General features: G+C 60.5%; 61 protein-coding genes (1 of these 61 running past the window's edge). 23 read left to right on the top strand and 38 right to left on the bottom strand.

Annotated elements, in window-relative coordinates; all coding sequences use genetic code 11:
- The 3 genes from ACP7AP_RS10650 to ACP7AP_RS10640 all read left to right on the top strand — a co-directional run.
- On the top strand, nt 1-309 hold the end of the coding sequence (locus ACP7AP_RS10650) for a 16S rRNA (uracil(1498)-N(3))-methyltransferase (protein WP_426034185.1). It extends 417 nt beyond the left edge of the window; only the last 309 of its 726 coding nucleotides appear in the window; its start codon lies off the left edge, out of view; the stop codon is at nt 307-309.
- On the top strand, nt 306-851 hold the full coding sequence (locus ACP7AP_RS10645) for a hypothetical protein (protein WP_426034184.1): 546 nt from the start codon (nt 306-308) through the stop codon (nt 849-851). The genes ACP7AP_RS10650 and ACP7AP_RS10645 overlap by 4 nt, the downstream gene beginning before the upstream one ends.
- 95 nt (nt 852-946) lie before the next feature.
- Nucleotides 947-2,290, top strand: coding sequence for a glutamate--cysteine ligase (locus ACP7AP_RS10640; RefSeq protein ID WP_426034183.1), 1,344 nt, complete (start codon nt 947-949; stop codon nt 2,288-2,290).
- A gap of 91 nt (nt 2,291-2,381) precedes the next feature.
- Here ACP7AP_RS10640 and plsY read toward each other — a convergent pair whose 3' ends face one another.
- The 4 genes from plsY to ACP7AP_RS10620 form a co-directional block, all read right to left on the bottom strand.
- Nucleotides 2,382-2,993: a glycerol-3-phosphate 1-O-acyltransferase PlsY gene (gene plsY, locus ACP7AP_RS10635; protein ID WP_426034182.1), complete on the bottom strand. Its 612-nt coding sequence runs from the start codon at nt 2,991-2,993 to the stop codon at nt 2,382-2,384.
- A 3-nt stretch (nt 2,994-2,996) separates the two neighbouring features.
- Nucleotides 2,997-4,262, bottom strand: coding sequence for a dihydroorotase (gene pyrC, locus ACP7AP_RS10630; protein ID WP_426034181.1), 1,266 nt, complete (start codon nt 4,260-4,262; stop codon nt 2,997-2,999).
- A complete protein-coding gene (locus tag ACP7AP_RS10625) occupies nt 4,259-4,720 on the bottom strand; it encodes a hypothetical protein (RefSeq protein ID WP_426034180.1) in 462 nt (153 codons plus the stop codon). Before ACP7AP_RS10625 ends, pyrC begins: the two co-directional genes overlap by 4 nt.
- A 164-nt stretch (nt 4,721-4,884) precedes the next feature.
- Nucleotides 4,885-5,847 carry an aspartate carbamoyltransferase catalytic subunit gene (locus ACP7AP_RS10620; RefSeq protein ID WP_054005596.1) on the bottom strand — a complete coding sequence of 321 codons (963 nt, stop codon included), beginning with the start codon at nt 5,845-5,847 and terminating at the stop codon, nt 4,885-4,887.
- A gap of 107 nt (nt 5,848-5,954) precedes the next feature.
- Here ACP7AP_RS10620 and ACP7AP_RS10615 point away from each other — a divergent pair, with 107 nt between their 5' ends.
- On the top strand, nt 5,955-6,764 hold the full coding sequence (locus ACP7AP_RS10615; protein WP_426034179.1) for a uracil-DNA glycosylase: 810 nt from the start codon (nt 5,955-5,957) through the stop codon (nt 6,762-6,764).
- Nucleotides 6,765-6,849: 85 nt separating this feature from the next.
- On the opposite strand, the gene ACP7AP_RS10610 is transcribed toward ACP7AP_RS10615, so the two are convergent.
- Complete coding sequence (locus ACP7AP_RS10610) at nt 6,850-7,662, bottom strand: protein-disulfide reductase DsbD domain-containing protein (protein ID WP_426034178.1); 813 nt, start codon at nt 7,660-7,662, stop codon at nt 6,850-6,852.
- 114 nt (nt 7,663-7,776) lie between these two features.
- On the opposite strand from ACP7AP_RS10610, the gene ACP7AP_RS10605 reads away from it, so the two are divergent.
- Nucleotides 7,777-8,331, top strand: a complete 555-nt coding sequence (locus ACP7AP_RS10605; RefSeq protein WP_426034177.1) for a YqgE/AlgH family protein — start codon at nt 7,777-7,779, stop codon at nt 8,329-8,331.
- Between the two features lie 48 nt (nt 8,332-8,379).
- Here ACP7AP_RS10605 and ccoS read toward each other — a convergent pair whose 3' ends face one another.
- The 5 genes from ccoS to ACP7AP_RS10580 form a co-directional block, all read right to left on the bottom strand.
- Nucleotides 8,380-8,538 (bottom strand): cbb3-type cytochrome oxidase assembly protein CcoS, encoded by a 159-nt coding sequence (gene ccoS / locus ACP7AP_RS10600; RefSeq protein ID WP_054005472.1) that lies wholly within the window; start codon nt 8,536-8,538, stop codon nt 8,380-8,382.
- A gap of 15 nt (nt 8,539-8,553) precedes the next feature.
- Nucleotides 8,554-10,740: a heavy metal translocating P-type ATPase gene (locus tag ACP7AP_RS10595; protein ID WP_426034176.1), complete on the bottom strand. Its 2,187-nt coding sequence runs from the start codon at nt 10,738-10,740 to the stop codon at nt 8,554-8,556.
- A gap of 3 nt (nt 10,741-10,743) precedes the next feature.
- Nucleotides 10,744-11,217 carry a FixH family protein gene (locus ACP7AP_RS10590; RefSeq protein ID WP_426034175.1) on the bottom strand — a complete coding sequence of 158 codons (474 nt, stop codon included), beginning with the start codon at nt 11,215-11,217 and terminating at the stop codon, nt 10,744-10,746.
- A 1-nt stretch (nt 11,218) separates the two neighbouring features.
- Nucleotides 11,219-12,652: a cytochrome c oxidase accessory protein CcoG gene (gene ccoG / locus ACP7AP_RS10585; protein ID WP_426034174.1), complete on the bottom strand. Its 1,434-nt coding sequence runs from the start codon at nt 12,650-12,652 to the stop codon at nt 11,219-11,221.
- Between the two features lie 108 nt (nt 12,653-12,760).
- The gene (locus ACP7AP_RS10580; protein ID WP_426034173.1) at nt 12,761-13,642 is read right to left on the bottom strand and encodes a LysR family transcriptional regulator; all 882 of its coding nucleotides are present in this window, start codon (nt 13,640-13,642) and stop codon (nt 12,761-12,763) included.
- Nucleotides 13,643-13,737: 95 nt separating this feature from the next.
- On the opposite strand from ACP7AP_RS10580, the gene ACP7AP_RS10575 reads away from it, so the two are divergent.
- Nucleotides 13,738-13,914: a hypothetical protein gene (locus ACP7AP_RS10575; protein ID WP_426034172.1), complete on the top strand. Its 177-nt coding sequence runs from the start codon at nt 13,738-13,740 to the stop codon at nt 13,912-13,914.
- Between the two features lie 66 nt (nt 13,915-13,980).
- On the opposite strand, the gene ccoP is transcribed toward ACP7AP_RS10575, so the two are convergent.
- The 4 genes from ccoP to ccoN are packed head-to-tail and all read right to left on the bottom strand — an operon-like array spanning nt 13,981 to nt 17,413.
- The gene (gene ccoP / locus ACP7AP_RS10570) at nt 13,981-14,859 is read right to left on the bottom strand and encodes a cytochrome-c oxidase, cbb3-type subunit III (RefSeq protein WP_426034171.1); all 879 of its coding nucleotides are present in this window, start codon (nt 14,857-14,859) and stop codon (nt 13,981-13,983) included.
- A 3-nt stretch (nt 14,860-14,862) separates the two neighbouring features.
- Nucleotides 14,863-15,054, bottom strand: coding sequence for a cbb3-type cytochrome c oxidase subunit 3 (locus tag ACP7AP_RS10565; protein ID WP_426034170.1), 192 nt, complete (start codon nt 15,052-15,054; stop codon nt 14,863-14,865).
- Nucleotides 15,055-15,064: 10 nt separating this feature from the next.
- Nucleotides 15,065-15,790, bottom strand: a complete 726-nt coding sequence (gene ccoO / locus ACP7AP_RS10560; RefSeq protein WP_426034169.1) for a cytochrome-c oxidase, cbb3-type subunit II — start codon at nt 15,788-15,790, stop codon at nt 15,065-15,067.
- Between the two features lie 15 nt (nt 15,791-15,805).
- Nucleotides 15,806-17,413, bottom strand: a complete 1,608-nt coding sequence (gene ccoN / locus ACP7AP_RS10555) for a cytochrome-c oxidase, cbb3-type subunit I (RefSeq protein WP_426034168.1) — start codon at nt 17,411-17,413, stop codon at nt 15,806-15,808.
- Between the two features lie 226 nt (nt 17,414-17,639).
- Between ccoN and ACP7AP_RS10550 the strand changes: the two genes are divergently transcribed.
- Complete coding sequence (locus tag ACP7AP_RS10550; RefSeq protein WP_426034167.1) at nt 17,640-18,488, top strand: universal stress protein; 849 nt, start codon at nt 17,640-17,642, stop codon at nt 18,486-18,488.
- Nucleotides 18,489-18,629: 141 nt separating this feature from the next.
- Here ACP7AP_RS10550 and ACP7AP_RS10545 read toward each other — a convergent pair whose 3' ends face one another.
- Complete coding sequence (locus ACP7AP_RS10545; RefSeq protein WP_426034166.1) at nt 18,630-19,376, bottom strand: DUF1013 domain-containing protein; 747 nt, start codon at nt 19,374-19,376, stop codon at nt 18,630-18,632.
- A 151-nt stretch (nt 19,377-19,527) separates the two neighbouring features.
- Between ACP7AP_RS10545 and ACP7AP_RS10540 the strand changes: the two genes are divergently transcribed.
- On the top strand, nt 19,528-20,181 hold the full coding sequence (locus ACP7AP_RS10540) for a ribonuclease T2 family protein (RefSeq protein WP_426034165.1): 654 nt from the start codon (nt 19,528-19,530) through the stop codon (nt 20,179-20,181).
- A gap of 30 nt (nt 20,182-20,211) precedes the next feature.
- On the opposite strand, the gene ACP7AP_RS10535 is transcribed toward ACP7AP_RS10540, so the two are convergent.
- The 3 genes from ACP7AP_RS10535 to nth all read right to left on the bottom strand — a co-directional run bounded on the left by ACP7AP_RS10535 (nt 20,212) and on the right by nth (nt 22,259).
- A complete protein-coding gene (locus tag ACP7AP_RS10535; protein WP_426034164.1) occupies nt 20,212-20,382 on the bottom strand; it encodes a hypothetical protein in 171 nt (56 codons plus the stop codon).
- A 252-nt stretch (nt 20,383-20,634) separates the two neighbouring features.
- Nucleotides 20,635-21,618, bottom strand: a complete 984-nt coding sequence (locus tag ACP7AP_RS10530) for an adenosine kinase (RefSeq protein ID WP_426034163.1) — start codon at nt 21,616-21,618, stop codon at nt 20,635-20,637.
- Nucleotides 21,615-22,259 carry an endonuclease III gene (nth, locus tag ACP7AP_RS10525; protein WP_426034241.1) on the bottom strand — a complete coding sequence of 215 codons (645 nt, stop codon included), beginning with the start codon at nt 22,257-22,259 and terminating at the stop codon, nt 21,615-21,617. The genes ACP7AP_RS10530 and nth overlap by 4 nt, the downstream gene beginning before the upstream one ends.
- 278 nt (nt 22,260-22,537) lie before the next feature.
- Between nth and ACP7AP_RS10520 the strand changes: the two genes are divergently transcribed.
- The 3 genes from ACP7AP_RS10520 (at nt 22,538) to ACP7AP_RS10510 (ending at nt 25,028) form a co-directional block, all read left to right on the top strand.
- Nucleotides 22,538-23,368: a methylated-DNA--[protein]-cysteine S-methyltransferase gene (locus tag ACP7AP_RS10520; RefSeq protein ID WP_426034162.1), complete on the top strand. Its 831-nt coding sequence runs from the start codon at nt 22,538-22,540 to the stop codon at nt 23,366-23,368.
- A gap of 135 nt (nt 23,369-23,503) precedes the next feature.
- Nucleotides 23,504-24,157 carry an OmpA family protein gene (locus ACP7AP_RS10515; RefSeq protein WP_426034161.1) on the top strand — a complete coding sequence of 218 codons (654 nt, stop codon included), beginning with the start codon at nt 23,504-23,506 and terminating at the stop codon, nt 24,155-24,157.
- 103 nt (nt 24,158-24,260) lie between these two features.
- A complete protein-coding gene (locus tag ACP7AP_RS10510; RefSeq protein ID WP_426034160.1) occupies nt 24,261-25,028 on the top strand; it encodes a FadR/GntR family transcriptional regulator in 768 nt (255 codons plus the stop codon).
- 58 nt (nt 25,029-25,086) lie between these two features.
- Here the strand turns inward: ACP7AP_RS10510 and ACP7AP_RS10505 are convergent, their stop codons facing one another.
- The 5 genes from ACP7AP_RS10505 to ACP7AP_RS10485 all read right to left on the bottom strand — a co-directional run bounded on the left by ACP7AP_RS10505 (nt 25,087) and on the right by ACP7AP_RS10485 (nt 27,709).
- Nucleotides 25,087-25,653, bottom strand: coding sequence for a F0F1 ATP synthase subunit B (locus ACP7AP_RS10505; RefSeq protein WP_426034159.1), 567 nt, complete (start codon nt 25,651-25,653; stop codon nt 25,087-25,089).
- Between the two features lie 4 nt (nt 25,654-25,657).
- Nucleotides 25,658-26,203: a F0F1 ATP synthase subunit B' gene (locus ACP7AP_RS10500; protein WP_426034158.1), complete on the bottom strand. Its 546-nt coding sequence runs from the start codon at nt 26,201-26,203 to the stop codon at nt 25,658-25,660.
- A gap of 83 nt (nt 26,204-26,286) precedes the next feature.
- Nucleotides 26,287-26,526: a F0F1 ATP synthase subunit C gene (locus tag ACP7AP_RS10495; protein ID WP_054005488.1), complete on the bottom strand. Its 240-nt coding sequence runs from the start codon at nt 26,524-26,526 to the stop codon at nt 26,287-26,289.
- A gap of 48 nt (nt 26,527-26,574) precedes the next feature.
- On the bottom strand, nt 26,575-27,363 hold the full coding sequence (locus tag ACP7AP_RS10490; RefSeq protein WP_426034157.1) for a F0F1 ATP synthase subunit A: 789 nt from the start codon (nt 27,361-27,363) through the stop codon (nt 26,575-26,577).
- Nucleotides 27,347-27,709, bottom strand: a complete 363-nt coding sequence (locus tag ACP7AP_RS10485; protein ID WP_426034156.1) for an AtpZ/AtpI family protein — start codon at nt 27,707-27,709, stop codon at nt 27,347-27,349. The genes ACP7AP_RS10490 and ACP7AP_RS10485 overlap by 17 nt, the downstream gene beginning before the upstream one ends.
- A 204-nt stretch (nt 27,710-27,913) precedes the next feature.
- Here ACP7AP_RS10485 and ACP7AP_RS10480 point away from each other — a divergent pair, with 204 nt between their 5' ends.
- Both ACP7AP_RS10480 and ACP7AP_RS10475 read left to right on the top strand, forming a co-directional pair.
- On the top strand, nt 27,914-28,264 hold the full coding sequence (locus tag ACP7AP_RS10480; RefSeq protein WP_426034155.1) for an ArsR/SmtB family transcription factor: 351 nt from the start codon (nt 27,914-27,916) through the stop codon (nt 28,262-28,264).
- A gap of 256 nt (nt 28,265-28,520) precedes the next feature.
- The gene (locus ACP7AP_RS10475) at nt 28,521-28,688 is read left to right on the top strand and encodes a hypothetical protein (protein ID WP_426034154.1); all 168 of its coding nucleotides are present in this window, start codon (nt 28,521-28,523) and stop codon (nt 28,686-28,688) included.
- Here the strand turns inward: ACP7AP_RS10475 and ACP7AP_RS10470 are convergent.
- The 12 genes from ACP7AP_RS10470 to ACP7AP_RS10415 form a co-directional block, all read right to left on the bottom strand.
- On the bottom strand, nt 28,657-29,466 hold the full coding sequence (locus ACP7AP_RS10470; RefSeq protein ID WP_426034153.1) for a division plane positioning ATPase MipZ: 810 nt from the start codon (nt 29,464-29,466) through the stop codon (nt 28,657-28,659). The genes ACP7AP_RS10475 and ACP7AP_RS10470 overlap by 32 nt on opposite strands.
- A gap of 135 nt (nt 29,467-29,601) precedes the next feature.
- Complete coding sequence (gene rpmE / locus ACP7AP_RS10465) at nt 29,602-29,823, bottom strand: 50S ribosomal protein L31 (protein WP_054005494.1); 222 nt, start codon at nt 29,821-29,823, stop codon at nt 29,602-29,604.
- Between the two features lie 11 nt (nt 29,824-29,834).
- Complete coding sequence (gene rplS, locus ACP7AP_RS10460) at nt 29,835-30,209, bottom strand: 50S ribosomal protein L19 (RefSeq protein WP_304924906.1); 375 nt, start codon at nt 30,207-30,209, stop codon at nt 29,835-29,837.
- Nucleotides 30,210-30,640: 431 nt separating this feature from the next.
- Entirely contained in the window at nt 30,641-31,474 is an 834-nt protein-coding gene (trmD, locus tag ACP7AP_RS10455) for a tRNA (guanosine(37)-N1)-methyltransferase TrmD (protein ID WP_426034152.1), read from the bottom strand.
- A 31-nt stretch (nt 31,475-31,505) separates the two neighbouring features.
- Nucleotides 31,506-32,405: a hypothetical protein gene (locus ACP7AP_RS10450; protein ID WP_426034151.1), complete on the bottom strand. Its 900-nt coding sequence runs from the start codon at nt 32,403-32,405 to the stop codon at nt 31,506-31,508.
- Between the two features lie 99 nt (nt 32,406-32,504).
- Nucleotides 32,505-33,014, bottom strand: a complete 510-nt coding sequence (gene rimM / locus ACP7AP_RS10445) for a ribosome maturation factor RimM (protein WP_426034150.1) — start codon at nt 33,012-33,014, stop codon at nt 32,505-32,507.
- A 96-nt stretch (nt 33,015-33,110) separates the two neighbouring features.
- A complete protein-coding gene (gene rpsP / locus ACP7AP_RS10440) occupies nt 33,111-33,467 on the bottom strand; it encodes a 30S ribosomal protein S16 (protein ID WP_426034149.1) in 357 nt (118 codons plus the stop codon).
- A gap of 42 nt (nt 33,468-33,509) precedes the next feature.
- Nucleotides 33,510-33,806 (bottom strand): chorismate mutase, encoded by a 297-nt coding sequence (locus tag ACP7AP_RS10435; protein WP_426034148.1) that lies wholly within the window; start codon nt 33,804-33,806, stop codon nt 33,510-33,512.
- Nucleotides 33,803-34,333: a GNAT family N-acetyltransferase gene (locus tag ACP7AP_RS10430; RefSeq protein WP_426034147.1), complete on the bottom strand. Its 531-nt coding sequence runs from the start codon at nt 34,331-34,333 to the stop codon at nt 33,803-33,805. The genes ACP7AP_RS10435 and ACP7AP_RS10430 overlap by 4 nt, the downstream gene beginning before the upstream one ends.
- Nucleotides 34,330-34,866: a GNAT family N-acetyltransferase gene (locus tag ACP7AP_RS10425; RefSeq protein WP_426034146.1), complete on the bottom strand. Its 537-nt coding sequence runs from the start codon at nt 34,864-34,866 to the stop codon at nt 34,330-34,332. The genes ACP7AP_RS10430 and ACP7AP_RS10425 overlap by 4 nt, the downstream gene beginning before the upstream one ends.
- Nucleotides 34,863-36,362, bottom strand: a complete 1,500-nt coding sequence (ffh, locus tag ACP7AP_RS10420; protein ID WP_426034145.1) for a signal recognition particle protein — start codon at nt 36,360-36,362, stop codon at nt 34,863-34,865. Before ffh ends, ACP7AP_RS10425 begins: the two co-directional genes overlap by 4 nt.
- 198 nt (nt 36,363-36,560) lie before the next feature.
- Nucleotides 36,561-37,085 carry a hypothetical protein gene (locus ACP7AP_RS10415; RefSeq protein WP_426034144.1) on the bottom strand — a complete coding sequence of 175 codons (525 nt, stop codon included), beginning with the start codon at nt 37,083-37,085 and terminating at the stop codon, nt 36,561-36,563.
- Nucleotides 37,086-37,231: 146 nt separating this feature from the next.
- Here ACP7AP_RS10415 and ACP7AP_RS10410 point away from each other — a divergent pair, with 146 nt between their 5' ends.
- The 4 genes from ACP7AP_RS10410 (at nt 37,232) to xylA (ending at nt 41,833) form a co-directional block, all read left to right on the top strand.
- Entirely contained in the window at nt 37,232-38,113 is an 882-nt protein-coding gene (locus tag ACP7AP_RS10410; RefSeq protein ID WP_426034143.1) for a LysR family transcriptional regulator, read from the top strand.
- 10 nt (nt 38,114-38,123) lie between these two features.
- Nucleotides 38,124-39,026: a DMT family transporter gene (locus ACP7AP_RS10405; protein ID WP_426034142.1), complete on the top strand. Its 903-nt coding sequence runs from the start codon at nt 38,124-38,126 to the stop codon at nt 39,024-39,026.
- 72 nt (nt 39,027-39,098) lie between these two features.
- The gene (xylB, locus tag ACP7AP_RS10400) at nt 39,099-40,535 is read left to right on the top strand and encodes a xylulokinase (RefSeq protein WP_426034141.1); all 1,437 of its coding nucleotides are present in this window, start codon (nt 39,099-39,101) and stop codon (nt 40,533-40,535) included.
- Nucleotides 40,532-41,833, top strand: coding sequence for a xylose isomerase (xylA, locus tag ACP7AP_RS10395; RefSeq protein ID WP_426034140.1), 1,302 nt, complete (start codon nt 40,532-40,534; stop codon nt 41,831-41,833). The genes xylB and xylA overlap by 4 nt, the downstream gene beginning before the upstream one ends.
- Nucleotides 41,834-41,849: 16 nt before the next feature.
- Here xylA and ACP7AP_RS10390 read toward each other — a convergent pair whose 3' ends face one another.
- The gene (locus ACP7AP_RS10390) at nt 41,850-42,128 is read right to left on the bottom strand and encodes a PfkB family carbohydrate kinase (RefSeq protein WP_426034240.1); all 279 of its coding nucleotides are present in this window, start codon (nt 42,126-42,128) and stop codon (nt 41,850-41,852) included.
- Nucleotides 42,101-42,604, bottom strand: a complete 504-nt coding sequence (locus tag ACP7AP_RS10385; RefSeq protein ID WP_426034139.1) for a hypothetical protein — start codon at nt 42,602-42,604, stop codon at nt 42,101-42,103. The genes ACP7AP_RS10390 and ACP7AP_RS10385 overlap by 28 nt, the downstream gene beginning before the upstream one ends.
- A gap of 146 nt (nt 42,605-42,750) precedes the next feature.
- On the opposite strand from ACP7AP_RS10385, the gene ACP7AP_RS10380 reads away from it, so the two are divergent.
- Nucleotides 42,751-44,031 (top strand): dipeptidase, encoded by a 1,281-nt coding sequence (locus tag ACP7AP_RS10380; protein ID WP_426034138.1) that lies wholly within the window; start codon nt 42,751-42,753, stop codon nt 44,029-44,031.
- Nucleotides 44,032-44,193: 162 nt separating this feature from the next.
- On the opposite strand, the gene ACP7AP_RS10375 is transcribed toward ACP7AP_RS10380, so the two are convergent.
- Nucleotides 44,194-44,844: a GntR family transcriptional regulator gene (locus ACP7AP_RS10375; RefSeq protein WP_426034137.1), complete on the bottom strand. Its 651-nt coding sequence runs from the start codon at nt 44,842-44,844 to the stop codon at nt 44,194-44,196.
- Between the two features lie 334 nt (nt 44,845-45,178).
- On the opposite strand from ACP7AP_RS10375, the gene ACP7AP_RS10370 reads away from it, so the two are divergent.
- The 5 genes from ACP7AP_RS10370 (at nt 45,179) to ACP7AP_RS10350 (ending at nt 54,093) form a co-directional block, all read left to right on the top strand.
- Entirely contained in the window at nt 45,179-48,976 is a 3,798-nt protein-coding gene (locus tag ACP7AP_RS10370) for an Ig-like domain-containing protein (protein WP_426034136.1), read from the top strand.
- 126 nt (nt 48,977-49,102) lie between these two features.
- Nucleotides 49,103-50,320: a TolC family protein gene (locus tag ACP7AP_RS10365; RefSeq protein WP_426034135.1), complete on the top strand. Its 1,218-nt coding sequence runs from the start codon at nt 49,103-49,105 to the stop codon at nt 50,318-50,320.
- Nucleotides 50,317-52,620 carry an ATP-binding cassette domain-containing protein gene (locus ACP7AP_RS10360; RefSeq protein WP_426034134.1) on the top strand — a complete coding sequence of 768 codons (2,304 nt, stop codon included), beginning with the start codon at nt 50,317-50,319 and terminating at the stop codon, nt 52,618-52,620. Before ACP7AP_RS10365 ends, ACP7AP_RS10360 begins: the two co-directional genes overlap by 4 nt.
- On the top strand, nt 52,617-53,798 hold the full coding sequence (locus ACP7AP_RS10355; RefSeq protein ID WP_426034133.1) for an HlyD family type I secretion periplasmic adaptor subunit: 1,182 nt from the start codon (nt 52,617-52,619) through the stop codon (nt 53,796-53,798). The genes ACP7AP_RS10360 and ACP7AP_RS10355 overlap by 4 nt, the downstream gene beginning before the upstream one ends.
- An 88-nt stretch (nt 53,799-53,886) precedes the next feature.
- On the top strand, nt 53,887-54,093 hold the full coding sequence (locus ACP7AP_RS10350; protein WP_426034132.1) for a flagellar motor protein MotB: 207 nt from the start codon (nt 53,887-53,889) through the stop codon (nt 54,091-54,093).
- Nucleotides 54,094-54,149: the final 56 nt, after the last annotated feature.

Below are 54,149 nucleotides of genomic sequence, written 5' to 3'. Positions count from 1 at the left end.
ACATACGTCCCTGAAGTCAGCGACCTGACCTCCCTCGATAAATTCCTCACCGCCCTGCCCCCCGACCGCAAACTGCTGTGGTGCGACGAGGCGATGCTCGGCCAAGCCCCCGCCCTAAGCGGCCCCCGCGGCGAGAAATGGGCAATCCTGATCGGCCCCGAAGGCGGCTTCTCGGCAGATGAACAACACCGCCTGCGCGCCCTGCCGCAGATCCACCCCACCGCCCTCGGCCCCCGCATCCTGCGCGCCGACACCGCCGCCGTCGCAGCCTTAACCCTGTGGCAAGCGGCACTAGGCGATTGGGCATGATTCGTCCCGAATTCCTAGCTATGCTGCACCGCTTCTCCGAGGTGATCTGGGCCGCTGCCATCCTCGGCTTCGGCCTCTGGCTGATTCTGCTCGGTGGCTACCTGCTCACCCCCGTCGGCACCGGCATCGGCGCGTTTGGTGTCGCTTGGGTCCTCCTCGCGCTGCGCCGCCTGCGCTTCGCCCAAACCGTCGAAGCCCCCGGCATTGTCGAAGTCGATGAGGGCCAGATCGGCTATCTCGGCCCGCAAACCGGCGGCTATGTCTCGATCCCCGAACTGACCGAATTGCGCCTGCTATCGCTCCGGGGCCGCCGCGTCTGGCGGCTCAAACAAGCGGACGGCCAAGCCCTGCTGATCCCCGTTGACGCCACCGGAGCCGACAAACTGTTTGATGCCTTCGCCAGCCTGCCCGGCATGAACACCCTCGCCCTTGTCGCCGCCCTAGAGGCCAAACCCAGCACCGGCAGCACCACGCTCTCCCTCGCCGCCGAGACAAAAACCATCTGGTATCGCCCCGGTCGCGGCGTGTTGCCCGGATCGTGAAGCAGCTGTAGCCCTGCGCAGCCTCTCTTGACTTAGGCACGGCTCCGCTCCACCTGTTGCATCCTGAAATTTCCAACGCGAAAGGGCCCTGCCCCATGTCGATTCCACAGTCCGGCGGCGGCCCAATCGAAGACTTTTCGCAACTTGCGGAGATGATGGACTCTGGCAGCAAACCGAAAGCCGATTGGCGCATCGGCACCGAGCACGAGAAATTCGGCTGGCTGACCGACAGCCGCACGCCGCTGCCCTATGCAGGCGACCGTTCGATCTCGGCCTTGTTCGCGGGCCTGCAAAGCTTTGGCTGGGCTCCGGTGTCCGAGGCCGACAACATCATCGGCATGACCCGCGCCGGGGCCAATATCAGCCTGGAACCCGGCGGCCAGTTCGAACTTTCTGGCGCGCCTTTGGAAAACCTGCACCAAGGCGCGGCGGAGTTGCAAAACCACCTCGATGAAGTCCGCGCCATCGCTGATCCCTTGGGCATCAAATTCATGGGGCTGGGTGCTGCCCCCGAATGGTCGGCGCAAACCATGCCCGTGATGCCGAAAGGCCGCTACCGCCTGATGACCGATTACATGGGGCGCGTCGGCACCCATGGCACCCAGATGATGTATCGCACCTGCACCGTGCAGGTGAACCTCGACTACGCGTCTGAGGCCGATATGGTCAAAAAACTCCGCGTCGCCTTGGCCCTGCAACCCGTCGCCACCGCCCTGTTCGCCTCCTCGCCCTTCTTCGACGGCAAGCCAAACGCCCATAAATCATGGCGCAGCCGCATCTGGCGCGGCCTCGACAACGCCCGCACTGGCATGCTGCCCTTCGCTTTCGATCAAGGCTTTGGCTTTCAGCAATATGTCGAATGGGTCTTGGACGCGCCGATGTATTTTGTCTATCGCGACGGTAAATACATCAACGCCTTGGGCCAATCTTTCCGCGCCTTCCTGAAAGGCGAACTGCCCGCAATGCCCGGTGAAAAGCCCACCCTGTCCGACTGGGCCGACCATATGACCACCGTATTTCCCGAAGCCCGCGTGAAGAAATACATCGAAATGCGCGGGGCCGATTGCGGCGATCAAGCCCATATTGACGCCCTGCCCGCGTTCTGGGTCGGCCTGATGTATGATGATGCCGCCTTGGACGCCGCATGGGATCTGGTGAAAGGTTTCGATGCCGAGACCCGCGAAGCCCTGCGCGTCAACGCCTCTGTCAGCGCCCTGCAAGCCGAAGCGGGCGGCATCAAACTGCTGGACCTAGCCCGCGCCTCCGTCGGCCTGTCGCACGCGGGCCTCGCCGCCCGCGGCCTTGATGAGCAGCGCTACCTCGCCCCTCTGGTGCAAAGCCTCGCCACCGAAAAAACCCAAGCCGACCGCTGGCTGAATCTGTATAACGGCGCATGGGGTAAAGACCTGACGCCGATCTATGAGGCGAGCAGCCTATAGCTTTCATCTTGGCCTAAATACTCCCGCCGGAGGCTAGCTGCATACATGCCAGAAGCCTCCGGCGGGAGTATTTCAAAAAAGAGCAAATCCCTTAAGCCTTCTTCGCCCCGATCTTCGGTTCGGTTCCCGCCTTCAGGCGCTGCAAGTTCGGCCAGTGTTTGACGTAGATCAGCACGGTCAGCACGAACACCAGCGCCAGCATATGCCCCTGATCGAACATGAACAGCCACAGCCCCGACAAAGCCGCCGCCACCAGTGCCGCCAGCGAAGATATCCGCCACACAGCCGCCGCCACCGCCCAAGTCGCACAGGCCGCCAGCCCCACGGGCCAAGCCAAAGCCAGCAGCGTGCCAAGGAATGTTGCCACCCCCTTGCCGCCCTTGAACCCCAGCCACACCGGGAACAAATGACCCAAAAACGCCGAAAACCCCGCCAGTTGTGCTGCATCCTCGCCCACCGCATAGCGCGCGATCAGCACCGCCACCGCACCCTTCGCCGCATCCAGCAGCAAGGTCGCCAGCGCCGCCGCCTTATTCCCGGTCCGCAGCACATTGGTCGCGCCAATGTTGCCCGACCCGATAGAACGCAAATCCCCTAGCCCCAGCGCCCGCGTGATCACCACGCCAAACGGCACAGATCCCAACAGGTAAGCCAGCACGGCCACCAGACCCAGAAACAGCGGTGAAGAAACAATCTCTGGCATGTCCTACCCCTGATAAACCGCTTGGCCCGCGACATAAGTTGCCAGCACCTTACCCTCCATCCGGCAGCCGTCAAACGGCGTGTTCTTGGATTTCGAGTGCAATTTGAACCGATCCAGCAAGTAGGGCGCATAGGGGTCGAACAGCACCAGATCCGCCGGAGCCCCCACCGAAAGCCGCCCCTGCGGCAACCCCAGCCGTTTCGCGGGGTTCAAAGACAGCGCCCGGAACAAGGTCGGCAAATCCAACTGCCCCGCGTGATACAGCCGCAACGCCGCAGGCAACAAAGTCTCCAACCCCACCGCCCCCGACGCCGCCTCCTCAAAAGGCAGCCGCTTGCTCTCTTCATCAGCCGGCGTGTGGAACGACCCGATCACGTCGATCAGCCCCTCGGCCACCGCCTGCACCATCGCCATCCGGTCTTCTTCCGACCGCAGCGGCGGGGTGAATTTGAAGAACGTCCGGTAATCGCCCACGTCAATCTCATTCAGCGTCAGATGGTGGATCGACACCCCCGCCGTCACATCAAACCCATTCGCCTTCGCCCGCTCCAGCGCAGGCAAGCTGCGCGCCGTGGTGATCTGATCGACGTGATAGCGCACCCCCGTCATCTCAACCAAACCCAGATCACGGTCCAACCCAATCCGCTCCGCCATCGCCGAAACCCCCGGCAACCCGCGCAAACTGGCGAACTTGCCAGAGGTCGCCGCCGCCCCCGCCGACAACCCCGGTTCTTGCGGATGCCCGATCACCAACGCCCCCAAAGACCGCGCATAGGTAAACGCCCGTGATAACGCCTTGGTATCGCGGGAAACCTTGAACACATCGGTAAATGCCACCGCCCCTGCATCCAGCAGAAACCCAATCTCGGTCATCTCATGCCCCAAACGACCCTTGGTCAGCGCAGCCATATGCCGGATCCGCACCCGCGCCTCCCCCGCCCGCCGGGTCACAAACTCCAACACCTCCGGCGTGTCGATCGAGGGCGTCGTATCCGGCCGCACCACCATTGTTGTGATCCCGCCCGCCGAGGCCGCCAACCCCGCCGAGCGGAACGATTCCTTATGCCGCTCGCCGGGTTCGCCAATCTTCACGCCAATATCGACGATGCCGGGCGCAAGACAATGCCCGCCACAATCCACCTCCGTCGCCCCCGCAGGAGCATCGCCATCGAGGGCTACGATCACACCGTTGTCGATGGTCAGGCTGCCGATCTCATCAGTGCCAGATTCCGGGTTGATCAGGCGGGCGTTGGTGAAGTGTAGGGTCATGGCCATTCTCTAGTGCGTTTGGGGGGGCTGACATATTCAAGGGCCGGGCCAGTATTTACAAAAGTCTTGCAATTATCGCATTTGTAGCCAGCGTAATAATGAACTCTTGCTGGATGGTGCCGCATCCTGATCAGCTTTTCGTCTTTAGCAGAACAAAGATTGCAATATGGCTCACCGACCTGCGATCCCGTTTCATCCGTTTCATAGAGTAGACCATTGTTATCTCGCAGCTTGGCTTTGAAGGTGTAAGCGGCACGCAAATCAGAAGTTTCTTTTCGAAGTTCTAACTCTCGTTCTTGGGCCTCAATTAACGCCTGCTTTGCATCGAGTAGTCTGTCGACAATTTCTGAAATTCTCAGCTTAAACTCGGCGACAACTATCTTGTCATCAATGCTTCTAAGCTCTTTTGTAATGTCCAACGTCTGCTTGATAGCGGAGAGACCCATCATCAAATCCATCAGACACTCCCCAAAAATGTTAGCTGTGGCCTCATGTCGGTTTGCATCAATTCACCCCGCCATCCAAACAAACGCCACCGTGAACACCGCCAGAAACACCAACACCCCGGTCGCCACCATGCCGCTCATACGGGCATCCGACCATTTCTTCTTGGGACCGTCGCTCATACCATGGTCCCCACCGCCGCGCGCCCGCGCTCGGCCCGCAAATTCCGCGCCAGCAAATCCATGCAGGCCATCCGCACCGCCACGCCCATCTCCACCTGATCCTGAATCACGCTGCGGTTGATGTCATCCGCCAACTCGCCGTCAATCTCAACGCCGCGGTTCATCGGCCCCGGATGCATCACAATCGCATCGGGCTTGGCGAACGACAGCTTCTCGGCGTCCAGCCCATAGCGGTGGTAATACTCCCGCTCGGATGGAATAAACCCGCCGTCCATGCGTTCCTTCTGAAGCCGCAGCATCATCACCACATCCGCGCCCTCAAGCCCCTTGCGCATGTCGTCGTATAATTCACAGCCAAAATGCTCCACCCCCGCAGGCATCAAAGTTGGCGGAGCGATCAGCCGCAAACGGTTCTCCATCTTCCCCAGCAAAATCAAATTGCTGCGGGCCACACGGCTATGCGCAATATCGCCGCAAATCGCAATCGTCAGCCGCTGGATCCGCCCCTTCGCCCGCCGAATGGTCAGCGCATCCAGCAAGGCCTGCGTCGGATGCTCATGCCGCCCGTCGCCCGCATTCAGCACCGCGCAATTCACTTTCGAGGCCAGCAAATTCACCGCCCCTGACGCCCCATGCCGCACTACCAGCAAATCCGGGTGCATCGCATTCAGCGTCATCGCGGTGTCAATCAGCGTCTCACCCTTCTTCACCGAAGACGAGCCGACCGACATATTCATCACATCCGCGCCCAGCCGCTTGCCCGCCAGCTCAAAGCTGGCCTGCGTCCGCGTCGAGTTCTCAAAGAACATATTGATCTGCGTCAGCCCCGCCAAAGCATCCGAAGATTTCACCGTGCGCCGGTTCAGATCGACATAGCGATCCGCTAAATCGAGGATTGTGGTGATTTCCAACGGCGAAAGTTGCTCGATCCCAAGCAGGTGGCGGGCGCGAAAGCTCATCGGCATCTCCGTCGGTGGTTTAACGGCTTATAGAAACCCCAAGCGCCCCCGGCAAGGCCCGCCCGACACACCTTGTTCCCCCACCGCAAGCCCCCTACTTTGCCCCCATGGGAATCGACTCCGACATCGCAGCCGACTGGCACGCCGCCTTGGCCGCATTGGCGTGGCAGGTCGATCTGGGCCTGACCGACATCAGCGCCGAATCCCCGCTGAACCGCTACGACCTGCCCGAGCCGATCAAGGCTCCGCCGCCTGCCCCAATCGTCGCGCCCTCCAAACCAGCCCCACCCCCCGAACCCGAAGCCCACAACCCCGACGCCGCAGTCTTTGAAGCCCGCGCCGCTGCCAGCCAGTGCGAAACGCTGGAAGCCCTGCGCGCAGCCCTCGCAGCCTTCGAGCATTGCGAACTCAAACGCGGCGCGCGCAATCTGGTGTTCGCCGATGGCAACCCCAAAGCCCGCGTGCTGATCCTCGGTGAGGCCCCCGGCGTGGAAGAAGACCGCGAAGGCCGCCCCTTCGTCGGTCGCGCTGGGCAGCTGTTAGATAAAATGTTCGCCGCCATCGGCCTTAGCCGCACATCCCCAGACCCCGAAACCGCGCTCTACATCACCAACACGCTACCTTGGCGTCCGCCGCAAAACCGCGACCCCTCGCTGGATGAAATCGCCATGATGCGCCCCTTCGTCGAAAGGCACATAGCGCTGGTAAACCCCGATGTGATCGTGCTGGTCGGCAACACGCCGCTGCAAACCATCCTGAACACCAAAGGCATCCTGCGCGCGCGGGGAAACTGGACCGAGGCGCTTGGCAAACCCGTGCTGCCGATGACGCACCCCGCTTACCTGTTGCGCAACCCCATTGCCAAACGCGAGGCTTGGGCGGACCTTTTGTCGCTGCAAGCCAAGCTGCGCGGCTAAACGCGCCCCACCGCTGGAAAATCACAGGCTACGGTCATCCTCTGTGCGCAAATATCCCCGCCGGCGGCATCCCACCCGCGCAGCGTCACGGCGCAGGACATCCGGCGATCTCCACTGACCCGCCCGCCCCCAACACCGTCACCACCACGCCAGAGCGATCCAGAGCGAACGGCGCACCGCTGCTGGCGACCAAATCGACGCTTGAAGTCAGCCGCCCGCCCGCCCGCGCGCTTTCAGCCTCACCAACCCAAACACTGGCATCTGCGGTTTCAAACACCACCGTCTCGGCCCCGCGCTGCGGCAAATCCAACACGGCGGTCAGCCGCAAGCCATCGGCAATCGGCGCGACCTCACAAGAAATCGCCCGCAGTCCCGCCGCCTTGCCGCCAACGGGCTGCGCCTTCAAAGCCGCCTTGATCGCGGCATCTGGCGCACCCGCATCCAAAACCGCCGAAAGCTGGACCGCGGCTGGCATGCAAATCTGATTGCAGACCCCCAGATCAACCCCTGCCCGCAACTCCACGGGCTTGCTGGCATCCAGCGGCACCACCTCCAGCGGCAACACCACGCCTTCATGATAACCAATCGTCTGCATGCCATTGGTATGAAACACCACCGGACTGGGCCAATGCACCCGCACCGATTTGACGTTCACCGAACCCGACCAGTTGAACAACGGCGGAATCCCAGCCTCACCGGGGCTGCGCCAATAGGTCTTCCAATCCGGCGCGAGCCGCAGCCGCAACCCCGCCATGTGATGGCCATTCTGCATCTGCCAACCGGGCAGCAGATCAGCCTGCAAGACATCGTCCTGCGTGGTGGCAAAAACAGCCGTCGCTGCACAAAGCGCAAGGGCAGGCGAAGCGGCGCAGAGCGCGAATGTCAGGACTTTCAGCATGAGTTTGTCATAAGCAAAGCGCCGCCTTCGGGGAAATCACGATCCGGCGAGAGACTTGTAACCAAATCCGGCTTTGCCCATCTTGGGTCCAACCAGACATAGGGGCGCGATTCGATGGATCTCTGCGGAAAGCTATTGGTTGCGATGCCCGGTATGGGCGACCCTCGGTTTGAACATGCGGTGATCTTGGTCTGCGCCCACACACCTGAAGGTGCCATGGGTCTGATCATCAACAAAACCCTGCCCGATATGTCATTCTCGGGCCTGCTCGAACATCTGAAAATCCCGCTGGGCGAGGAAAGCCGCAAAATCGCCGTGCATTTAGGCGGCCCGGTCGAGCGCGGTCGCGGCTTTGTGCTGCACTCTCCCGATTATGCCGGAGGCCCCGCCACCCTGCGCGTTGAGGGCGGCTATGGCATGACGGCCACGCTGGATGTGCTGGAAGCGATGGCGCAAGGCCAAGGCCCCGACAAAGCCCTGCTGGCGCTTGGGTATTCCGGCTGGGGTCCCGGTCAGCTAGAGGCCGAAATCACCCGGAATGACTGGTTGACGGTTGAGCCGTCAGAAGCCCTGATCTTCGCCGAAAACGACGCCGCCAAATGGGCAGGGGCGCTGCGCGGCATGGGCATCGAACCGCTCAGCCTATCGGCAACCTCGGGCCGCGCCTAACCGATTTTCGCCGCGAAAATCGTGCACGAATTCCGCGCGGAATTCGGCTTACTGCTTCGGCTTGTCGTCCCAATCCTTCATCAAAATCCGATTGGCATCCCCCGAAGGATCGTCAAATTGCTTGGTTTTCATCGCCCAGATAAACGCCAGCAAACCCACCCCACCCAGCAGCAATGACACCGGAATCAGGATCGACAGGATTTCCATGACCTCAGCCTCCCGCTACTTCAAACGCATCGCATTGAGCGAAACGGTAATCGAAGACAAAGACATCGCCAAGGCCGCAGCCAAAGGTGTCGCCAAACCCATCAACGCCAAAGGCACCGCGATCACATTATACGCCGCCGAAATCCCAAAATTCTCCAGCATCCGCCGCGTCGCTTGCCGCGCGATGCGCGTGGCATCGCCAATCGGCGCCATATCCTGCCCCAATAGCACGATATCCGAAGCCGTCCGCGCCGCATCTAGCGCCGTCGCGGGCGAGATCGACACATGTGCGGCGGCCAGTGCTGCAGTATCGTTCAGCCCATCCCCCACCATCAGCACCCGCCGCCCTTCCGCCGTCAAAGCGCGCACCAGAGCCACCTTCTCGGCAGGCAAAGCCCCCGCCACCCAATCCGCAATCCCCAGCCGTGCCGCCAACGCACCCACCGCCCCCGGCACGTCGCCCGAGATCAGCTTGATCCGCATCCCCTGCGCCTTAAACTGTGCAATCGCTGCTTCTGCCCCCGGACGAAGCCGATCCGCGAAGGCAAAGGCCTGCGTCTCGCCCCCCGCACTCAGATAAGTCGCCGTCACCTCCAGAGCCTGCGCCCCACACCAATCGGCACGGCCCAGCCGCACGGCTTGACCCTGCCAAACGCCCTCCACACCGTACCCCGGCACCTCGCGCAGATCGCTAACCTCTGCCGGAACAACCCCCTCCGACCGCACCGCCGCCGCCAAAGCCTGCGCCAAAGGATGCGCCGATCCCACAGCCAACCCAGCCGCCACCTCCAAAGCCCAAGCCGGATGCGCCGCCAAGTCCACCAGCTCCGGCGCACCCATCGTCAGCGTCCCGGTCTTGTCAAACACCACACAATCGACCTGCGCCAACCGCTCCAGCGCCGTGCCATGTTTCAGCAACAGCCCTTTGCGGAACAGCTTGCCAGAGGCCGCCGTCACCACCGCAGGCACCGCGAGGCCCAAAGCACAGGGGCAGGTGATGATCAAAACCGCTGCCGAGATATTGATCGCAAACCGCAGATCGCCCTCCGTCGCCCACATCCAATAGCCAAACGCGCTGAACGACAGGATATGCACCATCGGCGAGTAAAACCGCGCCGCGCGTTCCGCCAAAGTGGTGTATTTCGTCTTGGCACTTTCCGCCACCGCCACCAAATCCGCCATTCGGTGCAACGAACTGTCTCGCCCCGCAGCCGTCACGCGCAGCACCAACGGCCCGGTCAGATTGACCTCGCCCGCCGCCACCACCATCCCCGGCCCCACAAACACCGGCAAACTCTCCCCGGTCAGCAAACTGCGATCCACCTCTGACGCGCCAACCTCCACCACCCCGTCCACCGGCATCCGCCCCCCCGGACGCACCCGCACCAAATCGCCAACGGCAACCTCAGAAATCACCCGCACCACCTCAGCCCCATCCACCAGAACACAGGCCCGAGGCACCTCCAGCGCCGCCAATTCCTCGGCAGCCGAGCGCGCCACCGCCCGCGTGCGGTGATCCAGATAGCGCCCGAGCAGCAGGAAGAAGCACAGCATCACCGCCGCATCGAAGTAAGCATGATGGCCAGATTTGATCGTCTCAAACAGGGAAATCGACGACGCCAGCACCAAGGCCAGCGAGATCGGGAAATCCATCCCCAACCGCCCGACCCTAACCCCCGCCCAAGCCAAACGGAAAAACGGCTGGCCGCAGAAAATCACCGTCGGCACCGCAATCATTGCCGAAATCCAGTGGAACATGTCGCGAGTCGCCCCTTCGGCCCCCGACCATACTGCCACCGACAACAACATGACGTTCATCATCGAGAAAAACGCGACGCCCAGCCGCATCAGCAACTCGCGCCCCTGCCGATCCGTCTCGGTGGCGCTGAGCAGCCCCGCATCCAACTCATGCGCCTCAAACCCCACGCCCGCCAGCACCGCAACCAGCGCCTCAGCAGTCACGCCAGCCTCTGCATCCACCGACACCCGCTTCATCGTCAGATTAACCCGAGACGTGTCCACCCCCGGCACCGCCGCCAACGCAGTTTCCACCGTCGAGATACAAGCCGCACAATGCGCCGACGGCAGCGACAGCATCAGCCGCCCCCGCGCCGCCACCTGCGCCTGCTGTTGCGCCAAAGGCACGACAACGCAGGCCGGACAAGCCGCCATCCCGCCCTGCTCGTACTCGACCACGCGCATCGCCTAGCCTTTCACAAACAGGTTCAGCCGCTGCTGAAACAACACGCCATCGCCCGAGCGCGCCGTGACATGCAGCATCCATTTGCCCGGATGCAACGCCGCCTTGGCCACATAAACCCCGCCCTCATAGATAAACTTCGGCGTGGAATCTTCGCGCGCCTCGGTCACCCGGCCCAGCAGAACATCCAAACCCTCGACCACCACCGGCTTGCCAGCGTGGTCGGTAAAGGCCAGCACCAACTGCCCTTTCGCGTCGTCATAATTGGGCGCAACCGTCCAGCCCAGCGCCTGCTGCGCCCGCCGATCCGCGTCAAACGTCTGGCTTGCGACGTAAGAATTCTCCACCTCCAACCCCGGAAACGTGCTGATCGCCTTGTAAGCCATCAGCAAATTGACCGCGATGATCACGCCAAACGCCGCCACCGTGAAGGCCAACACATGCCAACCCTTGATCTCACGCACCCCAGCTTCGGCCATCTTACTCGCCCTTCCCATTGAACACGGTGTCATGATGCACCCGATCGTTGCTCGGAACCGCCTCCGTCCCCAGATCCTCAATCCAGAACCGCAGATCAGTCCGTGCAGCCTCTGCCCCCAGCGAATGGGCAGGCGCCGTCACAAACAGCCGCTGAGTCTTTGTGGCATTGGCAGGCACCAGAACGCGCAGCCCCGGCGCGCCGTCCAAGGTCAGCACAAATCCGGCGTCCGAGGTGGCGGCAAAGGTGAACCAGCGATCCTCGCCATGTTTGTTGCGCAGCCGCAGATCGTAAGTGTTGCGGATCGCCCCATCCGAAAGTGTGACGAACATCGGATTGCGCACCGGCGTCACGCTGACATCAATCGACGCCCGCAGGAACAAAGCAACCACCAAGGCAATGCCAACCCCCGCCCAAAGCACGCTATACATCATTGTTCTGGGCCGAAACACATGGCTCCAGATCGACTTCGCAGGTTGCCCCGCACGTTCGCGCACCTCATCCGTCAAAGCCATATAGCTGATCAGGTTCAATGGCTTGCCGATCTTCGCCATCGTGTCGTTGCAGGCGTCAATGCACAAACCACAAGTGATGCAGGCCATCTGCTGACCGTCGCGAATATCAATCCCCATCGGGCAGACGTTCACACAAGCCATGCAGTCAATGCAATCGCCATTGCCTTCGACACTCGCCTTGCCCCGAGGCTCGCCCCGCCAATCGCGATAGCCAATCGTCAGGGTATCCTCATCGACCATCGCCGCCTGAATCCGCGGCCATGGGCAGGCGTAAATGCAAATCTGCTCGCGCGCGAAACCGCCAAACACAAAGGTCGTCGCGGTCAGGATCGCCATCGTGGTATAAGCCACCGGATGCGCAGTGCCATGGATCAGGTTTTGCAACAGGGTCGGCGCGTCGGTGAAATAGAACACCCAAGCCCCGCCGGTGGCGAGGCCGATCAACAGCCAGACGCTCCACTTCACCAGCCGCTTGCGCAGCTTTTCAAGGTTCCAGTTCTGCCGATGCAGTCGCAGCCGCGCGTTGCGATCACCCTCAATCCAACGCTCAACCAGAATATAGAGGTCCGTCCACACCGTTTGCGGGCAGGCATAGCCACACCAAACCCGCCCCGCTGCCGAAGTGAACAGAAACAACCCCAGTCCCGCCATGATCAGCAGGCCCGCGACGAAATAGAACTCATACGGCCAAATCTCGATCATGAAGAAGAAAAACCGGCGGTTGGCGATATCAATCAGCACCGCCTGATCCGGCAGGCTTGGCCCGCGATCCCAGCGCAGCCACGGTGTGACATAGTAAATCCCCAGCATCAGCCCAAGCAGCCACCATTTCAGGGTGCGAAAGGTGCCTTTGACCCGGCGCGGAAAGATCGGCTCGCGGGCGGCGTACAGGCTAGACGGCTGGGTATCGGGGCTGGTCACGGAACTCTCCGGTAGGCTGGAACTGCACCCTCTATGCTCCCCAAGGCCAAGCCCGACCTTGACCTGAATCAATCCCGCATCCGAAATACAGCTTCAGCCTGCGACGTTTTAGCCGCGCCCGGCCCCCGCCTGCTTCAACATCCAATCGCAAAACAGCTGCAAGGATGGCCGTAAAATCCCTGGCCGCGTCACCAGAAAATAACCCTCGCGGCCATGATCCTCATACAGCAACCGCAACCGCCCCGCCGCCAGATCAGCTTCCATAAACGCGCGCACGGCGATCGCCACCCCCTGTCCATCCCGCGCCGCATCCAGCAACAAAGTGCCGGGCATCGAGGTCATCCCCGCCCCCATCGCGCGCTGAAGCCCGTGTTTCTCCAGAAACGCCGTCGCTTCCGAGGTGCCCAATTCCTGCAACCACGGCAGTTTCGCCAGATCAGCCAGCGAAGACGCCGCTCCCTCTGGCACCAGCTTCGGTGAAGCCACCACCACCACACCCGAACGCAACACCAGCTTAGACACCAGCCCCGCCCAACCGCCATTGCCATAGCGGATGCCCAAATCCGCTTCCCGCCCAATATCCCGCGCCTCGGCAGTCGGGTCGATCACCAGATCAATCCCCGGATGCTTGGCGCGAAAGTCCGCCAAACGCGGCAACAGCCAACCGCCCGCGAAGGTCGAAGTGGTGGTGATCCGCAACACCCGCACCGCATCGGCCCCGGTCAGGTCTTCAATCGTGCTGGCAATCGCGGCAAAGCTGGTCTGCAGCGTCTCGGCCAGCCTGCGTCCCTCCATCGTCAGCCCCAACCGCCGCCCACCGCGTTCAACCAAAGCCAGCCCGAGATGCGCCTCCAAGGCGCGGATTTGCTGGCTGATCGCGGCATGAGTCACGCCAACCAGTGCCCCCGCCTCCTCCAGCCCACGCGCCTCGGCAAAAGCCGAAAACGCCCGCAACGCCGACAAGGGCGGCATATGTCGCCAATCCGTCATGAAAGCCTGCCTTACATGGAAACATTGTTGCTGCGTGGAATCATGCGCCAGTTTGCGCGATACTACTTACATCAAGCAACCCTATGAGGCCCCCCATGTTAGGAATTCTTGCAGCCGCTTTTGGCGTCGCCACCCGCACCGACCACCCCAGCGCACCGCAGATCGACCACCGCACCAGCCGCGAAAAGCTGGCCGCCCAGCGCCGCTGGGATGATGAATATTTCTGGCAAGGCCGCAGCGGCACCCCCGGCGATGATGGGCGTGGCCACTGAGATGCGCCCAAAATGAAACCGCCCCCGGCGTGAACCGAGGGCGGCTTTGTCAACGGATGAGCAGATTTACTCACCACCACCCAGACTGTGCACATAGGTCGCCACCGCCCGGATTTCATCCTCCGACAGCTTCCCCGTCCATGCCGGCATCACGCCGTAGCGGGCCTTCGTCACGGTTTCGGTCAGTGTCGCTACATCGCCGCCGTAAAGCCAGATCGCATCCGTCAGGTTAGGCGCACCAAAATCGTGCATCCCCTTGGCGTCCTCGCCATGGCAGGCCACGCAATTCTCGGCGAACACTGCGGCCCCCGCTGTCGCAAGCCCCGCATCATGATCCTGACCCGAGATTTGCCGCACGTATTGCACCACCTGCGCAATCGGCTCCTTCTCCAGAATCCCATCCACTCCAAACGCCGGCATCTGCGACAACCGCGCATCCTCGTCGGTGGTGTTGCGAATCCCATGGGTGATCGTGGTATGGATCGCCGTCATATCGCCGCCCCACAGCCAATCGTTGTCCAACAGGTTCGGATAGCCCTTGCCCTGAACTCCGGCAGCCCCCGAGCCGTGGCACTGCGCGCAGTTGTTCTTGAACAAAGACGCGCCCGCCGACACCGCAAAGGTTTTCAATTCGACATTGGCGGGAATCGACGCCAGATCGGCGGCAACCAGCTTGGCCTTTATCGGCGCATTGGCATCGTCAAACCGCTTGATATCGGCTTCCACATCCGCACGCTGGTTTGATCCGATCACCCCCTGCGTATGGCCCGAAATCAGCGGCCACGCCGGATAGGCAATGGTATAGCCGATCCCCCAGATGATCGTCAGATACAAAACCCACAGCCACCAACGCGGCATCGGATTGTCATATTCCTGAATACCATCCCAGGTGTGCCCCGTCGTCGGCACTTCTTTGGGGGCTTGCTTCACGCGGCTAGCGCACATGGTTTACGCCTCCTCGGTTTGCGGCGCGGGGGCCGCAGGTTTCTTGTCATGGCGGAAGATCGAATTCGCAATATCCTCATGGGTCTTGCGAGAGCCCGGACGCCACGCCCAGACAAACACCCCCAGAAAGAACAGCGTCAGGAACAACAGCACCCAACTGTCAGCAAATTCGCGCAAGAGACTATAAAGTTCCATGAGCCGCCCCCTAGCGTTTCGGGTCAGGAATGAAGGTCGAGAAATCGACCATCGTGCCCAACACCTGCAAATAGGCCACCAGCGCATCCATTTCGGTCAGCGCAGGCTGGCCATCGAAGTTCGCGACCACCACCTTGCCATAGCGCGCCTCAATCCCCGAAGTATCGGCGTTCGGGTCCGCTTGTGCGGCGAAATCCGCCTTCGCATTGGTCATCTCATCATCGGTATAGGGCACGCCCACCATCCGATGCGTTGCCATGATATCGCCGATATATTTGCCGTCGATTTCCGCATCCAACAGGAAGCTGTATTTCGGCATCACCGATTCCGGCACCACCGCCTGCGGGTCCATCAAATGATCGACATGCCAGGCGTCCGAGTATTTGCCACCCACCCGCGCCAAATCCGGCCCGGTGCGCTTGCTGCCCCATTGGAACGGATGATCATACATCGACTCGGCGGCCAGAGAATAATGCCCATACCGCTCCACCTCATCCCGCATCGGGCGGATCATCTGGCTGTGACAGTTGTAACAGCCCTCGCGGATATAAATATCCCGCCCCGCGAGTTCCAACGGCGTATAGGGCCGCACCCCTTCCACCTTTTCGATGGTGTTCTGCAAGTAGAACAGCGGTGCGATCTCTACGATGCCGCCGATGCTGACCACCAACAGGCTGAGCACCAGCAGCAACGTCGCATGGGTCTCAATCTTTTTGTGTTTGTCGAGAAAAGCCATATCTGTGCCCTCCGGTTATTCAGCAGGAACGGCGTTGTTCGCGTTGATCACGGCCCTTGCAGGCTGTGCGCGCACCGTCATCCACAGGTTAAAGGCCATGATCAGCGCCCCGGTCAGGAACATCCCGCCGCCCAGACCCCGCACCACATACATCGGGAATTTTGCAGCCACCGTGTCGGCAAAAGCGTTCACTAGGAAGCCATTGGCATCAACTTCGCGCCACATCAGCCCCTCCATGATCCCGGTCACCCACATCGAGGACGCGTAAAGCACGATGCCAATCGTCGCCAACCAGAAGTGCCAGCTGACCAGCTTCAGGCTGTACAGGCTTTCCCGGTTCCACAACCGCGGCGTCAGGAAATACAGCGCGCCAAAGGTGATCATGCCGTTCCAGCCCAATGCGCCGGAATGCACATGACCAATCGTCCAGTCGGTGTAATGCGACAGCGAGTTCACCGCCTTGATCGACATCATCGGGCCTTCAAACGTGCTCATGCCGTAGAACCCGATAGACACCACCATCATCCGGATGACCGGATCGGTGCGCAGCTTGTCCCATGCGCCCGACAGCGTCATCAACCCGTTGATCATGCCCCCCCAAGACGGCATCCACAGGATGATCGAGAACACCATGCCCAGGGTGCCCGCCCATTCCGGCAAAGCCGTGTAGTGCAAGTGGTGCGGACCGGCCCAGATATACAGAAAGATCAGCGCCCAAAAGTGGATGATCGACAGCTTATAACTATAGATCGGACGCTCGGCTTGCTTCGGCACAAAGTAATACATCATGCCAAGGAAACCGGCGGTCAGAAAGAAGCCCACCGCGTTATGACCGTACCACCACTGCGTCATCGCATCCTGCACACCGGAAAACACCGGAACCGATTGCGAAGACAAAATCGAAACCGGGATCGCCATGTTGTTGACCAGATGCAGCATCGCCACTGTGATGATCATCGACAGCAAAAACCAGTTGGCGACGTAGATATGCGGCTCGCGCCGTTTCCACAAAGTGCCCATGAACACCAAAAGGAAAGCCACCCAAACCACGGTGATCCAAATGTCGATATACCAAACCGTCTCGGCATATTCCTTGCCCTGCGTGCCCCCGGTGACATACGAGGTCGCCGCCAGCACGATTATCAGCTGCCAGCCCCAGAACACGAACCAACCCAGATTGCCGCCCCACAGCCGCACGCCACTGGTGCGCTGCACGATGTAGAAAGAGCTCATGATCAGTGCGTTACCGCCAAAAGCGAAGATCACCGCCGATGTGTGCAGCGGACGCAGACGGCCAAAGTTCAGCACGCCATCGGTGATATTGCCAAGGTTCAACGACGGAAACGCCAGTTGAAACGCAATGACAACTCCAACCAGAAACCCCACCAAGCCCCAGAACGTCGTCGCAATCACCCCGGCGCGCACCACGCCGTCCATATATTCATTTGCCGGATGCACCCGCACCTCGCCCACATGCCGGATCTCCCACAGAAAGGTGAGAGAGGCGGCCAGCATGACGACGACTGCGTTCACCATATACGGCAGATCATGCGCGAAATTGGCAGCAATCGCGGCCAGCACCGCGACCGTGCCAAGCACAATCAATTTAACGTAATCCCACATTTTGCGTCCCTTCGACTTTGGTCCGGTCCGCGGCTTTATCCGGCTTTCAGAGCCCGACTCAGACCACGGCCAACGCTTTTGACTGATCCGCTTCTGGCAGTCTGGGCCGCTGCCAGCCTTGATCCATATCAACAAACCCCCATCTAAAGTTGATCGAGGTCAAGGCGGTGCGCTGTGCCGCAAGGCATAGTCGCACCATGACACCACCCAAAGGGGAGACCGTGTGATGGACTACAAAACGATTCTGACCGTGCTGAGCAATCCTGCCGACGCCAAACTGGCGATCAGCGCCGCAGCAAGGCTGGCCCGCGCGCAAGACGCGCATCTCGATGTGCTGGTGTTGGGCGTGGACCGCACCCAGATGGGCTATTCCTACATCGGCACCGGAGCTGTGCTGATGCAAGTCGGCATCGACCGGGCTGAGACCGACGCCAAAGCGCTGGAACTAGAGGCCCGCGCCGCCCTCGCCGCCGAAGGCCCCGATCTGCGCTTTAGTCTGGAAACCGTGATCACCCAACTTGGCGCGCTGACCGATCTGGTCGCCAGCCGCGCCCGCTTCGCGGATCTGGTGGTGCAACCCCGCCCGTATGGTCCGGGTGCCACCTCGGATGCCGAAGCCGTGGTCGAGGCCGCGCTGTTTGATGGCAAGGCCCCGGTTCTGGTGCTGCCCGCCACTGGCTTGGGCAAATACACCCAACCCAAACGAATCGTGCTGGCGTGGAACCAAAGCAGCGAGGCCATGGTCGCCGCCCGCCGCGCCCTGCCGTTCCTGAAATGCGCCGACAGCGTCAACATCACGGTGATCGACCCGCCGACGCAAGGCGAGGAACGCTCTGATCCCGGTGGCATGCTTTGCCAGCTTCTGACCCGCCACGGCGTCCATGCCGAGGTTTCCGTGCTCGCCCGCACCCTGCCGCAAACCTGCGACGTGCTGACCCGCCACGCCATCGACCAAAACGCCGATATGCTGGTGATGGGCGCCTACGGCCATTCCCGGCTGCGCGAGGCGATCCTGGGCGGCACCACCCGCTACATGCTGGAGCGTGCCGAAATCCCGGTGCTGATGGCGCACTGAACAGCCGCTCCTCCAGCCTTCCGGCTGTCCTCGCTTCTCAAGCGAAGAAAGCCGGAAGGCTTGATGAGCGCAGCCCATCCGCACAAGACCACAAACAAAAACCCCGGCCACTTGGACCGGGGTTTTTTCATCACCTAAAGGTCAACGACGCACATCGTCGTCTTCATCCTCGTCATCATCATCGCCATGCGGCAGGTTGAAGAAGCTGTCGGCGTCCGAGAAATCGGCAGGCTTTTCTTCCTGCTCCTCACGGGTGAACTGCGCCAGACCAGACGGCATCTTGGCTTCGGTATCCATGCCCAGCGACTGCTCGGTCGACACCAGCTTGCGCCGCTCATCATCCGTCATCACCGAACCTTCGGCCGCCTTCTTGCGCACCGCTGCCTGCACAGCCGTGTCCAATTCAGATTGCTTGCACAGCCCCAAAGCCACCGGATCAATCGCGGTGATGTTGTTGATGTTCCAATGCGTCCGCTCACGGATCGCTGCAATCGTAGGTTTCGTCGTGCCGACCAGCTTGCCAATCGCGCCATCCGACAATTCCGGGTGGAACTTGACCAGCCACAGGATCGAGGCCGGACGGTCCTGCCGTTTTGACAGCGGCGTATACCGCGGCCCGCGCCGTTTTTCTTCACCCACAGCCGAGGCATTGAACTTCAGCTTCAGCTTATACAGCGGGTCCTTCTGGCCGCGCTCAATCTCAATCGCGTCCAGCTGGTTGTTGCCAACCGGATCGAACCCCTTCACCCCGGTCGCCACATCGCCATCGGCAATGCCCTGCACTTCCAATTCATGCATCCCGCAGAACTCTGCCACCTGACGGAAGGTCAGCGTGGTGTTGTCCACCAGCCAAACGGCGGTCGCTTTGGACATCAAAGGCTTCGACATCGGAAATCTCCCAAGCTTACGCCCGCAAACGGGCGGGGCTTTACAAATCTTCCCCGAGCCGGGAAAACGGCTGCGACCGAGGCCGCGAAGTTTTCATTTTCACGGAAATCTTCGCCCATATACTGCGGTTTTTGACAAAGGGAAAGTGGTAATGCGTCAACTGGCCTTGGGGATCGCGGCGATTTGTTTCGGCGCAATTTTGCTAAACAGCCCCGCGCATGCCCAAGGCGAAAAGGCTGGAGATTTCGATTATTACGTCATGTCCCTTTGCTGGTCATCCAACTGGTGCGCCCTCACAGGCGATAACCGGGGCGACCCGCAATGCGACGCCGGGCGCGGCCTGACATGGACCCTGCACGGGCTCTGGCCGCAAGACGAGAGCGGCTATCCCTCCGACTGCCGCACCGTGCAAAGCGACCCCAATCGCAGCGATTCCGCCCAGATGGCCGATATCATGGGCGGCGCAGGCCTTGCCTTCCACGAGTGGAAAAAACACGGTCGCTGCTCCGGCCTGTCGGCCAAATCCTACTATGCCACAATGCGCAAAGCCTACAAAGCCGTCGCCATCCCGCCCATCTTCGCCAAAATCAGCAAAGACCTGAACGTCCCCGCCTCAGTGATCGAAGACGCCTTCGCCGAATCCAACCCACAAATCGCCCGCGATCAAATGACCATCACCTGTAGCCAAGGCATGATCCGGGAACTGCGAATTTGCCTGACGAAAGACCTCGAACCACGCCGCTGCGGCGCGGATACGATCAAGGATTGCACGCTGAAAGACGCGGGGTTGGAGGCTGTCAGGTAAGGCGGGGTTTACCCCGCCACAATGGGTATCTTATTTACTTTCAGCTTTCTTATCCACCGCCGCCGCCTTCATCCGCGCCACCAGTTCTTCCTTGCTGGCCTTGCCGCCGGTCGCTGATTTCTCAGCGCCCAAGCCCTTGCCAACCCGGTGCTTCGGCACGTTCTTGTCGCCCTTGGGATTGCCCGATTTGCCGTAATCCATAGTGTCGCCTCATATCCAACAGAGTAGCTTCGGTCATGCCCGAATCCGCAGCATCCCGCAACCCACAGCGAAAACCCCAAGCCCACCTGAATAACAGGCCCAAAACGAAGCTCTCACAGCTTCATCTTGGGCCAAATACTCCCTGCGGCGCATCTTAGGTCAGACCGGGCGCAAAAGTTAACAAAATCTTAAATTGACCAGATCAACCCATTGATAAATATGATATAATTTTGGTCCCGAGTTGGGACCGCCCTAAATCAGTCCCTCACCTGCAAACAAATCTGCCAAATTCGCCTCCGGTCGCGCCCCAAAATGCCCGATCACTTCCGCCGCCGCCACGCAACCCATCCGACCCGCAACCTCCAAAGATCTTCCCGTCGTGATGCCATACAAGAACCCCGCCGCGAACTGATCCCCCGCTCCGGTGGCATCGACAGGCACCACGCGGCGCACCGGAACCACGGCGCGCTCCTCGCCACGGATCACGATCACCTCATCGCCAGACCGCGTGCAAACCACCAGCCCGGCATCTCCCGCCGCCAGCTTCAAAGCCGCATCCAGATCGGTCTGATACAGGCTGGACCATTCATGCTCGTTCCCGATCACATAATCCAGATCCTTGACCAACCGCCGAAACTCCCCCCGGTGCCGGTCCACACAGAACGGGTCCGACAGCGCAATCCCCGCCTGCCCCCCCGCCGCCTGACATAGCTTTGCCGCCCGCTCAAACGCCTGCATCCCCTTCGGCTTGTCGTAAAGATAGCCCTCAAGGAACAGCACCGCCGCTTGGCCTGCCACCTCATCCGAGACATCCTCTGGCCCGAGTTCCGAGGAAATCCCCAGATAGGTGTTCATCGACCGTTCCCCATCCGGGGCCACGAAGATCATCGAGCGTGAGGTTGGCAGTTCGCCCCCCGGGACCGGGGCATTGACGAAATCTGTCCCGCCCTCGGCCATCGAACTGGCATAGAACCGCCCCAACGCATCATCATGCACCCGGCCAATGAATGCCGTGGTCAGCCCCAGATTGCCCAAGCCCGCCAGCGTGTTCGCCACCGACCCGCCCGGAGCCTGCACCCGCCCCGCCATCGCCGCATACAACAACTCGCCGCGCTCGCGCTCGACCAGCTGCATGATGCCCTTCTCGATCCCCATCATCTCAAGGAAACTGTCATCGGCCTGGGCGAACACATCCACAATAGCATTGCCGATCCCGACAACCTGATAGCGTTTCATAGGGTCTTTTCCTCGAACAGGCAGTCATCAGCAATCGGGCAGATGCCGCATTTGGGTTTGCGCGCGATGCAGATATACCGCCCGTGCAGGATTAGCCAGTGATGCGCGTGGCGCTGAAATTCGGCTGGCACATTGTCTTCGATGGCGCGCTCGACCGCGGTTTCATCCTTGCCCGGAGCAATACCCGCCCGATTGCCCAGCCGGAATATATGCGTGTCCACAGCCTGCGAGGGTTGCCCGAACCACATGTTCAGCACCACATTCGCAGTCTTACGCCCCACCCCCGGCAGAGACACCAAAGCGGCACGGCTAGAGGGCACTTCGCCGCCGAAGTTATCAATCAAGAGCTGCGAAAGCTTGATCACGTTCTTCGCCTTGTTGCGGTACAACCCGATGGTCTTGATATGTTCGATCACGCCTTCCTCGCCCAAAGCCAGCATCTTGGCCGGGGTATCGGCGATGGCGAACAGCTTGGCGGTCGCCTTGTTGACACCCACATCAGTCGCCTGTGCTGACAGGGCAACAGCCACCACCAAAGTGAAGGCGTTGGTATGCTCCAATTCCCCCTTCGGCTCGGCCTCTAGGGCCTGAAACCGGGTGAAAATGCGCTGCATGGCGGGATATTCTAGCTGGCGTGTCATGGCCTTGATATGCCTGATCATCCGGCATCCGGCAAGCATATCGGTTTTGGCTTTTGTGGCGAAATTGCTTTCCCCGCTGGGAATGACTTGTGCTTTGGTGGCAATTCTTGACACATTTCCACAATATGTTGTGGCTTCTTGCAAATACGCCGCGAACAAGCCTGTGCCAAGGGCCCTGCGATCAGTGACAAGACTGGCAAAAGCAATACGGTCTAAGCCGCAGGAATCGGGTCGCTTGCGCCATGCCGCCAGCCTATCTTGGCGGCAAGGAGACAGCCATGACCGATCAATCCAGCTATCACTACGCCGTCATTGCCCGCGCCTTGAAGATCATTGACGCGAGTGGGCCCGGCCAAAGCCTTGACGATCTCGCCGCTCAAATGGGCATGAGTGCCGCGCATTTTCAACGCACGTTTTCGCAATGGGTCGGCGTCAGCCCGAAACGCTATCAGCAATACCTGACGCTGGATCACGCCCGTCGCCTGCTCGCCGACCGCTTCACAGTGCTGGAAACCGCCCATGCGGCAGGCCTTTCTGGTGGTGGCCGCCTGCATGATCTGTTCCTGACGTGGGAGGCGATGAGCCCCGGTGATTATGCCACCGGGGGCGCGGGTCTGCTGATCCGCTGGGGATATTTTCAAACTCCGTTTGGCGAGGCTTTGGTGATGGCCACGGATCGCGGCATCTGCGGGCTTGGATTTACCGAGGAATTTGGCCGCGATTGGTCGATGAATGATCTGACCGCCCGCTGGCCACAGGCGAGATATATTGAGGATCAAAGCATTGCGCCGCTGGTCACCGAAGCGATGGCGGGCCGCACCGCGCGCCTTCACCTCATCGGCGCGCCCTTCCAACTAAAGGTGTGGGAGGCTTTGTTGCAGGTGCCCTCCGGTCATGTCACCACCTATTCCGAACTGGCAGGCGCGGTCGGCCACCCGACAGCGCAGCGGGCAGTTGGCACGGCTGTTGGGCGCAATCCAATCAGCTTTCTGGTGCCGTGTCACCGCGCCTTACGCAAATCGGGCGGCTTGGGTGGATATCACTGGGGGCTTCCGGTCAAACGCGCGATCCTTGCATGGGAATCCGCGCGCGAGGATGCAAGAGTGTGATTGCGGCCTTATGCCGTTCTTTCACTTCTGCGCGATAAATTGCCAATCCTGCGTGGGAACCATGCCACCCGATCCGCGTTGCTGTATATGGATGTTCGAGGCCGAAACGGCCCACCCAGCAGATTAGAGGCAGCTATGAAGTTCAAGTCCCCCGTTATCATCTCCACCGTCGCGCTGTTGGCGCTGACTGCCTGCGTCAACCCGGATGCTTATCCGAATGACCCGAATGCCCGCGCGAAAAACGGCGCTATCGTTGGCGGCCTGTTGGGCGCAGTGGCGGGCGGCACCAGCAAAGGCGACAATGCCTTGGCAAAAGCTGTTGTTGGCGGCGCGCTGGGTGCAGCAGTCGGTGGCGCGATTGGCTCCAGCTTGGACGCGCAAGCGGCTGACCTGCGCGGTTCGCTGTCCTCCAATGTTTCAGTCACCAATAACGGTCAGTATCTGGTTGTGAACATGCCGCAAGACGTGCTGTTCGCCAGCGACAGTGCGACGCTGCGCCCGGACTTGACCTCGGATCTGCGCGCCGTGGCCTCGTCGCTGAACCGCTACCCGAACTCGACCATCGAAGTGATTGGCCACACCGACAACACCGCTTCGGCAGCCTACAACCAAGACTTGTCGCAACGCCGCGCTTCGGCCGTGGCCAACGTGCTGATCGGCTCTGGCGTACCTGCTGGCCGCGTTAGCGCCTATGGCCGCGGCGAGGATCAACCGATTGCCTCGAACCTGTCGGCATCGGGCCGCGCGCAGAACCGTCGCGTGGAAATCATCATCCGCCCGACTCGTTAAGCTTACAAGCATCGTTCAAAGGGCCGGGGGAAACCTCGGCCCTTTGGCATTTGCGAGACCCCGCGATTGGTCATATATTCACACCAATCAGCCGGAGCTCCTCATGCCCTTTCTCAAAATCGACGCGGAAAAACTCTCGCAATCGGTGGTTCAGCAGATCGAACTGTTGATCCTGCGCGGCATCCTGCGCCCCGGCGAGCGTCTACCGTCCGAGCGGGAGTTGTCGGAACGCATGGGCGTCTCACGGCCCAGTCTGCGGGAAGCCGTGGCGGATTTGCAGGCGCGGGGGTTGCTATCCAGTCGGCCCAATGCTGGTATTTTTGTTGCCGAAGTGTTGGGATCGGCGTTCTCGCCTGCCTTGATCGGGTTGTTTTCAGCGCATGAAGAAGCCGTGTTCGACTACCTCGACTTCCGCCGCGATATGGAGGGGCTGGCGGCAGAGCGTGCCGCACGGCTGGGGTCCGATACCGATCTGGCGGTGATTGCCGCGATTTTCGCCAAGATGGAGGCGGCGCATAGCAAGCGTGACCCTTCTGACGAGGCCGAGCTGGACGCGAATTTCCACATGGCGATCATTGAGGCCAGCCATAACGTGGTGATGCTGCATATGATGCGGTCGATGTATGATCTGCTGCGGCAGGGGGTGTTTTACAACCGGCAAGTGATGTTCAAGAATAGGCTGACCCGTGAGCACCTGTTGGATCAACACCGCGCGATCAACACGGCCATTCAGGCCCGCGACCCGATGGCGGCGCGCGAGGCGGTGGCGACACATCTTGGCTTTGTCGAGGCTGCGATGGCCGATCAGATCAAGGCTAACCGGAATGAGGCGATTGCTCGGCAACGCTTGCAGCATGAACAATCCAAGTAGGCAGTAAAAATGGGAAAGCCCGGCACGAATACCGGGCTTTCCTCATATTTGCAGATACTTAGTGGAACTTTGCGTCAACCGTGGCAATCGCCGCGTCAATCGAAGCCGCAGCGGTTTCCGCCGTGGCCTGCTTGGCCAGAACCTCACCCGCCGCAGCCACCGCCACCGAAATCGCGCTTTCGCGGATTTGGCGCAGGGCTGACGCTTCTGCCGATGCGATCTGCTCCTCTGCCGCTGCCAGACGGCGCGCGATTGAGTCTTTCAGATCAGCCTTGGCTTGCTTGGCAGCAGCCTCGGCTTCCTCCTTGGCGGAAGCGATGATACGGGCGGATTGTTCCTGCACCTCTTTATGCTTGGCATCATAAGACGCCAGCAGCGCCTTGGCCTCGTCACGCAGCGCGCGCGCTTCATCCAACTCGGCCTTGATGCGGATTGCCCGGGCATCCAGCGCGGTGGCCAGCTTCGCCGGAACCCCGGTGTAAAGCAGGATGCCGACGAAAATCAGGAAAGCAATCAGCATCACGAAGTTGGTGTTGCGCAGACTAACCAAAGGCTCGCCATGGTTATTGCCGGTCAGAACCGCGACAATGCCAAGCAAGGCGATGATGTAGAAGACCTTTTTCATCGCGTTACCCCTTCAGCCGAGCAGTGACTGCCGCTGTGATCGATCGAGCATCTGCCGTGCCGCCCAAAGCTGCTACCAGTTCTTTGGCAGTGTCTTTTGCCACTTCGGTGATGGCCGCTTGCGCGCCAGCCCGGATTTCGTCAATGCGGCCCGCCGATTCCGTGGCTTTCGCCGCGATCTGGGCATCGGCTTTCGCGATGGCTTTGTTCAGGTCAGCCTGAATGTCAGCCTTTGCTGCGGTGACGATCTTGCCAGCCTCAGCGCGGGCCGAAACCAGCGCGTCGTTATAGGCTTTCTCGGCCGCAACAACCTTTTGCTTCAGTTCCTCAGCTGCCGCGAGATCGTTGACAATCGTGCCACGTCGCGTGGCCAAAGTGCTGCCGATACGCGGCAAAGCCACCAGCTTTAGCACGAAGAAGATCACCGAAAGGGTGACGACAAGCCAGAAGATCTGGTTTGCGAAATGGGTCGGGTCCAGCTGCGGCATACCTGCCTTAGCGGCCCCGTGCGCAACTTCCGTTGCGGCTTCAGTGGTAGTCGTGGTCGCCATTTTGCCCTCCGTCGGACCCTTTTTGAAGTTCAAGGGCGCCGCACATAGGCGGCACCCCTGACCGTAAGGATGCGAGCGTCAGATCAGACTGCGAACATCAACAACAGAGCGACGAGGAACGAGAAGATCCCCAAAGCTTCTGCGAAGGCTAGACCGATGAACAGGGTCGCGGTTTGCGAGCCAGCAGCCGAAGGGTTGCGCAGAGCGCCAGCCAGGAAGTTGCCAGCAACATTGCCAACGCCGATTGCGGCAGCGCCGGAACCGATAGCGGCCAGACCAGCGCCGATGAATTTGCCGAGTGCGGCTGCGGTTGCGAGATCCATGATATTCTCCTTAGGATGGAATAGGTTAGATGAGGTTGAAACTTACGTTTAGTGGCCCGGATGCAGCGCATCTTTCAGGTAAACGCAGGTCAGGATGGTAAAGACATAGGCTTGGATGAAGGCCACAAGAACCTCCAGCGCGTAGATTGCGGTGATCGCCAGAACCGACACTGGCGTGACCAGCACACCGATCCCCGAGATCAGGATCATCGGCGCGAAGGCAGCAAACACTTTCATAACCGCGTGGCCTGCCATAATGTTGCCCGCCAAACGAATGGAGTGGCTGACCGGGCGCACGAAGTAGGAAATCAACTCGATCACCGCGATGATCGGGCGCAGGATCAGCGGTGCATCTTTCATCCAGAACAGGCCGAGGAAGTGGAAACCGTGCTTCCAGAAGCCCAGCAGTGTGACGAACAGGAACACACCCACGCCCATGATGGCCGTCACTGCGATATGCGAAGTTGGCGAAAACGAGCCGGGCAGCAGACCGAGCAGGTTCGAAAACACGATGGTCAGGAACAAGGTCATCACCATCGGGAAGTATTTCGCACCATCCTGGCCGGTCACATCGACGACCATGTTGTGCACGAAATCATAACCCAACTCGCCCACCGACTGCATCCGCGACGGGATCAGCTTGCGACCTGCCGAGCCTACAACGAAGAAAATCACCACGGCTACAGCGGCCAAAAGCAACCAGACCGTTGCGTTGGTGATGGTGTACCAGTGGATCGGGCCATCGCCAAACAGCGGGTGAACCTCAAACTGCTGGAGCGGATGGAACGACAAACCACCTTCTTGCGCTTCGGCTGCCACGTCAGTCTTCCTCTTCATCGTCGGCCACCTGCGTGGCGTTTTGTTGCGGGCCAACCGCCGCAGCGGTTGCTTTATCCTGCATCTCTTTTGCCGAGCGCAGCATGGTTTTCACCCCCGCCGCAAACCCAGCCAACACGAACAGCACCAAGAAGATCGGCATGGTCCCAAACAAGGTATCCAGCCCGTATCCGATGCCGAAACCGATCAGAAGACCGGCCACCAGTTCTATCACCATGCGCCATGCCAACTGGGCCTGACGATGGTTATCCTCTTGCGCAGAGCGCCGCGGCGCTGCGGCGGCTTTGGCAGTTTCGATCCGCTTTTCGAGGGCGGCAAGGCGCTCACGATCTGCGTCGGATACCACGGCAAAAGCCTCCAGAGGGTTGAGGGATACCTACGGATTGGGGGGCTTTGAGTCAAGCGGGGAAAGTCTGGTGTAAGTTATTGATTTTACTTGAGGTTATAGGGGTGAGATCGAAACCTTCGCTACGATTTGCCTGCATTTGCAGCGTCTTGCATATTCAACCATTTGGTTGACGATCCTGTGAAGGCTTGTGATAGTCTCTGCATGGCCGCCAATCTTGATACCGTTTTTTCCGCCCTCGCCGACCCGACACGGCGGGCTATCCTGGCGATGTTGCTGGAAGATGACATGGCCGTCACAGATGTGGCCGAGCCATTTCAGATCAGCCTGACCGCGATTTCCAAGCATCTTGGCATACTGACCGAGGCAGGTCTGATCAGCCGCGAAAAGCGCGGGCGGGTGATCTGGTGCAAGCTGGAGCCGGATGCGATGCGCAGTGCGTCCGTTTGGATGCAGGGCTTCGGGCAATTCGAGCCGGTCGATCTGGACGCCTTCGAGCGGTTTTTGGAAGGGGAATTGGCAGAAGATGGTGCCGAGGCCGAAACGCAGAGTTAATACTTTGATTTTGAGTTGTAAGGTCAGTATTTCATGCCTTTTATGAAGCGCGACAGGTCGCCTGCAATGCGCCGGATTTCTTGGCTTGATCTGATGCCTTTGGCACGCACAAACCGGGGTTTTGTCAAAGCCGCACAGGAAACCCATTGTTTCCCCCGCTGTAAAAACGGCCTGAAACTAACGCTAGTCGGACATTTTCCCGCCGCGATTCAACTCCAGATTGGGCTCATCAAAATGCACGCCACAGGAGACCATCATGAAATTCGGATACCGCCTGTTCGCCCGGTTTGGCCTGTTCACCCGCAAGGCCGAATCTGGCCCCGACATGTTTGAGATGCGGCTGGAGCGCACCCGCACCCGTGAGGCGCGCCGCGAAGCCCAGCCGATGTTGTTCAGAACGAGACTGTCACCCCTGGAAGCTTGAGTTCCTTCATCAGGTCGCGCAGTTCTTGCCGTGCGGCGATGTTGGACAGGTTGAGCTGATCCACCCCGGTATCCTTCAGATCCAGCAGGGTCAGGCCACGCGGGAACAACTCACGAAAGATCACCCGCTCGGAAAAACCGGGCGAGACGCGGAAGCCGATGCGCTTGGAAAGTTCCTCCAAAGCCGCCCCTACTTTCTTCTTGTTGTGCATCTGTTGCGCGCCCAGGCGATTGCGCAGCACGATCCAGTCGATGGGTTTCAGCCCCGCTTGCGCGCGTAGTTGCCGCGCGTTCCATACCATTTCAGAATAGATCGACGGGCCTTTGACACGGCCTGTCTCGGCATCGACGCGGGCGAGCAGATCGAAGTCGATGAAGCTGTCATTCAAAGGGGTGATCAGCGTATCGGCAAGCGAGTGGGCAACCTGAGACAGCCGTGTGTGGCTGCCGGGACAGTCGATCAGGATGAAATCTGACACCGCCTCCAACTGCGCCACGGCTGCGGACAGCCGCGCATCAAAGGCGTTCTCGCCTTGCGCCAATGATCCCGGTTCAACCTCGGGCAGATCGCGGTAATCGGGAGTTGGCAGATCAAGATTGGCGCGGGCCATGAAAGCGCGACGGTTCTCGACATAGCGGCCAAAGCTTTTCTGCCGCAGATCGAGGTCCAGCGCGCCGACCCGATGCCCCATCCGGCACAAAGCGGTTGCGACATGCATACAGGTGGTCGATTTGCCGGAACCGCCCTTTTCATTGCCGACAACGATAATATGCGCCATGCCACGTGTCCCCTTTGGTCTCTCAGGCTTCCTATACGGATAGCGGCGGAAAGGGGAAGCGGGAAGTGTGGTTTCAGGGCGCCATGAAAAAGGGCGCCTCCGCAGAGACGCCCCGTTTCTTGCAGCGGTGTGGGATCAGAAACCCAGACCGGCGTATTTGTTCTTGAACTTGGACACGCGGCCGCCGGTGTCCATCAGTTTTGCCGAGCCACCGGTCCAAGCCGGATGCGCCAGCGGGTCGATGTCCAGCGCCATTTGGTCGCCTTCTTTGCCCCAAGTGGTTTTGGCTTGGAACAGGGTGCCATCGGTCATTTTGACGGTGATGGTGTGATAGTCGGGGTGAATTCCGTCTTTCATCGCTCTGCTCCTTACTCTGCTTTGGGTTTGTAATTGGTGTCTTCGACGATCCGGGCCGATTTGCCGCGACGATCGCGCAGGTAATACAGCTTGGCGCGACGCACGCGGCCACGGCGGACCACTTCGATGCTGTCGATGTTGGTCGAATACAGCGGGAACACACGCTCCACACCTTCGCCGAACGAGATTTTGCGCACGGTGAACGAAGCCGAAATGGTCGAACCGCCCTTGCGAGCGATGCAGACGCCTTCGTAGTTCTGCACGCGCGAACGGGTGCCTTCGGTCACTTTGTAGCCGACTTTCACGGTATCACCGGCTTTGAAATCCGGGATTTTCTTGCCGAGCGCAGCGATCTGCTCGGCTTCAATGATGGCGATCAAGTTCATCGCAGTTCCTTTGTTTGCAGGGTTTTCCCCGACGTGATGCAGCCGTAGAGCTTCTGGTCTTTGATCGGGTCGCCACGAGGGATCGTGACCCCGCCAGAGATGCGGCTAACTTTTGAAATCCGCGCCCAAGGCCAGTCTTGCAGAAGAAAGCAAGCATTGCGGCAAAAGGAATCGGGCCCGATGGGCTTATGACCCCGGACTACGGGCATATAGGGTTTGTGGGGGGATGGGTCAAGAGGCCTCGGGTGTTCACGCGTGGACAGGGGTGGGGCGTATGTAAAATCAAGGGGTTAGCATGGGGTCGGTAAGGATTTGTTAAGGATTTAGACGCGGCACTGTCGTAGCCTCCGGCGGGGATATTTGAGCAGAGAGGATGACCTCAAGAATTTGCTCTTTTTGAAATACTCCCCGCGGAGCGTTCGACCGATGGCTCAGGCCTTCCGCCGCAGATAGGCTTGCCACAGATCAGGCCGCCTTGTCTTGGTGATCTCCTCGGCCTGCGCTTGCCGCCATTTGGCGATGGCGGCGTGGTTGCCGGATTGTAGCACTTCGGGGATCGGCAGGTCGCGCCATGTAGCGGGGCGGGTGTAGTGCGGGTGCTCTAACAGGCCGTCGGAGAAGGATTCCTCGACGGTAGACTCTTGATTTCCCAACACTTTCGGCAACAGGCGCACGGTGGCGTCGATCAGGGCGGTGGCGGCTATCTCGCCCCCGGTCAGCACGAAATCGCCAAGGCTGACTTCTTCGATATCGTGATGATCCAGCAGGCGTTGATCGACGCCTTCAAACCGACCACAGAGCAGGGTGACGCCATCGCAGGCGGCGAAGCGGCGGGCCATGGCTTGGTTGAACGGTTTGCCGCGTGGGCTAAGGTAGATCACCGGCCAGCGATTGCGGTCGCGCGGGGTATGTTGGGCCGCGTCGATCAAGGCGGCGTCCAGCACATCGGCGCGCAGAACCATGCCTGCGCCACCGCCTGCGGGGGTGTCATCGACATTCAGGTGCTTGCCCTGCCCGCAGCTGCGCAGGTTGATCACATCGAGCGCCCAAAGGCCCAAGTCCAGCGCTTTTCCGGTCAGCGAAATCCCCAAGATGCCGGGAAAGGCGTCCGGCATCAGGGTGATGATTTTGGCCCGCCACGCGTCTTTGACATGCAAAGGCTCCTCCATCAGATCGCGCGGTTTCAGGCTGGCGCGGATCGAGATGCGGCCATGCGATTTGCTGGGGGGAGTGTCGCTGGGTGGGGCTTCGGGTGTATCGGTCATACTGGCTTTTAACCTGTCTCGGGCAACCCTGCTAGGCCAAACCATCCTCGGGTTGGGCGGCGTTTGTCGCGGCGATCAGGTCGCGCAGTGGGGTTTCGGCGGAAGAATTGAGGTATTTCGCCAGCCATTCCGCCAGCAGGTCGGCGCTGGGGGATTTACCCCAGATATCCGGGTCTTGCGGTAGGGCATCCGCGAGACGCGCGGCGAACAGCCTGATCAGATCGGGGTCTTCGGGCAGCAGTGCCAGCGCCAAAGTTGGGCCGTCGCCGGGCACCTGAGCGATCAGGGTCGGATCGGTGCAGTGCAGGATCAGGGCGATAATTTCGGCACGCGCCGCACCGGCACGGGCGCGCTCAAACAACGCGGTGCGGATAAAAGCAGGCTCGGCATGGGCGGACAGCGCAAGCAGATGTTGGGCCACGGTGGCGGGGGCGGTGTCATCGGGCAGATCGGCCAAGGGGGCGATCATGCGGCGGGCGGTGTTCAACTCGCTGCGCTCCACCGGATTGCCGGGATGGGCGATCTGATCAATGGCGTGATCAAGAAAGCCGTTGATTTCATTGATCTTCCACGGGTCCCAGATCATCCGGGCCAAGGGGATCGACAGGAAGGAAATCGCGACGGGCAGCATTTCGGAATAGGGTGGCACGAAACCCAAGGCTCCGCCAATGCCGCGACCGACGCCGAACAGCAGGGCCACGAACAGCAGTTGGATGGCGGCATTGCTGAACAGGGTGGCCCAAGCCTGATACTGGGTCCAGTCGTGGAACTGGCGCGGCCAGTTTTGCGGGCGAATGATGAATTGCCAGAGCAGGAACAGCAGGGTGAAAATCGGCACCAAGGGCCAGCCATAACCGCCCAATCCCGCCATCAGCGGCCCGATATACAGCAGGGCGGTTGCGCCCATCAGCCATCGCATACGGTTATGCATCACGCCCTCTTACAGCCCTGCGCAGAGTGGCGTGGCGGCGGATTTTAGTCTAGCCCCAGTTTTTGGTTTGGCCGCCCGTCGCCTGCCTTAAAGCGGTTTTTAATCAAGCCCTTCCGGCGGATCGACGATGATACGCCCGGCGGTGAGGTCTACCGTTGGGACTGCTTTGAGAGTGAAGGGTAGCAACAGGCCAGATTTAAGGCCGGGGCCGGCGATTTCCAACAGATCGCCCGCGCCGTGGTTGTGGACCGCTTGCACGCGGCCAAGTTCTTTGCCGCCAGTATCGAATGCGGCAAGGCCGATCAGATCGGCGTGATAAAATTCATCATCAGGCAGGTGCGGGAGTTTTTTCTTGTCAACGTATAAGCTTACGCCTTTCAGGGCATCGGCCTGTTCTTTGGTATCGACGCCTGCGATGCGCGCGCCAAGGCCGCCTGCGACGGGCTTCGTCAATTTGATTTTATAGCTGGTTTGGCCGTCTTCGGTGAACAAGGCGCCGTAAGACGCGATGGCTTCCGGGTCAGAGCAGAAGCTTTTCAGCCGCACTTCGCCTTGGATGCCGAAAGAGCCTGCGATGGCGCCGACGCAGATGTGGTCTGGGTTGGGCATTGGGCTCTCCGATGTTAAGATGCGGCCCCCAAGGTGGAATTTTCGTAGAAAATTCGCGCCCGAGGGAGCCGCAGTTTTCGGTGTTCAGCAAGCTGATTATTCAGCAGCAGCCGGTGCTTCCGCGCGCGCGGCTTTCTTCTTGGTCAGCTCGGCCATACGTTTGCCGGGGACGGCCGATTTCGGGTTCGAGCGGACCTTTTTGGTCAGCACGCCAGCAGCTTCCAGCATACGCGCGATACGGTCGGTTGGCTGTGCGCCTTGGCCCAGCCAGTATTGCACGCGCTCCATATTCATTTTCACGCGCTCTTCGCTGTCCTTGGCCAGCAGCGGGTTATAGGTGCCCAGCTTTTCCAGGAAGCGGCCATCGCGCGGGTTGCGGCTGTCGGTGGCAACGATCGAATAGTGCGGGCGCTTTTTAGAACCACCGCGGGCGAGGCGAATTTTCATGGACATGGTGTAGTCTCCTTAGGTTTGGTTGGAACCGCGTTTTGGCGGTTATTTCTGCAGTTGTTCGTGATGCCTGATGACTTCCGAGATGATGAAGGTCAGGAATTTCTTGGCAAATTCGGGGTCGAGTTCGGCTTCTTTCGAAAGCCACTCCAACCGTTCGATCTGGCGGGCTTCGCGGGTCGGATCAGAGGCGGGAAGATCGTGTTCGGCTTTCAGGCGGCCCACGGCTTGGGTGCGCTTGAAGCGTTCGGCAAGGGTGTAGACGAGGATCGCATCGAGACGGTCAATCGACTCGCGGTGGTCTTTCAGCAGTTCGGCAGCGATGGTGGTGGCGTCGGTCATTGTAGCTGCTCCGGTGAAGGGTGACGCCAGACTTGCATCGCGCCATAGGTGGCGTGGTGGAAATCACCGTCACGGCTGCAATCCATGCGCCCGGCAAGGGCTTGGCTGCGCAAATTATCTGGCATGATCAAGCTGATCGCGGTTTGCCAACCCAAACTGGCATAGGCCCAACCACGTGCAGCGCGCGCTGCTTCATAGGCATAGCCTTTGCCCTCGGCCTGCGCGGCCCAAACAGTCCAGCCGATTTCCGGTTCTGGCCAGCCTTCGGGAAACCATGGGCCTGCCATGCCATAGGGTGCGTCAGTGACTTTGTCGGCGAAAATGAATGTGGAAAAGCCACGATACACCCAATGCCCAGTCAGGTGGCAAAAGCTGCGCCATGCCAAACCACGATCCATCGGGCCACCAATGAAACGCGACCGTTCGGATGCAGCACAGTCGGCCCAAACTTCGAAATCCGAAAGCTTTGGCCCGCGCAGACGGAGGCGTTCGGTCTCAATCACGGGTATTCCCGTCAACTCAATCATAGCTCAGCCCGCAAATGATGGCGGATCACCACGTCGCTGGGGTCCGCGCCGGGGCCATCGACCAATGTGCCGCCCAAGCGCAGGGCCAAGGCGATGGAGCGCGCGTTGCCGGGATCAATATAGTTGTCGATATGATCCCACCCAAAAGTGTCACGCGCCCAAGCCATCACGGCGCGGGCACCTTCGGCGGCAAGACCTTTGCCTTCGGCGTGATCCACGACATACCAGCCGAGTTCGGGTTCGGGATAGCCCAAGGGCTGATAGATGCCGACTTCGCCGAGATATTCTTCGGTTACAGGATCTTCCATCGAGAACGGACCAAAGCCCATCAGCGGCCATTGCGCCACTTCGGATGCGAAGATCCGCCATGCCTGTTCGGCGGCATAAGGCCCGCCTTCCCAAACTGCACGATCCGAAGCGTAGAAAGCCTTGCGATGCACAAAGTCTTCAAAGCGCGGCATACGCAGACGCAAACGCTCGGTCTGGATCACCGGCGCTGTGGCGTGCACGATATGTTTTGGGCGGCTGATCATTTCTTCTTCATCAACCCCGAGAGGCTGGAGGGCAGCGACAATCCGCGCGGCATGCCGGGGAAGCCGCCACCCATGCCGAGACCTTGTTTCATGCCTTTGGCGGCTTCGGCCATGGCTTCGGGCGACATATTCGCCATGTCGGGCATCCCGCCCTTTGCGCCGATCATCTGCTTGATGGCGTTTTTCATCGCGCCACCCTTGCCCATTTTCTTCATCATATCGGCCATTTGCTTGTGCTGTTTCAAAAGCTTGTTGACTTCTGACACCTCAAGCCCTGCCCCTGTGGCGATACGCTTTTTGCGACTGGCTGCCAAAAGATCGGGGTTGGCGCGTTCTTTCTTGGTCATCGAATTGACCAAGGCGATCTGATGGGTCAGCATTTTGTCATTGAAACCAGCGGCTTCAGCCTTTTTTGCCATACCGCCCATGCCCGGCATCATACCCATCAGGCCCTGCATGCCGCCCATTTTCTGCATCTGCTCTAGCTGGCTTTTCAGGTCGTTCATGTTGAACAGACCCTTGGCGAAACGCCGCGCCATGCGTTCGGCTTGTTCAGCCTCAAAGGTTTCGCGGGCCTTTTCGACCAGCGCGACGATATCGCCCATGCCAAGGATGCGGCCTGCGACACGATCAGCCTCAAACGTCTCCAGCGCGTCCATTTTTTCGCCAAGGCCGACGAAGCGGATCGGCTTGCCGGTGACGGCGCGCATCGAAAGCGCGGCACCACCGCGACCGTCGCCGTCCATCCGGGTCAGCACCACACCCGAGATGCCAACTTTGGCGTCAAATTCGGAAGCCACGTTGACGGCGTCTTGCCCAGTCAGGCCATCGACGACCAACAGGGTTTCGCGCGGCTGGGCGATGTCGCGCACCGCTTGGATTTCCGCCATCAACACTTCGTCGATATGCAGACGACCAGCTGTATCGAAGAACACCACGTCATAGCCGCCCATCGCGGCTTGGGTTTTGGCGCGTTTGGCGATCTGCACCGCCGATTCGCCTTTGACGATCGGCAGGCTGTCCACACCAATCTGCGCCGCGAGGATCGCCAACTGCTCCATCGCGGCCGGGCGGTTGGTGTCGAGCGAGGCCAACAGCACGCGCTTGCCGTTGCGCTCTTTGAGGCGCTTCGCCAGCTTGGCGGTGGTGGTGGTTTTGCCCGAGCCTTGCAGACCGACCATCAGGATGGCGGACGGCGGGTTGTCGATTTTCAGCGCTTCGGGTTCATCATCGCCTGCCAGCACGCGCACGAGTTCGTCGTGGACGATCTTGACGACCTGCTGGCCGGGGGTGATCGACTTGGTGACGGCTTGGCCAATGGCTCGGACTTTGACGGCTTTGACGAAGTTGCGCGCAACCTCCAGCGAAACGTCGGCGTCCAGCAGAGCAGTGCGGACTTCGCGCAGGGCAGTGTCAACGTCAGCTTCCGAGAGCGCGCCGGCCTTGGTCAAGCGGTCGAAGACGCCACCAAGGCGTTCTGACAGGCTTTCAAACATCGCGCTCTCCTAAATCAAAACCCCAAGATGGGGTGCACCAGCGGGTTTCCCAAGGCCAATACGAAACAGCACCTGTGGGCGCAACGCGCTGACAGGTGGCGATCCCGGCATAAGCCAAAGGACCGGAAGCGATTGCCTCCGAGGAATTGGGTCGGGCGATACGCGGTTGAAGGGGACGAGTCAAGCAGGGCTGGGCGATCAGCGTTTTTTCTGGCGCTTTTGGGTCTGCCCGGTGTTTTGGTTCAGCCCGGTCTTTTGGTTCAGCCAAGTGTTGATCTGCTGCACGGCTGTTTTCGCGTCAGGTCCCGAGCGGAATATTGCGGATAGCGGCAGTGGCGGGCCAGAGCTGAAATTCAGCACAGCGCGATGACTTGGCCCAGCTTTGCTGTCGCCGTCATTGGCGCTGGTTTCGAGCACTGCCTTGATCACTTCAGCCACGGGGCGGCTTTGCTCGCGGGCACCTAAAACTGCGACGCTGCGCAGGGTCAGGGTGTTGCTGGGGCGGTCGAACACTGCCACCTCTTGCCGCACAAAGACAATGAAAACCACGCCGAACAGGCCAAACAGCAGCGCGAGGGCGGTCAGATCGCTGTGATCCTTTGAGAAGAACTTTGCCAGCCAGATCGCCGCGAACAGCAGCATGGCAGCGGCTATGCCAATGCCCATCAGCACGGGGCGGGCGCGCAGCACCAAGCGATCCGGCGACGTCGAAACAAGCTTCATGGTGGCCTCTGACGGCTTGAACTCCCTAGCCTTAGCATCCACCTAAGCAGCGCTTCGGGCAAGCCTTATGTCCAAGCCGACAAACCCCTTGCTTTATCGACGGCCTTTGCTGATTTATGTGCGCAAATGCACAGGGGATCTGCTCGATGGATAACTGGGACGAGATCAGGACGGCGTTTCAGGTGGCGCGGATGGGCACGGTTTCAGGGGCTGCCGAGGTGATGGGGGTGCATCATGCCACGGTGATCCGCCATATCGACTCTTTGGAAAAGCGGCTGGGGGCGAAGCTGTTTCAGCGCCATGCGCGCGGTTATGCGCCGACGGAATCCGGGCGTGATCTGTTGTCGGTGGCGCAGACAACCGAGGATCAGTTTGGTCAGTTGGCGAGCCGGATCAAAGGCCAAGGCGAGACCGTGGCGGGCGAATTGGTCGTCACCTCGATCACCGGCATTGCGCATCTGCTGGCCCCGGTTTTCGCGACCTTTCAAGAGGCGCATCCGGCGGTGGTGATCCGGTTTCTGACCGATATGCGGCTGTACCGCCTGGATTATGGTGAAGCGCATGTGGCGATCCGGGCGGGGGCTACACCGCAGGAACCCGATAACGTCGCGCTTCCTTTGGTGAAGATGCAGTTCGGGCTTTATGCCTCAAAGGCCTATGTGGCGCGGAATGGTCTGCCGAATGGCGAGGCCGAATTGATGCAGCACCGCTTTGTTGGCGTCGATAACCCTGACAACCGCGCGCCGTTCTATCGCTGGCTGCGCGAACGGGTGTCGCAAGATCGTCTGACCTTCCGCGTCAACGAGCCTGCGGCGTCGGAAGCGGCGGTGAAAGCAGGGATGGGCTTGGGCTTCATGCGCGCGCATGAGGCGCGGTTGGATGCCGATCTGGTCGAAGTGATGGCGCCAATCCCGGAATGGGACTCGCCTCTGTGGATCGTGACGCATGTGGATTTTCACCGAACGTTGAAGGTCCAAAGCTTCCTGAGCTGTTTGCGGCAATCGGCAGCAACCTGGTGCAGCGTTTGAGGTCATCGCGGTGAGGCTTTGGGCAGGATTAGACCAACCACAGCGCGGTCATGTTGCGATGCTGGCGTTTTCGGCACTGGTGGCGGGCAGTTTTAGTCTGGGGGCGATGGCGGCCCCGCATATCTCGCCCTCGGCCCTGACAGTGGCGCGGTTTGCTTTGGCGGGGGCTTTGGTGGGGCTGGCGGCGTTTCTGACCGTGGGGGTGCCGCGCAAGACATGGGTTGCCCCGTGGCGCTATGTAGTCTTGGGCGGGTTACTGGCCTGTTATTTCGTGCTGATGTTCTGGGGCTTGCAGACGGCGGAAGCGGTGCCAACGGCGGCGGTGTTCACCCTGACACCGTTGATGGCCGCCGGATTTGGCTGGCTGCTGTTGGGGCAGATCACCACGCTGCGGATGGGCTTGGCGCTGGCGATTGGGGCTGTGGGTGCCTTGTGGGTGATCTTTCGCGGCGATCTGGCGGCCTTGGCGCGGTTTGAGGTTGGCCGCGGCGAGGTGATCTATTTCTTCGGCTGCATCGCACATGCGCTTTACGCGCCGATGGTGCGCAAGCTGAACCGGGGAGAGCCCGCGCTGGTGTTCACCTTTGGCATGATGCTGGCGGGGTTTGTGATTCTGTGCCTGTGGGGCTGGCGCGATGTGTTGGCGACCGATTGGGCCGCCCTGCCCGCTATCGTTTGGATTTGTTTGATTTATGTCTCGGTTGCGGCCTCGGCGATGACCTTTGTTTTACTACAATTTGCCACGCTGCGGCTGCCATCGGCCAAGGTGATGGCCTATACCTATCTGGTGCCAAGCTGGGTTATCCTATGGGAAATCGCTTTGGGCCGCGCAGCGCCGCCGTTAAATGTGCTGGGCGGTGTCATTCTAACCGCTTTGGCTTTATTCCTGCTGTTGAAGGATGAAACCGCTTAGCGTAAACGATTTCATAGCTGACATGTTAGCGCTAAAAATGCTGAGTTGGGATCGGTTCTGGGGAGGACACATATGTATATCGGGCTCGATCTGGGCACCTCGGGGCTGAAGGGCATCTTGATGGATGAGGGCCAGCGCGTGCTGTCCGAAGCGACCGCGCCCTTGACGGTGGAACGTCCGGCGGAGGGTTGGTCGGAACAGGCCCCGGCCTCGTGGATTGAAGCGGCGGAGTTGGTGCTGGGTAAATTGGCCGAGCATGGCTTGGCGGCAGTAAAAGGCATCGGGCTTTCCGGCCATATGCATGGGGCAACCCTGCTAGATGCGTCTGATGCCGTTCTGCGCCCCTGTATTCTGTGGAACGACACTCGCAGCTTTGCTGAGGCTGCCGCTTTGGACGCGCGACCCGAGTTCCGCGCTCTGTCCGGCAATATCGTGTTTCCGGGCTTTACCGCGCCGAAATTGGACTGGCTGCGCAAGCACGAGCCTGCCCTGTGGGACAAAGTGGCGAAAGTGCTGCTGCCAAAGGACTATCTGCGGCTGTGGCTGACGGGCGAGCATGTGTCTGAAATGTCAGATGCCGCTGGCACCGCTTGGCTCGATACCGGCAGGCGGGATTGGTCGGATGTTTTGCTGGCCGATACCGGGCTTTCCCGCGCGCAGATGCCGCGTTTGGTGGAGGGGTCCGAGGTTTCGGGCGGGCTTCGAGGTGCGTTGGCCAATCGTTTCGGCATGCCTGGGGGCGTGGTGGTGGCCGGGGGTGGTGGCGATAATGCGGCTTCAGGCGTCGGGGTCGGCGTGGTGCGGGCAGGCGAAGCGTTTGTGTCTTTGGGCACCTCGGGCGTGCTGTTTGCCGCCAATGATGGCTATCAGCCCGACCCTGCGACGGCGGTGCATACGTTCTGTCATGCTTTGCCGAACACTTGGCACCAGATGGGCGTGGTTCTGGCCGCAACCGATGCTTTGAACTGGTATTCCAAACTGGTCGGGGCGGATGCCGCGACCTTGACGGGCGAAATCGGCCCGCTGCAAGCCCCCGGCAAAACCGTGTTCCTGCCCTATCTGGGCGGCGAGCGCACGCCGCTGAATAGTGCCTTGATCCGGGGCGCGTTTACCGGGCTGGAGCATGCCACTGACCGCCAAGCCGGCACGCGCGCGGTGCTGGAGGGCGTGACCTTTGCGTTTCGCGATTGCCGCGATGCTTTGGCCGCGACGGGGACCAAGCTGGAGCATTTGCTGGCGGTGGGCGGCGGTTCACGCTCGGATTACTGGCTGCGCGCGATTGCCACCGCCTTGGATTGCCCAGTCAGCCTGCCCGTGGCCGGAGATTTCGGCGGTGCCTTTGGTGCGGCCCGCCTTGGCCTGATGGCCGCCACAGGTGCTGGCGCTGAAATCGCCAGCCTTCCGCAAATCGCGCGGGAAATCCTGCCCGACCCCGCCCTGAAAGACGCTTTCGATGCGGGCCACGCCCGTTATCGCGCTGCCCAAACCGCTATTAGGAGCCTCACATGACTGATTTCTTCAAAAACATTCCGCAGATCAAATATGAGGGCGAAGGCTCGACCAACGAGTTTGCCTTCCGGCATTACGACCCGGATGAGGTGCTGTTGGGCAAGCGGATGGAAGACCATCTGCGCTTTGCCGTCGCCTATTGGCACAGCTTCGCATGGCCCGGCGGCGACCCGTTTGGTGGGCAGACCTTTGATCGCCCATGGTTCGGCGACACCATGGTCTTGGCGAAACTGAAGGCCGACGTGGCGTTTGAGATGTTCGATATTCTCGGCACCCCGTTCTATGCCTTTCACGACGCCGATGCGCGGCCAGAGGGGGCGACTTTCGCTGAAAGCTTGCGCAACCTTGAGGAAATCGTCGATTATCTTGGCGAAAAGCAATCGACCCACAAGGCGAAATTGCTCTGGGGCACCGCCAATATGTTCAGCCACAAGCGCTGGATGTCGGGGGCGGCCACCAACCCCGACCCCGAAGTGTACGCCTATGCAGCGGCCACGGTGAAATCTTGTCTGGATGCCACCCATAAACTCGGCGGCGCAAACTATGTGCTGTGGGGCGGGCGTGAAGGCTATGAGACGCTGCTGAACACCGATCTGAAAGCCGAGCGCGCGCATGCGGGCCGCTTCCTGCAATCGGTCGTCGAGTATAAGCACAAAATTGGCTACAAAGGCGCGATCCTGATCGAACCAAAGCCGCAGGAACCTTCGAAGCATCAATATGACTACGATGTGGCGACGGTTTACGGTTTCCTGAAGGATTTCGGGCTGGAGAAGGAGGTTCAGGTCAATATCGAGCAGGGCCATGCGATTTTGGCGGGGCATTCGTTTGAACACGAGATCGCCACCGCTGCTGCTTTGGGGATTTTCGGTTCGATCGACATGAACCGCAATGACTACCAATCCGGCTGGGATACCGACCAGTTCCCGAACAACCATGCCGAAAAGGCCGTGGCGTTCTATGAGATCCTGCGCGCGGGCGGTTATACCACCGGTGGCACCAACTTTGACGCCAAAGTGCGGCGGCAGTCGCTGGACCCGGAAGATCTGATCCTCGCCCATGTCGGCGGCATGGACACCTGCGCGCGGGCATTGAAAGCAGCGGCCTATTTGCTGGAGGATGACACGTTGGAAGCAGCACGGCGCGCACGTTATGCCGGATGGGAGCGTGAGGGGGCTAAAGCGATGCTGACGCAGCCGCTAGACGTGATCGCCGATGCGGTGATTGCGAATAACATCAACCCACAGCCACGCTCGGGCCGTCAGGAGCGGTTGGAGAATTTGTGGAACCACTACATCTGAGCGGAAGCTTAGCGGATTAGATCAGCGCGGCCAGCGGGGGGATGCCTTCGCTGGCCGTGACGCTTTTCAAGGCAGCAGCAGCGGCGTGATGGCCAAGGTGGAGGGCTTGTTCGGCGGTCCAGTTTTCGTGGATGGCGTAGATGATGCCCGCGCAAAAGGCATCTCCGGCACCGACCGGGCTGCGGATTTCGGCAGGATTGACGGGCTCGGGGGTGGACCAGAGTGCGGTTTGGTCGAGCCAAAGAGCAAGGGTTGCGGTGTGCAGGATCACGGTTTTGACGCCTTGCGCTTGCAGAACTGTGGCGGCTTCCAGCAGGCGGGCGCGATCATCAGCGGCATGCCGTAGATTTCACATTCACGCTTCAGGGCATTCACATTGCGCACGCAATCTCGGTAAAGTTCGGGCTGATTGGAGAGGAGGAGCAGGTTGACGACAATGCAGGCGGCATCAAGGACGAGGCCTTGCTCAACCGGGCGGTCGATGACTTCGGAGTAAAGAATGCGCGGCAGCGGGGTGCCGTAGACATTGGCAATATCGGTGCGCAAAACCAAAGCGGGGCGGTTCTTGCCGGGGATGGCCTGCAGGATTTTCGCGGTGCCGGGGGGCAGTTGGATGGCGTCGGGGGCGGCTGCGGCGACGGTTTGGATGGATTTTGCCATGTTTTCGATGCCGCCTAGGAAGGGGGCCTCGTTGAACATGCCGTGGTCGATGGCAACATCAAAGCAGTTGCCCGAGGGCGCGAACAGGCGGCTGAGTCGGGCGGTGTTCATGGCGTGACCTGCTGGTGAAAACGTTTTCACAATCGGTATCGGTGGGTGCGGATTCTGTCATTGGCAAAGGAAAATCCTGCCATGGCAGGGGTTTGCTTGGTGGATGGAGATGCACTAGCCTCGGGGTGCAATGACAGGAGATGGCGATGGCTTGGCAGCAGTATCTGGACGCGGAACAGGCGCGGTTTGTGCAGGAATTGCTGGCGTTTGTGCGGATTCCATCCGTGTCGGCCAAGCCCGAGAATATCCCAGATGTGATCAGGGCTGCGGAATGGGTGGCGGCGCGGTTGGCGGCGGCGGGGGTAGACGGGGCCGAGGTTTTGCAGACCGATGGCCATCCGGTGGTCTGCGGACATTGGCTGCATGCCGGGGCGGATAAGCCGACGGTGCTGATCTATGGGCATTTTGACGTACAGCCTGCCGAGCCATTTGATCTGTGGCACAGCCCACCGTTTGAACCTGAGTTGCGGGATGGCCGGGTCTGGGGGCGCGGGGCTTCGGATGACAAGGGCGGCATGTTGGTGCCGATCCTGGCGGTGGAGGCGCTGCTGAAAACCGCTGGGCGTTTGCCGGTGAATGTGAAGTTTTTCTTTGAGGGGCAGGAGGAGATCGGCTCACCTGATTTACCGCCGTTTGTAGCGGCCAATGTGGGTCGGTTGACGGCGGATATGATTTTCTCGGCGGATGGGCTGCAATATGCGCCGGATCAGCCGCAGATTGTTGAGGCGCTCAAGGGGTTGGCCAAGGCGGATATTGTGGTGCGTGGGCCAAGGTCGGATCAACATTCGGGGCTGCATGGCGGTGGGATTGCCAATCCGGCGATGGCTTTGGCGCATCTGTTGACGTCGATGAAATCGGCGGATGGCTTGGTGACGGTTACGGGATTCTATGACGATGTCGTGCCGCTGACCGAGGCGGATCGGGCGGCGATTGCGCGGATCCCCTATGATGAGGCCAATTATCTGGCGGAAACCGACGCGCCGGCGGTGTTTGGCGAGCCGGGGTATTCGACGCGCGAGCGGCTCTGGGCACGTCCGACGTTGGATGTGAACGGGCTGACCAGTGGATGGCAAGGGATTGGCACGAAAACCGTATTGCCCGCTGAGGCGCGGGCGAAGATCACCTGTCGTTTGGTGGCGGCGCAAGACCCGGCGAAGATTTTGGCGGCTTTGGCTGCCCATGTGCAGGCGCATTGCCCTGCCGGGGTGACGGCTGAACTGGAGCGGGGGCAAGGCGGGGCGGGGCCGTTTTTGGTGCCATCGGGGCATAATGCGACGGGGATCGCGGCGCAGGTGTTGGACGAGGTTTATGGCAAAGCGCCGTATCGGACACGCTTGGGCGGATCTATTCCGGTGATGACCACCTTGTTGGAGGTATTGGGGGTGCATGCGGTGATGTTTGGCTTTTCGCATGATGATGAGAACTGACACGCGCCGAATGAGTTCTTCCGGCTGGAGGCGTTTCGGTTGGGTCAATCGGCTTATGTGCGGTTGTTGCAACGGTTGGGGGCATAAGGCGCGCTCGGCGCTCCCTTGCGGGCGCTTCTCGCTTTGTAGCGCAGAGGCCTGAAAGGGCCGATAAGCGGTGGGTCAGGACAAAGCGGCCAGCAGGTCCATCGCGGTGATTTGGTCGAATTGGACGTGGCGGTGCATCAGGGTCTCGGCCCCGGCGGCATCGCGGGCGAAGATCAGGCTGGCGATGGCGCGGTGCTCAGCGGCAGAGGTGGCAATGGCCCCGGCATAGCGGTAGCGGGCCCGGTAGTAGGCCAGCAGTTTGCGGGCGTTGGTTTTGATCATCTCGGTCAGAAACGGGTTGCCTGCGGCCAGAGCGACACATTCGTGAAAGCGCAGGTTCAACTGGTAATAGGCGTCGGGGTTGGCATCGCCTTGTTCGGCCGAGAACGTCTCACAGGCTTGCACGGCGGCTTCCAGTGCCGTGGCCCAAGACACCGACAGACGGCGCGCCGCGAGGCCTGCGGCTTGGCCTTCAAGTTTGGCATGAACTTCCAGGATGGCCAAGAATTCCTCAAGGCTGGGGCGGAACACCGTGGCGCCCTTGCGCGGCAGGCGGCGCACAAGGCCCATGGCTTCAAGTTGCAAGATAGCTTCGCGGACGGGGGTGCGGGAGACAGCGAATTCGGCAACCAGCTCGGACTCATCAATCACATCGCCGGGGTTGAGGCGGCCTGTGTCGATCCACGACAGGATCTTATTGGTGAGGGTTTCGGTTTGGCCTGCCATGTCTGATCAAAAGACCGAAAAGGCTGTCAGGTAAAGGGGGATAGCCGGAAAACTTCATGTAAGGCTGTGTCGATTGTTTCGCAAATACAACCAATGGGAGATTGGCGCGCAATGGCTTCCACGCGATGGCTGCGTGAAAGAAGATGATCTGCAGCGCGAAAGCCGCAAATGTGGCGAAATTGGGGGGGAAATCCGGCAAAAACCCATCACGCTTTGTCTTCGTACTAGAAATCGTATCGAAAGATAGATATTCGTGATTTTAATCAGCCCCCGAAAGTGGGGCGAATAACACGCCGGACACTAAAGTCTGGGTTTTTTGAGGCGGAGTAGTACGATGGTAAAAGCGATTGATTTCGCGGTCCGCAATGTTGCGGGCGGCGCGCAGCATGGCAGTGTCGCAGGCGACAGCCAAGGCAATTTCATTCAGGTTGGTTCGGGCGATAGCGTTTCGCTGAACCTCTCGAAGGCAAGTGTGGTCGGCTATGAGCAGCAGGGCGGCGATTTGCTGGTCAAGCTGTCGGATGGCCGCAGCATCGTGCTGAGCAATTATTTCAACGAAAACGCAGGAGATGTGAACCATCTCTATCTGTCCTCGGATGGCGAGATCACCGAGGTGATCGTCCACGAGGGTCAGGGCGGCGTGCTGGCAGCGGATTACGGCCCGGTCAGCGGCTGGGACAAGTGGAGCCCGCTGGACGATATGCGCTTTACCCAAGCGGATAGCATCTCGGATGTGGCGATGGTGTCGAACGAACCTGCCGGGATGGCACCGTTCGTGCCGGGTCTGCTGGGCTTGGGCGGCTTTGGCGCGATTGCAGCCGGGGCCGGCGCGATTGCGTTGGTTGGCGGCGGTGGCGGTGGTGGCGGTGGTGGCGGTGGTGGCGGTGGTGGCGGTGGTGGCGGCACCCCTGACACGACCCCGCCTGCGGTGACGGTGACCGAGGGCACCAAATCGGTGAACCATGTTGAGAATGGTGCTGATTATGTGAATGGCGTGGTGATCGGCGGCACCAGCGAGCCGGGTGCGAAGATCGACGTTTTGGTCAATGGCCACACGCAGACGACCACGGTGGACAACACCGGCCACTGGACGGTGACCTTTCCGACCACGGAAGTTGATCCGGGCGAGTATGAGATTCCGGTGGTGGTGAAGGCCACCGATGCGGCGGGCAACAGCACGACCTGGAACGATGTTCTGGTGGTCGATACCGTGCCGAACCCGATCAACTTTGATGCGGTCACCGGCGACGACAAGGTGAATTTTGTCGAGAATTCAACCGGGTTGGTGGTGAATGGCAGCTCGATTGCGGGCGCAACTTTGAATGTGACGCTGAATGGCGTGACGAACACGGTTGTGGTTGGCTCTGACGGGCATTGGACCACGACCTATCCGACCGGCACCCTGCCCGCTGGTGAGTATAATCAGGTGATTACGGCGACTTCGACGGATAATCACGGCAATACCTCGACCTCGAGCCACACGTTTGCGGTGGATACCCAGACCTCGGTGGCCTTCACTGGCACGCCGGGCGGCGATGGTATGGTGAACGCAAGCGAGGCTGTAGCGGGCGTGGTGCTGAACGGCACAGCGCAGGCGGGCGCACAGGTGGCGGTGGCATGGAATGGCACCACGCTGATCACGACCGCCAATTCGAGCGGCGTGTGGTCGGTGACCTATCCGGCAGGCTCGGTCACAGCGGGCACCTATACATCGACCGCGACGGCAACGGCGACCGACAGCTTTGGCAACACCGCGACGGCAACCCAAGTGGTGAATGTTGACACTGAAACCTCGGTGACGGTTAACAATGGCCAATCGGGCGGCGATGATGTGATCTCGGGCATCGAGGCTGCGGCTGGGGTGGCTTTGACCGGCACGGCGGAAGCTGGAGCGACGGTTGTGGTGACGCTGGGCGGGTTCAGCCAAACTGTCACAGCAAGCGCGACCGGCACTTGGACCGCAAGCTTTACCAGCAGTCAGATCGTTCCCGGCACCTATGACACGGTGGTTTCGGTGACTTCAACCGATCTGGCGGGCAACTCGGCTTCGACCACGCATAACATGCATATCGACACGCAAACGACTGTTACGGTTAATCCGGGCCAAGCAGGCGGTGACGATATGGTCAACGCGGTGGAAGCTGCGGGTGGCTTGGTTCTGACCGGCACGGCAGAAGCGGGCGCGCAGGTGACGGTTGTATTTGAAGGTGCGACCCGTGTCGTCACCGCAAGTTCGACCGGGACTTGGAGCGCAAGCTATACCGCCAGCGAAGTGCGCGGCGGGACGTATGACTCGACCGTTCAGGTGTCTTCGGTGGACCGCGTCGGCAATACAGCGACGACGACGCATAGCCTGCACGTCGATACTGAGATTTCGGTGGCGATTCCGGCAGGGCAAGCGGGTGGCGATGATGCGATCTCGGGTGCTGAAAAAGCGGCGGGCGTGGTGCTGAATGGCACGGCGGATGCAGGGGCTTCGGTTGTTGTCACCTTTGAAGGCGCCGTGAGGACGGTTACGGCGGCAAGCAACGGCACTTGGAGCGCGAGTTTCGCGGCCAGCGAAGTGACGGCAGGCACCTACGATTCGGCCGTCACGGTGCGGGCAACGGATGCGGCGGGCAACGTCGCCACCGCAAGCCATACCGTGCATGTCGATACCCAAACCAATGTGGCGATCAATGTCGGCCAAGCGGGCGGCGATGACATCATCAGCGGCGCGGAAGAAGCCGTTGGTGTGGCGCTGACCGGGACGGCAGAAGCGGGTGCAAGCGTGGTTGTGACGATGGATGGCGTCAGCCATACCGTTATCGCAAGCAATGCAGGCACTTGGACGGCGAATTTCTTGTCCAGTGAAATCCGATCGGGCACTTATGCCACGACCGCGACGGCTGTGGCGACCGATGCTTTGGGCAACACCGCCACGACCAGCCATGTCGTCAATGTCGATACCGAGGTGGTGCCGTTTGACCGCGCAACCCTGTTGACCGGGTCGGATGCGATCCTGAACGCAGCGGAAGCCACCAGCGGTTTGACCGTGACCGGCCATGTCGAGGCGGGCTCGACCGTGATGCTGAAGTTCGGCAGCGGCGCACAACATGCGGCCACTGTCGCAGCCGATGGCAGCTGGAGCTTCACCATTCCGGCGGGCGAGATTCCGGCGGGCGAAAACTCGGTGACGCTGACGGCGGTGGCGACAGATCATGTTGGCAACGTCTCGACCCTGACCGAGCAGGTTGCGGTGGATACCATCGTGCGCAACTTCACGCATGTTGAGGTGATCGCGGGCGACGATATTCTGAACTTGGCGGAACGTGCGGCGGGCCTGACACTGACCGGCACGTCAGAGCCATTCTCGACGCTGGTGCTGCATCTGGCAAATGGCGCGGAAGTGACGGCTTCGGTCGGCGCGGATGGGCTGTGGAGTGCGACTTTCCCGACCTCGTCCTTGCCGACAGGTGAAGGCAACACCACGGTCACGGTGACGGCAACCGATCATGCGGGCAATACCGCCAGCTATACCGACAGCTTCCACTACGACACTATGCTGCCGACTGATCCGTGGATCACCAACGATGCGGGCACCGGCAACCTGATCTCGGGTGTGGCTTCGGCTGTGTCGCCGGATACGCTGACCTATCACGCGATTGCAGCGACGGGGGCGGCGATTGATCTGCACCCGACGGCGCAGTTCGATGCGGGCGTCGATGTGAATGGCAGCAATGTGCAAAGCCACTGGGCATTCTTCACCAATCCGGTGGCAGACGGCAGCTATCTGGTGATCAACGATACCGATGCGGCGGGCAACGAGCAAAGCACGCTTTATCTGCGCTCGACCACCGATGTGACGGTGGATTTGAACCGCGAGGGGCTGCAAGGCTTTGACTTTGGCACCATTGATCTGAGCTCGTCCCATGCGACCTTGTCGCTGACCGAAGCGCAGATCAACAGCCTGACCGGGGCGGATCACCAGATGGCGATCCGCGGCGGTGCGGATGATCACGTCAACATCGTGGGCGCGGTCGCAGGCGCGCATCAAGTGGTGAACGGCGAGAGCTATACGCTTTACACGCTGGGCAGCAGTGGGGCTTCGGTGTTGGTCGACGACGATATCCAAGTCAATACCGCTGTTTGATCAGGGAAACGGGCGATGCCCAAGAACCGCAGAAACGGGTCCGGGAACGGGGTGAAATACCTCGTCCCGGCGCTGGTAGGATTTGCCTTGTTGGCGGGTTGCATGGCGGGGTCAGAGGCGCCTTCGATGCTGCAAACGCATGATCAAGCGGGGCCTGGTGCGGTAGGGGCCTTGGGGCAACCTGCGGGCGCGGGCCTGATTGGGAATTTACAGGGGCGTCGCTCGGTTTTACCACCGGGGGGCTCTTATGCGAAAGTGTCAGGCGCGGTGATCAGTGCCAGCGCAGGCGCGGCAGAGGCCGAATTGCGCGTGGCGCGGCTGAAAGCCAATGCGCAATCGAAGAACTGGCTGCCGTCGATTGGGCCTTCGGTGAACCTGACCAATTTGGGCGGCTTGGCGGCAAGTTTGCTGCTGGAGCAATCCCTGTTCGATAACGGGCGGCGCAAGGCGGAACGGGCGTTTGCCGCGGCGGATGTCGAGGTGGCGGCGGTCAGCCTTTCCACCGCGATGAACCAGAGGGTGTTTGAGGGATTGTCGTATTACGTCAATGCCCAGCGGGCGCGGGCGCAGGCGGTGGTGTCGCAGGCGGCTTCTGCCAAATTGCAGGAATTCAGCGGGATCATGGGTAAGCGCGTCGCGGGCGGCTTGTCGGATGGCTCGGAACAGCAGGTGTTGAACCAAAGTCTGGCGGAAATGCAGGCGACAGTCGCGGTGGATTTACAGACCGAGTCCAGTCAGATGGCACAACTGGCGGCCTTGGCCGGGCAACCCTTGGGCGGGATCAGCGACTTGGATAGCCTGCCCGATTTGAGCCAATCCACTGCCGAGCCTTTGGCCGTGGTAAAAGCGCGTGGTGAAGGCGCACGGGCGATTGCGCAGGCCCAGATGCAACTGGCTGGGTTGAAGTTTGGTCTGTCGGCGACGGCAGGCTTGGATGAGGGCGGGGTAAACCCCGGTGTGCGGCTGAATGGTGCGGGGCTTTTGAACCCCGGCGCGAAGGACAACATCACCGCCTTGCAGCAAACGGGCGATGTGGTGGATCGGCAAACCGCCGAGGCCGCTGAGACCGCCAATCGCCGTATCGTCTCGTTGCAGCAGCAGAAGGCCGATCTGGCCTCTCGCCAGGCGCAGGGCAATGAGGTGCTGCGGCAAACGGCGGCCAACCTTGATCTGTTCACCCAGCAATACAAGGTCGGGCGGCGGACGCTGCTGGAGTTGGTGGGACAGTATGGTTCCTACGCACGGTTGCAGCGCGATCAGGCCTCGCTGGGCTATGACATGGCGCTGATTGATCTGGAAATCGCCCGTGATCGTGGGGTGTTGGTAGATGGGGCACGGATGTGAATGACCGGGTTGTGGCCTTTGATATCAATGCGGGCCGCGTCGCTGCGGCTGGGGATATTGCCGCGCGCGGTGGCACGGATACGCGGGTGCCGCAGGGTCGGCATAACGCGCGGGCGCTAAGCCGGGCGCAACTGGCCTCGGTTTACGCCGGGCTGTGCGGCGTTGATCTCGCGGTGTCCGATGTGGTCGAGCAGATCCAGCTGGCCTCAGACGCGGGGCAGTTGGGGTTGCCAGAGGTCGCGCGTGCTTTGCGCAGTTGCAGCGTCGCAGCGCAGGTGGACGCTGTCGCCGTGCCAAGTATGCCGCACTGGCCAGCTTTGGCGGAAATGACCTCGGGCCAGATCGTTTTGGTTCTGGGTGAGACGGCTGACGGCGTTGAGGTGTATGACACCAGCGTCGATAATATGCGCGCAGAAGTGCCGCATGAGGATTTCGCGCAGGTCTATGCGGGCCGGATTTTGCGGGTGCGCACTTCGGTCGCCGAGTTGGAAACCCGGCATGTCGAGGCTGCGAAGGCTCCGCACTGGTTCTGGGGCGAGTTCAAGCGCTACAAACGCCAGTTGGGCGAAGTGGCTGCCGGGTCGCTGGTTGCCAACCTGCTGGCGGTGGCGGTGTCGCTATTCTCGATGCAGGTTTATGACCGGGTGATCCCGTATCAGTCGGAACCGACGTTGTGGGTGCTGGCGCTGGGCGCAATGCTGGCGATTGTGCTGGAAGCGGCTTTGAAGCTGGCGCGTTCGGGGTTGATGGATACCACGGGCAAGCGGATTGAATTGTCGGTGCAGGCGCGGCTGATGGATAAGCTGCTGGGCATGAAACACGGGCCGGGGCAGCGCAGCCCTTCCAGCCTGTTCGCGGCGATGCGCGAGTTTTCCTCGGTGCGAGAGTTTTTCACCGCGACGACGATTGGCACGATGGCGGATTTGCCATTTATCCTGATTTTCCTTGCCCTTGTTGCCTCAATCGGCGGCAATCTGGTGTGGATTCTGATCGCGGGCGGCGTGCTGATGGTGCTGCCGGGTTTCCTGTTTCAAAGGCGCATGGTGGCTTTGACGGCGGCCACGCAAGGCGCTTCGACCCGTGCGGCGCGGTTGCTGTATGAGGCGATTTTTGAGGCAGAAACCGTCACCACTCAACGCGGCGAGGACCGGATCAAGCGGATTTGGGCGGAGTTGTCGACTCTGTCGGCGGTGAAATCCAGTGATCAACGGCATCTGACGGCGATGCTGGGCTATTGGGCGCAGGGCGTGCAACAGGCGACCTATATTCTGGCAGTGGTCGCCGGGGCCTATCTGGTGTTCGCGGGCGATTTCACTGTTGGCACGATCATTGCGATTGGCATTCTGACCGGGCGGACCTTGGGGCCTTTGGCGGCTTTGTCCTCGACGATGTCAAAGTGGACCAATGTGAAATCAGCGCTGGATGGGTTGGAGGCGATTGCGCAGTCCAATCAGGCAGAGGAAACCGGTCGGCACTATCTGCGCCGCGACAAACTGACAGGCGCGTTCGAGTTGCGCAATGTCGAGTTCCGCTATGATCCGAAAGCGGCGGCGACAGTAGAGATCAACGGGCTGTCGATCCCGGCAGGCCAGCATATCGCGGTTTTGGGCGCGAATGGCTCGGGCAAATCGACGCTGTTGCGGGTGTTGGCGGGGCTTTACGAGCCTTCGGCCGGGCGGGTTTTGATTGACGGGGTGGATCTGAACCAAGTGCATCCGCGCGATTTGCGGCGCGGCGTGGGTTATCTGGGGCAGGAAGTGCGGCTGTTTGCAGGCACCTTGCGCGATAATCTGAACATGTCGCAGCTGGAACGCGACGATGACCGTTTGCTCGATGCGCTGGATTTCGCAGGGCTGGGGCCGTTCGTGCGCAGCCATCCGCGTGGGCTTGATCTGGAAATCCGCGAGATGGGTGAAGGCCTGTCGGTCGGCCAACGTCAAAGCATCGGTTGGGCGCGGATTTGGCTGCAAAACCCAAGCGTTGCGATTTTGGATGAGCCGACGGCGGCGCTGGATCAGACTTTGGAAACCACGCTGGTGTCGCGGCTGAAAACTTGGCTGGAAGGCCGCACCGCGATCATTGCCACCCACCGCGTGCCGATTTTACAGCTGACCAACCGCGTGGTGATCATGCAAAACGGGCGGCTTGTGGTGGATGGGCCGCGTGAAGTTGTGCTGGCGCATTTGAACGGCGGCGGGATTGCAGCGCAGGCCCCTGCCCCGGCGGCTGGGGTTGCGATTGGCAGCATCACTCCGGTGAAAAAGCCGTTTTCAATGCAGGTTGGGGGGGCCAAACCATGAGCCTTGCCAGCTATGACGAAAGTTTCGCCGAGAAAACCCGTGGGCCAAGCCGCACGATCTGGATGATCGTGGCGGTGATGGTGGTGTTCGTGGCCTGGGCCTCGGTCGCTTGGGTGGATGAGATCGTGCGCGCTCAGGGCGAGGTGGTATCCTCTAGCCGCCCGCAGATCATCCAGAACCTTGAAGGCGGGATTCTGGCCGAATTGAACGTGGCCGAGGGCGATGTGGTAGAGCCGGGACAGACATTGGCTCGGCTTTATGGCACGCAATATCAGGCAGCGGTGGATGAGTTGTCGGACGAAATCGCCACGCTGGAAATCCGGCGTTTGCGGCTGGAAGCCGAGATGAACGGCGCGCCGGGGTTTGATGTGCCGCAGAGATTTGCGCAGAGGGTGCCGGATGTTGTGGCCTCGGAAAAGGCGCTGCTGACTGCGCGTTTGAGCGAATATGACGCGCGGGTAGGTGGCGCGCAGTCGGTGCTGGAGCAGACCTCTAAGGAGGCCGAATTGTTGGAGAAAATGTATAAGCAGGACATCGCTCCGCTGATCGAAGTGACGCGGGCGCGGCGGGACAATTCGGATGCGAAGAACAAGCTGAGCGAGGCGCGCACCACGACTCAGATGGAGCGGGCGACCGATTACGCCAAGACCGAAAGTGACCTCGCGGGCTTGCGGCAAAAGCTGAAGCTGGCGCAGGATCAGTTGTCGCGCACCGTGCTGGTGGCGCCGATGAAGGGCGTGGTGAACAAGTTGTCGATCACCACAATCGGCGGCGTGGTCAAGCCCGGTGAGGAGATTTTGCAGATCATCCCGCTGGATGACGCATTGTTCATCGAGGCGCGGGTGAAGCCGCGCGATATTGCCTCGGTGCGCGAAGGCTTGGATGCGACGGTAAAGTTATCGGCCTATGATTATACCATCTATGGGTCATTGAAGGCGAAAGTGGTGTTCATTTCGGCGGATACGTTCAAGGATGAACGCTCTCGTGATCCGAACGGCGATCCGCATTACAAGGTGACGCTGGCGGTCGATCAAAGCAAATTCACTGCACGGCAAAAGGGGCTTGAGATTAAGCCGGGTATGCAGGCGGATGTGGAGTTAGAGACAGGCGGTAAGACGATTCTGACTTATCTGACCAAGCCTTTGTATAAGTCGAACGAGGCGTTGCGCGAACGTTGAGACTGGAAATAGATAAAATCCAATCGCTTAAGCCTTGGTAAAGCCTGTTGCGCTATACCTGACCCTGGGTGTGAAACATGGGTGTGTGATGGTCGGGCAATCAAATGCTGCGCCAGTCATCATCAAGCGGAAGAAAATAATCAAAGCCAGCGGTCACCACGGTGGGGCGTGGAAAGTGGCCTATGCTGACTTTGTGACGGCCATGATGGCCTTCTTCATGCTGATGTGGCTGTTAGAGCAAGTCGCCGTTCATATGATTCAGGCTTCCCATCTTGGACGGTTTCTGATTCCCTGATCTTTCCAGATATAGGGGATCGAGATGGGCAAATCACATCCTATGGAGCTTCGCAG

It is taken from the genome of Cypionkella sp. TWP1-2-1b2, from assembly GCF_049896245.1.
In the GTDB taxonomy this organism is placed as follows: domain Bacteria; phylum Pseudomonadota; class Alphaproteobacteria; order Rhodobacterales; family Rhodobacteraceae; genus Cypionkella.
The sequence above is the reverse complement of the archived record's forward strand: the minus strand, read 5'-3'. Positions and strand labels throughout refer to the sequence as shown.

Bases quoted from the DNA above. Each gene is read 5' to 3' on its own strand.
- ACP7AP_RS10475 (WP_426034154.1), top strand. From the start codon at position 28,521: ATGAAATTCGGATACCGCCTGTTCGCCCGGTTTGGCCTGTTCACCCGC.
- ACP7AP_RS10495 (WP_054005488.1), bottom strand. From the start codon at position 26,526: ATGGATCTCGCAACCGCAGCCGCACTCGGCAAATTCATCGGCGCTGGT.
- pyrC (WP_426034181.1), bottom strand. From the start codon at position 4,262: ATGACCCTACACTTCACCAACGCCCGCCTGATCAACCCGGAATCTGGC.
- ccoO (WP_426034169.1), bottom strand. From the start codon at position 15,790: ATGGCTTTTCTCGACAAACACAAAAAGATTGAGACCCATGCGACGTTG.
- ccoP (WP_426034171.1), bottom strand. From the start codon at position 14,859: ATGTGCGCTAGCCGCGTGAAGCAAGCCCCCAAAGAAGTGCCGACGACG.
- rpmE (WP_054005494.1), bottom strand. From the start codon at position 29,823: ATGAAAGACGGAATTCACCCCGACTATCACACCATCACCGTCAAAATG.
- ACP7AP_RS10580 (WP_426034173.1), bottom strand. From the start codon at position 13,642: ATGACGGATTGGCGACATATGCCGCCCTTGTCGGCGTTGCGGGCGTTT.
- ACP7AP_RS10545 (WP_426034166.1), bottom strand. From the start codon at position 19,376: ATGTCGAAGCCTTTGATGTCCAAAGCGACCGCCGTTTGGCTGGTGGAC.
- ACP7AP_RS10450 (WP_426034151.1), bottom strand. From the start codon at position 32,405: ATGCATAACCGTATGCGATGGCTGATGGGCGCAACCGCCCTGCTGTAT.
- ACP7AP_RS10385 (WP_426034139.1), bottom strand. From the start codon at position 42,604: ATGAACACCGCCCGACTCAGCCGCCTGTTCGCGCCCTCGGGCAACTGC.
- ACP7AP_RS10425 (WP_426034146.1), bottom strand. From the start codon at position 34,866: ATGATCAGCCGCCCAAAACATATCGTGCACGCCACAGCGCCGGTGATC.
- ACP7AP_RS10615 (WP_426034179.1), top strand. From the start codon at position 5,955: ATGGGAATCGACTCCGACATCGCAGCCGACTGGCACGCCGCCTTGGCC.
- nth (WP_426034241.1), bottom strand. From the start codon at position 22,259: ATGACACGCCAGCTAGAATATCCCGCCATGCAGCGCATTTTCACCCGG.
- ACP7AP_RS10575 (WP_426034172.1), top strand. From the start codon at position 13,738: ATGTTAGGAATTCTTGCAGCCGCTTTTGGCGTCGCCACCCGCACCGAC.
- ACP7AP_RS10500 (WP_426034158.1), bottom strand. From the start codon at position 26,203: ATGGCGACCACGACTACCACTGAAGCCGCAACGGAAGTTGCGCACGGG.
- rpsP (WP_426034149.1), bottom strand. From the start codon at position 33,467: ATGTCCATGAAAATTCGCCTCGCCCGCGGTGGTTCTAAAAAGCGCCCG.
- ACP7AP_RS10605 (WP_426034177.1), top strand. From the start codon at position 7,777: ATGGATCTCTGCGGAAAGCTATTGGTTGCGATGCCCGGTATGGGCGAC.
- ACP7AP_RS10540 (WP_426034165.1), top strand. From the start codon at position 19,528: ATGCGTCAACTGGCCTTGGGGATCGCGGCGATTTGTTTCGGCGCAATT.
- ACP7AP_RS10380 (WP_426034138.1), top strand. From the start codon at position 42,751: ATGGCTTGGCAGCAGTATCTGGACGCGGAACAGGCGCGGTTTGTGCAG.
- ACP7AP_RS10435 (WP_426034148.1), bottom strand. From the start codon at position 33,806: ATGACCGACGCCACCACCATCGCTGCCGAACTGCTGAAAGACCACCGC.
- ACP7AP_RS10480 (WP_426034155.1), top strand. From the start codon at position 27,914: ATGGCCGCCAATCTTGATACCGTTTTTTCCGCCCTCGCCGACCCGACA.
- ACP7AP_RS10470 (WP_426034153.1), bottom strand. From the start codon at position 29,466: ATGGCGCATATTATCGTTGTCGGCAATGAAAAGGGCGGTTCCGGCAAA.
- ACP7AP_RS10375 (WP_426034137.1), bottom strand. From the start codon at position 44,844: ATGGCAGGCCAAACCGAAACCCTCACCAATAAGATCCTGTCGTGGATC.
- rimM (WP_426034150.1), bottom strand. From the start codon at position 33,014: ATGCCCAACCCAGACCACATCTGCGTCGGCGCCATCGCAGGCTCTTTC.
- ACP7AP_RS10530 (WP_426034163.1), bottom strand. From the start codon at position 21,618: ATGAAACGCTATCAGGTTGTCGGGATCGGCAATGCTATTGTGGATGTG.
- plsY (WP_426034182.1), bottom strand. From the start codon at position 2,993: ATGCCAGAGATTGTTTCTTCACCGCTGTTTCTGGGTCTGGTGGCCGTG.
- ACP7AP_RS10415 (WP_426034144.1), bottom strand. From the start codon at position 37,085: ATGAAGCTTGTTTCGACGTCGCCGGATCGCTTGGTGCTGCGCGCCCGC.
- xylB (WP_426034141.1), top strand. From the start codon at position 39,099: ATGTATATCGGGCTCGATCTGGGCACCTCGGGGCTGAAGGGCATCTTG.
- ACP7AP_RS10515 (WP_426034161.1), top strand. From the start codon at position 23,504: ATGAAGTTCAAGTCCCCCGTTATCATCTCCACCGTCGCGCTGTTGGCG.
- ACP7AP_RS10355 (WP_426034133.1), top strand. From the start codon at position 52,617: ATGAGCCTTGCCAGCTATGACGAAAGTTTCGCCGAGAAAACCCGTGGG.
- ACP7AP_RS10565 (WP_426034170.1), bottom strand. From the start codon at position 15,054: ATGGAACTTTATAGTCTCTTGCGCGAATTTGCTGACAGTTGGGTGCTG.
- ACP7AP_RS10365 (WP_426034135.1), top strand. From the start codon at position 49,103: ATGCTGCAAACGCATGATCAAGCGGGGCCTGGTGCGGTAGGGGCCTTG.
- ACP7AP_RS10620 (WP_054005596.1), bottom strand. From the start codon at position 5,847: ATGAGCTTTCGCGCCCGCCACCTGCTTGGGATCGAGCAACTTTCGCCG.
- xylA (WP_426034140.1), top strand. From the start codon at position 40,532: ATGACTGATTTCTTCAAAAACATTCCGCAGATCAAATATGAGGGCGAA.
- ACP7AP_RS10645 (WP_426034184.1), top strand. From the start codon at position 306: ATGATTCGTCCCGAATTCCTAGCTATGCTGCACCGCTTCTCCGAGGTG.
- ACP7AP_RS10535 (WP_426034164.1), bottom strand. From the start codon at position 20,382: ATGGATTACGGCAAATCGGGCAATCCCAAGGGCGACAAGAACGTGCCG.
- ACP7AP_RS10610 (WP_426034178.1), bottom strand. From the start codon at position 7,662: ATGCTGAAAGTCCTGACATTCGCGCTCTGCGCCGCTTCGCCTGCCCTT.
- ACP7AP_RS10510 (WP_426034160.1), top strand. From the start codon at position 24,261: ATGCCCTTTCTCAAAATCGACGCGGAAAAACTCTCGCAATCGGTGGTT.
- ACP7AP_RS10625 (WP_426034180.1), bottom strand. From the start codon at position 4,720: ATGGATTTGATGATGGGTCTCTCCGCTATCAAGCAGACGTTGGACATT.
- ACP7AP_RS10490 (WP_426034157.1), bottom strand. From the start codon at position 27,363: ATGAAGAGGAAGACTGACGTGGCAGCCGAAGCGCAAGAAGGTGGTTTG.
- ACP7AP_RS10410 (WP_426034143.1), top strand. From the start codon at position 37,232: ATGGATAACTGGGACGAGATCAGGACGGCGTTTCAGGTGGCGCGGATG.
- ffh (WP_426034145.1), bottom strand. From the start codon at position 36,362: ATGTTTGAAAGCCTGTCAGAACGCCTTGGTGGCGTCTTCGACCGCTTG.
- ACP7AP_RS10590 (WP_426034175.1), bottom strand. From the start codon at position 11,217: ATGGCCGAAGCTGGGGTGCGTGAGATCAAGGGTTGGCATGTGTTGGCC.
- ccoN (WP_426034168.1), bottom strand. From the start codon at position 17,413: ATGTGGGATTACGTTAAATTGATTGTGCTTGGCACGGTCGCGGTGCTG.
- ACP7AP_RS10350 (WP_426034132.1), top strand. From the start codon at position 53,887: ATGGTCGGGCAATCAAATGCTGCGCCAGTCATCATCAAGCGGAAGAAA.
- ACP7AP_RS10430 (WP_426034147.1), bottom strand. From the start codon at position 34,333: ATGATTGAGTTGACGGGAATACCCGTGATTGAGACCGAACGCCTCCGT.
- ccoS (WP_054005472.1), bottom strand. From the start codon at position 8,538: ATGGAAATCCTGTCGATCCTGATTCCGGTGTCATTGCTGCTGGGTGGG.
- ACP7AP_RS10370 (WP_426034136.1), top strand. From the start codon at position 45,179: ATGGTAAAAGCGATTGATTTCGCGGTCCGCAATGTTGCGGGCGGCGCG.
- rplS (WP_304924906.1), bottom strand. From the start codon at position 30,209: ATGAACTTGATCGCCATCATTGAAGCCGAGCAGATCGCTGCGCTCGGC.
- trmD (WP_426034152.1), bottom strand. From the start codon at position 31,474: ATGACCGATACACCCGAAGCCCCACCCAGCGACACTCCCCCCAGCAAA.
- ACP7AP_RS10505 (WP_426034159.1), bottom strand. From the start codon at position 25,653: ATGAAAAAGGTCTTCTACATCATCGCCTTGCTTGGCATTGTCGCGGTT.
- ACP7AP_RS10595 (WP_426034176.1), bottom strand. From the start codon at position 10,740: ATGCGCGTGGTCGAGTACGAGCAGGGCGGGATGGCGGCTTGTCCGGCC.
- ACP7AP_RS10550 (WP_426034167.1), top strand. From the start codon at position 17,640: ATGGACTACAAAACGATTCTGACCGTGCTGAGCAATCCTGCCGACGCC.
- ACP7AP_RS10640 (WP_426034183.1), top strand. From the start codon at position 947: ATGTCGATTCCACAGTCCGGCGGCGGCCCAATCGAAGACTTTTCGCAA.
- ACP7AP_RS10520 (WP_426034162.1), top strand. From the start codon at position 22,538: ATGACCGATCAATCCAGCTATCACTACGCCGTCATTGCCCGCGCCTTG.